The 57,014-nt window shown below is 70.0% G+C and carries 49 protein-coding genes (1 of these 49 only partly in view); 21 read left to right on the top strand and 28 right to left on the bottom strand.

Features of this window, described 5'->3' with window-relative positions; translation table 11 throughout:
* A protein-coding gene (locus tag AB8A24_RS23510) for a peptidoglycan bridge formation glycyltransferase FemA/FemB family protein (RefSeq protein WP_328965809.1) crosses the window boundary here: on the bottom strand, window positions 1-818 show its 5' portion. Its footprint begins 292 nt before the window's first position; only the first 818 of its 1,110 coding nucleotides appear in the window; its start codon is at window positions 816-818; the stop codon falls past the left edge of the window.
* 306 nt (window positions 819-1,124) lie between these two features.
* Here AB8A24_RS23510 and AB8A24_RS23505 point away from each other — a divergent pair, with 306 nt between their 5' ends.
* Together AB8A24_RS23505 and AB8A24_RS23500 are read left to right on the top strand one after the other, a co-directional pair.
* Window positions 1,125-2,294, top strand: a complete 1,170-nt coding sequence (locus AB8A24_RS23505) for an Ig-like domain-containing protein (RefSeq protein ID WP_369477519.1) — start codon at window positions 1,125-1,127, stop codon at window positions 2,292-2,294.
* Window positions 2,295-2,433: 139 nt separating this feature from the next.
* Window positions 2,434-4,020, top strand: a complete 1,587-nt coding sequence (locus AB8A24_RS23500; protein WP_369477505.1) for a CocE/NonD family hydrolase — start codon at window positions 2,434-2,436, stop codon at window positions 4,018-4,020.
* A gap of 87 nt (window positions 4,021-4,107) precedes the next feature.
* Here the strand turns inward: AB8A24_RS23500 and AB8A24_RS23495 are convergent, their stop codons facing one another.
* The 9 genes from AB8A24_RS23495 to AB8A24_RS23455 form a co-directional block, all read right to left on the bottom strand.
* Entirely contained in the window at window positions 4,108-4,851 is a 744-nt protein-coding gene (locus AB8A24_RS23495) for an amino acid ABC transporter ATP-binding protein (protein WP_328960969.1), read from the bottom strand.
* A 135-nt stretch (window positions 4,852-4,986) separates the two neighbouring features.
* Window positions 4,987-5,427, bottom strand: a complete 441-nt coding sequence (locus AB8A24_RS23490; protein ID WP_328960970.1) for a DUF6278 family protein — start codon at window positions 5,425-5,427, stop codon at window positions 4,987-4,989.
* A 70-nt stretch (window positions 5,428-5,497) separates the two neighbouring features.
* Complete coding sequence (locus AB8A24_RS23485) at window positions 5,498-6,283, bottom strand: exodeoxyribonuclease III (protein WP_266377582.1); 786 nt, start codon at window positions 6,281-6,283, stop codon at window positions 5,498-5,500.
* Between the two features lie 30 nt (window positions 6,284-6,313).
* Window positions 6,314-6,946: an MBL fold metallo-hydrolase gene (locus tag AB8A24_RS23480; protein ID WP_328960972.1), complete on the bottom strand. Its 633-nt coding sequence runs from the start codon at window positions 6,944-6,946 to the stop codon at window positions 6,314-6,316.
* A gap of 27 nt (window positions 6,947-6,973) precedes the next feature.
* The gene (locus AB8A24_RS23475) at window positions 6,974-7,564 is read right to left on the bottom strand and encodes a hypothetical protein (RefSeq protein ID WP_328960973.1); all 591 of its coding nucleotides are present in this window, start codon (window positions 7,562-7,564) and stop codon (window positions 6,974-6,976) included.
* Window positions 7,561-8,739, bottom strand: coding sequence for an ROK family glucokinase (locus AB8A24_RS23470; RefSeq protein ID WP_266377588.1), 1,179 nt, complete (start codon window positions 8,737-8,739; stop codon window positions 7,561-7,563). Before AB8A24_RS23470 ends, AB8A24_RS23475 begins: the two co-directional genes overlap by 4 nt.
* The gene (locus AB8A24_RS23465; RefSeq protein ID WP_328960974.1) at window positions 8,736-9,713 is read right to left on the bottom strand and encodes an ATP-binding cassette domain-containing protein; all 978 of its coding nucleotides are present in this window, start codon (window positions 9,711-9,713) and stop codon (window positions 8,736-8,738) included. The genes AB8A24_RS23470 and AB8A24_RS23465 overlap by 4 nt, the downstream gene beginning before the upstream one ends.
* Complete coding sequence (locus tag AB8A24_RS23460) at window positions 9,680-10,723, bottom strand: ABC transporter permease (RefSeq protein WP_369477501.1); 1,044 nt, start codon at window positions 10,721-10,723, stop codon at window positions 9,680-9,682. Before AB8A24_RS23460 ends, AB8A24_RS23465 begins: the two co-directional genes overlap by 34 nt.
* On the bottom strand, window positions 10,720-11,700 hold the full coding sequence (locus tag AB8A24_RS23455; protein WP_369477500.1) for a substrate-binding domain-containing protein: 981 nt from the start codon (window positions 11,698-11,700) through the stop codon (window positions 10,720-10,722). The genes AB8A24_RS23460 and AB8A24_RS23455 overlap by 4 nt, the downstream gene beginning before the upstream one ends.
* A gap of 225 nt (window positions 11,701-11,925) precedes the next feature.
* Between AB8A24_RS23455 and AB8A24_RS23450 the strand changes: the two genes are divergently transcribed.
* Window positions 11,926-12,939, top strand: a complete 1,014-nt coding sequence (locus tag AB8A24_RS23450; protein WP_328960977.1) for a Gfo/Idh/MocA family oxidoreductase — start codon at window positions 11,926-11,928, stop codon at window positions 12,937-12,939.
* A gap of 63 nt (window positions 12,940-13,002) precedes the next feature.
* On the opposite strand, the gene AB8A24_RS23445 is transcribed toward AB8A24_RS23450, so the two are convergent.
* Complete coding sequence (locus tag AB8A24_RS23445) at window positions 13,003-13,941, bottom strand: DMT family transporter (RefSeq protein WP_328960978.1); 939 nt, start codon at window positions 13,939-13,941, stop codon at window positions 13,003-13,005.
* A gap of 132 nt (window positions 13,942-14,073) precedes the next feature.
* On the opposite strand from AB8A24_RS23445, the gene AB8A24_RS23440 reads away from it, so the two are divergent.
* On the top strand, window positions 14,074-14,445 hold the full coding sequence (locus AB8A24_RS23440) for a hypothetical protein (RefSeq protein WP_328960979.1): 372 nt from the start codon (window positions 14,074-14,076) through the stop codon (window positions 14,443-14,445).
* Here AB8A24_RS23440 and AB8A24_RS23435 read toward each other — a convergent pair.
* Complete coding sequence (locus AB8A24_RS23435; protein ID WP_328960980.1) at window positions 14,442-15,992, bottom strand: carboxylesterase family protein; 1,551 nt, start codon at window positions 15,990-15,992, stop codon at window positions 14,442-14,444. The genes AB8A24_RS23440 and AB8A24_RS23435 overlap by 4 nt on opposite strands.
* Before the next feature lie 175 nt (window positions 15,993-16,167).
* The gene (locus AB8A24_RS23430) at window positions 16,168-16,785 is read right to left on the bottom strand and encodes a dihydrofolate reductase family protein (protein ID WP_369477496.1); all 618 of its coding nucleotides are present in this window, start codon (window positions 16,783-16,785) and stop codon (window positions 16,168-16,170) included.
* A gap of 243 nt (window positions 16,786-17,028) precedes the next feature.
* Between AB8A24_RS23430 and AB8A24_RS23425 the strand changes: the two genes are divergently transcribed.
* Window positions 17,029-17,730, top strand: a complete 702-nt coding sequence (locus tag AB8A24_RS23425; protein WP_369477494.1) for a hypothetical protein — start codon at window positions 17,029-17,031, stop codon at window positions 17,728-17,730.
* Between the two features lie 60 nt (window positions 17,731-17,790).
* Complete coding sequence (locus AB8A24_RS23420; RefSeq protein WP_369477492.1) at window positions 17,791-18,033, top strand: helix-turn-helix domain-containing protein; 243 nt, start codon at window positions 17,791-17,793, stop codon at window positions 18,031-18,033.
* Window positions 18,034-18,429: 396 nt separating this feature from the next.
* Here the strand turns inward: AB8A24_RS23420 and AB8A24_RS23415 are convergent, their stop codons facing one another.
* Together AB8A24_RS23415 and AB8A24_RS23410 are read right to left on the bottom strand one after the other, a co-directional pair.
* Window positions 18,430-18,777 carry a hypothetical protein gene (locus AB8A24_RS23415; protein WP_369477490.1) on the bottom strand — a complete coding sequence of 116 codons (348 nt, stop codon included), beginning with the start codon at window positions 18,775-18,777 and terminating at the stop codon, window positions 18,430-18,432.
* Window positions 18,778-18,785: 8 nt separating this feature from the next.
* The gene (locus AB8A24_RS23410; protein WP_369477488.1) at window positions 18,786-26,141 is read right to left on the bottom strand and encodes a ricin-type beta-trefoil lectin domain protein; all 7,356 of its coding nucleotides are present in this window, start codon (window positions 26,139-26,141) and stop codon (window positions 18,786-18,788) included.
* Window positions 26,142-26,718: 577 nt separating this feature from the next.
* Between AB8A24_RS23410 and AB8A24_RS23405 the strand changes: the two genes are divergently transcribed.
* Both AB8A24_RS23405 and AB8A24_RS23400 read left to right on the top strand, forming a co-directional pair.
* On the top strand, window positions 26,719-29,823 hold the full coding sequence (locus AB8A24_RS23405; protein ID WP_369477486.1) for a DNRLRE domain-containing protein: 3,105 nt from the start codon (window positions 26,719-26,721) through the stop codon (window positions 29,821-29,823).
* Between the two features lie 157 nt (window positions 29,824-29,980).
* Window positions 29,981-30,718: an SDR family oxidoreductase gene (locus AB8A24_RS23400; RefSeq protein ID WP_369477484.1), complete on the top strand. Its 738-nt coding sequence runs from the start codon at window positions 29,981-29,983 to the stop codon at window positions 30,716-30,718.
* Window positions 30,719-30,968: 250 nt separating this feature from the next.
* Here AB8A24_RS23400 and alc read toward each other — a convergent pair whose 3' ends face one another.
* Window positions 30,969-32,087, bottom strand: coding sequence for an allantoicase (gene alc / locus AB8A24_RS23395; RefSeq protein WP_369477482.1), 1,119 nt, complete (start codon window positions 32,085-32,087; stop codon window positions 30,969-30,971).
* Window positions 32,088-32,090: 3 nt separating this feature from the next.
* On the bottom strand, window positions 32,091-33,434 hold the full coding sequence (allB, locus tag AB8A24_RS23390; RefSeq protein WP_369477480.1) for an allantoinase AllB: 1,344 nt from the start codon (window positions 33,432-33,434) through the stop codon (window positions 32,091-32,093).
* A 327-nt stretch (window positions 33,435-33,761) separates the two neighbouring features.
* Here allB and AB8A24_RS23385 point away from each other — a divergent pair, with 327 nt between their 5' ends.
* Window positions 33,762-34,565, top strand: coding sequence for an IclR family transcriptional regulator (locus AB8A24_RS23385; RefSeq protein WP_328960985.1), 804 nt, complete (start codon window positions 33,762-33,764; stop codon window positions 34,563-34,565).
* Between the two features lie 92 nt (window positions 34,566-34,657).
* Here the strand turns inward: AB8A24_RS23385 and AB8A24_RS23380 are convergent, their stop codons facing one another.
* Both AB8A24_RS23380 and AB8A24_RS23375 read right to left on the bottom strand, forming a co-directional pair.
* Window positions 34,658-35,344, bottom strand: a complete 687-nt coding sequence (locus AB8A24_RS23380; RefSeq protein ID WP_369477477.1) for an ABC transporter ATP-binding protein — start codon at window positions 35,342-35,344, stop codon at window positions 34,658-34,660.
* Window positions 35,341-36,429, bottom strand: a complete 1,089-nt coding sequence (locus tag AB8A24_RS23375) for an ABC transporter permease (protein ID WP_328960987.1) — start codon at window positions 36,427-36,429, stop codon at window positions 35,341-35,343. Before AB8A24_RS23375 ends, AB8A24_RS23380 begins: the two co-directional genes overlap by 4 nt.
* Window positions 36,430-36,563: 134 nt before the next feature.
* On the opposite strand from AB8A24_RS23375, the gene AB8A24_RS23370 reads away from it, so the two are divergent.
* From AB8A24_RS23370 to AB8A24_RS23360, 3 genes are all read left to right on the top strand, one after another.
* Window positions 36,564-37,814 (top strand): sensor histidine kinase, encoded by a 1,251-nt coding sequence (locus AB8A24_RS23370; RefSeq protein WP_369477475.1) that lies wholly within the window; start codon window positions 36,564-36,566, stop codon window positions 37,812-37,814.
* Window positions 37,811-38,446, top strand: a complete 636-nt coding sequence (locus tag AB8A24_RS23365; RefSeq protein ID WP_161295889.1) for a response regulator transcription factor — start codon at window positions 37,811-37,813, stop codon at window positions 38,444-38,446. Before AB8A24_RS23370 ends, AB8A24_RS23365 begins: the two co-directional genes overlap by 4 nt.
* 110 nt (window positions 38,447-38,556) lie before the next feature.
* A complete protein-coding gene (locus AB8A24_RS23360) occupies window positions 38,557-39,030 on the top strand; it encodes a hypothetical protein (protein WP_369477472.1) in 474 nt (157 codons plus the stop codon).
* Between the two features lie 20 nt (window positions 39,031-39,050).
* Here AB8A24_RS23360 and AB8A24_RS23355 read toward each other — a convergent pair whose 3' ends face one another.
* Window positions 39,051-40,538: a PLP-dependent aminotransferase family protein gene (locus tag AB8A24_RS23355; protein ID WP_328960990.1), complete on the bottom strand. Its 1,488-nt coding sequence runs from the start codon at window positions 40,536-40,538 to the stop codon at window positions 39,051-39,053.
* 88 nt (window positions 40,539-40,626) lie between these two features.
* On the opposite strand from AB8A24_RS23355, the gene AB8A24_RS23350 reads away from it, so the two are divergent.
* From AB8A24_RS23350 to AB8A24_RS23330, 5 genes are all read left to right on the top strand, one after another.
* Entirely contained in the window at window positions 40,627-40,809 is a 183-nt protein-coding gene (locus tag AB8A24_RS23350) for a hypothetical protein (RefSeq protein WP_328960991.1), read from the top strand.
* Window positions 40,776-41,405 (top strand): nucleotidyltransferase family protein, encoded by a 630-nt coding sequence (locus AB8A24_RS23345; RefSeq protein ID WP_328960992.1) that lies wholly within the window; start codon window positions 40,776-40,778, stop codon window positions 41,403-41,405. Before AB8A24_RS23350 ends, AB8A24_RS23345 begins: the two co-directional genes overlap by 34 nt.
* A 251-nt stretch (window positions 41,406-41,656) precedes the next feature.
* Window positions 41,657-43,276, top strand: a complete 1,620-nt coding sequence (gene aceB / locus AB8A24_RS23340; protein WP_328960993.1) for a malate synthase A — start codon at window positions 41,657-41,659, stop codon at window positions 43,274-43,276.
* A gap of 190 nt (window positions 43,277-43,466) precedes the next feature.
* Window positions 43,467-44,744, top strand: a complete 1,278-nt coding sequence (locus AB8A24_RS23335; protein WP_369477469.1) for a GDSL-type esterase/lipase family protein — start codon at window positions 43,467-43,469, stop codon at window positions 44,742-44,744.
* Window positions 44,745-44,960: 216 nt separating this feature from the next.
* Window positions 44,961-45,413, top strand: coding sequence for an SRPBCC family protein (locus AB8A24_RS23330; protein WP_328960995.1), 453 nt, complete (start codon window positions 44,961-44,963; stop codon window positions 45,411-45,413).
* 13 nt (window positions 45,414-45,426) lie between these two features.
* On the opposite strand, the gene AB8A24_RS23325 is transcribed toward AB8A24_RS23330, so the two are convergent.
* Window positions 45,427-45,819 carry a VOC family protein gene (locus AB8A24_RS23325; RefSeq protein WP_328960996.1) on the bottom strand — a complete coding sequence of 131 codons (393 nt, stop codon included), beginning with the start codon at window positions 45,817-45,819 and terminating at the stop codon, window positions 45,427-45,429.
* Window positions 45,820-45,948: 129 nt separating this feature from the next.
* Between AB8A24_RS23325 and AB8A24_RS23320 the strand changes: the two genes are divergently transcribed.
* Window positions 45,949-46,917 (top strand): MTH938/NDUFAF3 family protein, encoded by a 969-nt coding sequence (locus AB8A24_RS23320; RefSeq protein WP_369477466.1) that lies wholly within the window; start codon window positions 45,949-45,951, stop codon window positions 46,915-46,917.
* A gap of 129 nt (window positions 46,918-47,046) precedes the next feature.
* On the opposite strand, the gene AB8A24_RS23315 is transcribed toward AB8A24_RS23320, so the two are convergent.
* From AB8A24_RS23315 to AB8A24_RS23285, 7 genes are all read right to left on the bottom strand, one after another.
* Window positions 47,047-48,366 carry a nucleobase:cation symporter-2 family protein gene (locus AB8A24_RS23315; RefSeq protein ID WP_369477517.1) on the bottom strand — a complete coding sequence of 440 codons (1,320 nt, stop codon included), beginning with the start codon at window positions 48,364-48,366 and terminating at the stop codon, window positions 47,047-47,049.
* Window positions 48,367-48,834: 468 nt separating this feature from the next.
* Complete coding sequence (locus AB8A24_RS23310) at window positions 48,835-50,238, bottom strand: 8-oxoguanine deaminase (protein ID WP_266377649.1); 1,404 nt, start codon at window positions 50,236-50,238, stop codon at window positions 48,835-48,837.
* A 190-nt stretch (window positions 50,239-50,428) separates the two neighbouring features.
* Window positions 50,429-51,352, bottom strand: a complete 924-nt coding sequence (pucL, locus tag AB8A24_RS23305; protein ID WP_369477464.1) for a factor-independent urate hydroxylase — start codon at window positions 51,350-51,352, stop codon at window positions 50,429-50,431.
* Window position 51,353: 1 nt separating this feature from the next.
* Complete coding sequence (gene uraH / locus AB8A24_RS23300; protein WP_030008876.1) at window positions 51,354-51,743, bottom strand: hydroxyisourate hydrolase; 390 nt, start codon at window positions 51,741-51,743, stop codon at window positions 51,354-51,356.
* 2 nt (window positions 51,744-51,745) lie between these two features.
* A complete protein-coding gene (gene uraD, locus AB8A24_RS23295; RefSeq protein WP_328960999.1) occupies window positions 51,746-52,267 on the bottom strand; it encodes a 2-oxo-4-hydroxy-4-carboxy-5-ureidoimidazoline decarboxylase in 522 nt (173 codons plus the stop codon).
* A gap of 154 nt (window positions 52,268-52,421) precedes the next feature.
* The gene (locus tag AB8A24_RS23290) at window positions 52,422-52,820 is read right to left on the bottom strand and encodes a helix-turn-helix domain-containing protein (protein WP_266377658.1); all 399 of its coding nucleotides are present in this window, start codon (window positions 52,818-52,820) and stop codon (window positions 52,422-52,424) included.
* Window positions 52,817-53,068, bottom strand: a complete 252-nt coding sequence (locus AB8A24_RS23285) for a thiamine-binding protein (RefSeq protein ID WP_078851107.1) — start codon at window positions 53,066-53,068, stop codon at window positions 52,817-52,819. The genes AB8A24_RS23290 and AB8A24_RS23285 overlap by 4 nt, the downstream gene beginning before the upstream one ends.
* A gap of 125 nt (window positions 53,069-53,193) precedes the next feature.
* Between AB8A24_RS23285 and AB8A24_RS23280 the strand changes: the two genes are divergently transcribed.
* The 3 genes from AB8A24_RS23280 to AB8A24_RS23270 all read left to right on the top strand — a co-directional run bounded on the left by AB8A24_RS23280 (window position 53,194) and on the right by AB8A24_RS23270 (window position 56,662).
* On the top strand, window positions 53,194-54,027 hold the full coding sequence (locus tag AB8A24_RS23280) for a TIM barrel protein (protein WP_328961000.1): 834 nt from the start codon (window positions 53,194-53,196) through the stop codon (window positions 54,025-54,027).
* A 75-nt stretch (window positions 54,028-54,102) separates the two neighbouring features.
* On the top strand, window positions 54,103-54,993 hold the full coding sequence (locus AB8A24_RS23275) for a 2-hydroxy-3-oxopropionate reductase (RefSeq protein ID WP_328961001.1): 891 nt from the start codon (window positions 54,103-54,105) through the stop codon (window positions 54,991-54,993).
* 211 nt (window positions 54,994-55,204) lie between these two features.
* Window positions 55,205-56,662 (top strand): catalase, encoded by a 1,458-nt coding sequence (locus AB8A24_RS23270; protein WP_328961002.1) that lies wholly within the window; start codon window positions 55,205-55,207, stop codon window positions 56,660-56,662.
* The last annotated feature ends 352 nt before the right edge of the window (window positions 56,663-57,014 follow it).

The raw sequence follows: 57,014 nt of genomic DNA, 5'->3' as shown, positions 1-57,014 counted from the left end.
CGCTTCCCGGCGGTGATCATCGTGTGGGCGGCGAGGATCTCGCCCTGGTGGACGCCCAGGTAGAGCCGCATGCGGCCGGGCGCCTCCTCGTTGAGGACCTGGTACTGCTGCTCGTAGTACGCGAGGGAGCGGCCGAGCCGGAAGCCGTCGCGCTCCTCGGTGATGCGCAGCAGGCGGTAGAACTCGGGCAGGTCGGCGGAGGTGCCGATGACCGTCTCCACGCCGGACTTCGTGGCCTTGCGTACGTTGCGCCGCCATTCCTGGTTGAGGCCCGCCCAGACCTCGTCGAGGGTGCGGCCGGCCAGCGGGACGCGGAAGACGTGGCGGGGCTGGGCGTCGCCGTCGTCCTCGCCGCCGCACCGCGTCCAGCCGCGGGTGCGCAGCCGGTCGGCGAGGGCGGCGCCCACCGGGTCGACCTCGGTGGCGAGCACGTCGGATATCTGTCGGCCGGGCCCGGAGGCGGCCTTGACGGTGGCCGCGTCCCAGCGTCGGTAGGCGGGGGTGGGGCCGATGCGGACGGCGAAGGCGCCGGCGGAGCGCAGGTGGCGCATGAGCGGGGTCAGCCAGCGGTCGATGTGCGGATCGGACCAGTCGGCGACGGGGCCCTCGGGAAGGTAGGCGAAGTATTTCCGGGTGCCGGGGAATTGCCGATAGAGAACCAGACCAGCCCCCTGAATCTGGCCGTCCGGATAGTGCCAACCGACCCTTTCCGAGCGCCAAAGGTCCTTTACGCGCGCCCAGGACGGGTACTGGAGAAAGCTCGCTCCGCCGTGGCGGTAAAGGAACGTCTGGTATTCCGAGACGGACAGGGCACGCACGCGGAGCTCCCGGTCCTGGTCATGGTCCTGCTGGGCGGGGGTCACGAGCAGTGCACACACGGCAGACGGCCTTCCTGTCGTCCTGACGGTCTCTCACAGGACTCTCACAGCCGCCCGTGACCGCCGTGCGCGGCGATTGTGACCGGACGATGACCGTTTCGCTGCGGTCGACGTCACAAGAGAAGGGACGAGGTTTTCCGCCGATCACGGAACCTAAAGTCGGGTCGTTGGCATCTCCTTTTGCGAACGTCACTCCCCACCGCTCCTGGAAAGGGCCCTTCGTTGAGCCGTATACGCCGCACCGCCATGGCGGGCACCGCACTTCTGGCCGCCGCGCTCACCGCCTGTTCGGGCGGGAGTGACGGTGGTGGCGACGACAAGGGCAAGGACGAGTCGAAGCCGAAGGCGGCCATGGCCGTCTCGGTGAACCTCACGGGCGATCAGGTCAAGGCGGGCCAGCCGGTGACGGTGACCGTCGCCGAGGGCAAGCTGGCCCAGGTGAAGGTGACCGACGCCAAGGGCGCGGAGCTGCCGGGGAAGATAGCCGACGACGGGAAGAGCTGGACCTCGGAGCGCAACGCCCCGGCCGGTGCGGAGTACAAGGTCGAGGCGCAGAACACCGACAGCCAGAGCGCCACGACGCAGTTCAAGACCAGCGCCGCCGACAAGGTGAACAAGGTCTCGATCAACATCACCAAGGGCAGCACGGTGGGCGTGGCGATGCCCGTGTCCCTCGTCTTCGACAACCCGGTGACGAACAAGGCCGAGGTGGAGAAGCAGCTCAAGGTCACCACCTCGGACAACACCGAGGGCTCCTGGGGCTGGATCAAGGACCACTCCGGCAACGACCGCGTCGACTGGCGGCCCAAGGACTACTGGAAGTCCGGCACCGACGTGAAGGTCGAGATGAACCTGAACGGCGTGGACTCCGGCAAGGGCGGGGGGATGTTCGCCCGTGACTACAACACCGAGTTCAAGATCGGCAAGGACCGCCGGGTCCAGGTCAGCCTCGACACCAAGAAGCTGTCGGTGACGGAGGACGGCCAGACGCAGAAGACGATCCCGATCTCGGCCGGCACTCCGGGCGGCAAGAAGGCGTCCTGGTCCGGGAAGATGGTGATCATGTCGAAGGAGGGCACCATCCGGATGGACTCCCAGACGGTGGGCCTGGACAACGCCTACGACAAGATGGTCGATTACTCGATGCGGCTGACCTGGTCCGGCATGTACGCGCACGCCGCCCCGTGGAACGAGGCCAACTTCGGCCGCTCCAACAGCAGTTCCGGCTGCGTGGGGATGAGCGACGCCAACGCCAAGGAGCTCTTCGCTCAGTCGCAGATCGGTGACGCCTTCGAGGTGGTCGGCGAGGGCTCCAAGGGCAACGCCGACATCGGCAACGGCTACGGCGAGTGGAACCTCTCCTGGGACCAGTGGAAGGCCAAGAGCGCGCTGTCCGGCACCCCGCAGAACGGCTGACGGCCGCCCCGCGGCCGCCGGTCCACCTCTATCACCCAATCGTTACCAGTGCGTAACTTACTCACGGGTTACTTTGGGTAACTCGCTCCCGTTACCGTCGGGTCACTTTGACAACCCCGGCGTACGCGAGGAGCGATAGATGCACCGCACCACCACCGCCGCGGCCGTGGCGACCCTGCTGGCGGCAACCGCCCTGGGCCTGGCCCCCCACCAGGCCCAGGCGGCGCCCGCCACCACCGTGGCAGCCGCCGCCGACGCCTCGTCGCAGGTGCGCTTCCACGACATCCCGGGCTCCGGCGGAATCACCCTCAAGGGCAACGTCTTCACCCCGGCCGGGGCCGCGAGCGGCCGCAAGTACCCGCTGATCGTGCTGCCCACCAGCTGGGGCCTGCCGCAGATCGAATACATCGCCCAGGCCAAGAGGCTCGCCGACTCCGGCTACGTCGTGGTCAGTTACACCTCGCGCGGCTTCTGGCTCTCCGGCGGCGACATCGAGGTGGCCGGCCCGCCGGACATCGCCGACGTCAGCGCGGTCATCGACTGGGCGCTCGCCAACTCCCCCGCCGACGCTGACCGCATCGGCCTCGGCGGGGTCTCGTACGCCGCCGGCATCACCCTGCTGGCCTCCGCCCACGACCCGCGCGTCAAGGCCGTGGTCGCGATGAGTGGCTGGGCCGACCTGATCGAGTCCATCTACTCCGGTCGCACCCAGCACCTCCAGGCCGCCGCGATGCTCGGCGCCGCCGGATACCTCACCGGCCGCCCCGGACCCGAACTGAAGACGCTGCTCGGCAACTTCCTCGGCTCCCGGCTGGACCGGGAGCAGGAGATGATCGAGTGGGGCAGACAGCGATCGGCCTCCGAGCAGGTGGACCGGATCAACGCCAACGGCGCCGCGATCATGCTCGGCAACGCCTGGGGCGACACCATCTTCCCGCCCAACCAGTACGCGAAGTTCTACGAGCGGCTGACCGGCCCGAAGCGTCTGGAGTTCCGGCCCGGGGACCACGCCACCGCCGAGGGCACCGGCCTGCTCGGGCTCCCCAACGACACCTGGACCAACGCGCACCGCTGGTTCGACCGCTACCTCAAGAGCGAGCGCAACGGCGTCGACACCGAGGCCCCGGTACAGATCAAGTCCCGTAGCGACGACGGGTACGAGGGCTACGCCGACTGGAAGTCGGTCGGCGCGGGGGGCACCGAGAAGCTCGCGCTCTCCGACAGCGAGCACCTCTTCGCCAATGTCGACTCCGGCGCCAACGGCGGCATCCTCCTCCTGTCCAGCGCCCTCGACCAGTTCGTCAAGGCGCCGCCGATCGCCTCCGTCCCGCTCCTCCCCCGGGCCTTCGCGGCCGTCTGGCAGTCGGAGCGCTACGACCGGGCGCGCCGGATCCGCGGCACCGCGAAGCTGCACACCACCGTCACCCCCACCAAGGGCGACGGCACCTTCGTCGCGTACCTCTACGACGTCGGCCCGCTCGGCATCGGCAAGCTCGTCAGCAACGCCCCGTACACCTTCCACGGCAAGGCCCCCGGCCAGGCCTTCGGCGTGGACCTGGAGCTGTTCTCCACCGCCTACGACGTCCCCGCGGGCCACCGGCTCGCCCTCGTCGTCGACACCGTCGACCCGCTCTACATCGAGCACAACCCGATCGGCGCGCAGCTGACCTTCTCCTCGCCGCGCACCGATCCCAGCTACGTGTCGGTGCCGCTGCGCGAGCAGTGATCCACGGCTGCTGCCGGGGCCGGGCCGCCCGGCGGCAGCCGCCCGGCGGCAGCCGCACGCGGCACCCGGCACCCGTGCCCGACGCCGTCAGTGCTTGAGGATCTTGGAGAGGAAGTCCTTGGCCCGGTCGCTCTCCGGGGCGGTGAAGAACTGCTCCGGGGTGCGGTCCTCGATGATCTGTCCGTCGGCCATGAAGACCACGCGGTTCGCGGCGGAGCGGGCGAAGCCCATCTCGTGGGTGACCACGATCATGGTCATGCCCTCGCGGGCGAGCTGCAGCATGACCTCCAGCACCTCATTGATCATCTCCGGGTCGAGCGCCGAGGTGGGCTCGTCGAAGAGCAGGGCCTTGGGGTTCATGGCGAGGGCGCGGGCGATCGCCACGCGCTGCTGCTGACCGCCGGAGAGCTGGGCCGGGAACTTCTCGGCCTGGTCGGCCAGGCCGACCCGCTCCAGGAGCTCCCGGGAGCGCCGGTCCGCCTCGCCCCGCTTGCGGCCGCGGACCTTGACCTGCGCGAGCGAGACGTTGGCGAGCACGGTCCTGTGCGCGAACAGGTTGAAGGACTGGAACACCATCCCCACCTCGGCACGCAGCCGGGCCAGCTCCTTGCCCTCTGCGGGCAGCGCCTCCCCGTCGATCAGGATCGTGCCCGACTCGACGGTCTCCAGTCGGTTGATCGCCCGGCACAGGGTGGATTTGCCGGAACCGGAGGGGCCGATGACCACCACCACCTCCCCGCGGCCGACGGTGAGGTTGATGTCCCGCAGTACGTGCAGCGCACCGAAGTGCTTGTTGACGTCCCGCAGCTCGATCAACGGTTCGACGGCCATGTGCGCCCTGCCCACTTGTCGGAGTCGTTCTCGGTGTCGTTCCCGGTCCCGGTCGCGATGCGCCGAGGCCAGCGCAAACTATCCAGGCGCGGAAGGGCACTTCGCACGGGAGGGGGGCCACGACACGCCGGAACGTCAGCCCTCGGAGGCTTCCGCGTAGGCCTGGCTGAGCTCGGGGGATCCGGTCATCGCCCAGGACACCCCCGACTCGATCACGTTCAGCTCCCGGCCCGAGGCCAGCCGGATCACCGGCTGGCCGTTGGGCCACACCAGCCAGGCGGCCCCCGGAACGGTCCGGATGATCACGGTCCCCAGGTAGAAGCCTGCGTCGTTGCCGAGCCAGGGCACCGCCTCGGGATCCCGCCGCCAGCGCGGCATCAGCTGGTCCAGTGCCTCCAACGAGGCCTGGCTCTCATCGAGTTCGAGCCCGGCCGCCCGTGCCTGGACGCGCAGCATCTCGCACTCCGAGAACAACTCGGCGACGCCCTCGGGGTCGTCCTCGAGGGCGGCGGCGAGTCCCGCACCCTGTTCCGTTTCGCTTCGGTTCAGCCAGTTGCCCAGGAAAGGGATGTTCATACCGCCCAGCGTCGCACCAGGATCCGCCGCTGACCACAGGGCGCGCCTGGATCCGTCGGTCCGGACGTCCTCAGGCGCCGAGGTCCAGGTCCACGACGACGGGCGCGTGGTCGGACGCGCCCTTGCCCTTGCGCTCCTCGCGGTCGACGTAGGAGTCGGTGACGGCCTTGGTGAAGGCCTCGTTCCCGTAGACCAGGTCGATGCGCATGCCCTTGTTCTTGGGGAAGGCGAGCATCCGGTAGTCCCAGAAGGTGTAGGGACGGTCGTACTTCAGCGCGCGCGGGAACACGTCCGAGAGGCCGGCGGCGCGCAGCGCCTCCAGGGCGGCCCGCTCGGCGGGGGTGACGTGGGTGAGGCCCGCGAAGACGGCCGGGTCGTAGACGTCCTCGTCGGTCGGGGCCACGTTGAAGTCGCCGAGCACCGCGAAGGGGCGCGGACCGGCCGCGTCCTCGGCGACGGCCGTGGCCAGGGAGCGGAACCAGTCCAGCTTGTAGCCGTAGTGGTCGTGCTCGACCTCGCGCCCGTTCGGCACGTACACCGACCAGACCCGGACCCCGCCGCAGGTGGCGGAGATCGCGCGGGGCTCCTGGACGCCCTCGTAGTCGGGCCCGCCGGGCAGTCCGAGGACCACGTCCTCCAGGCCGACCTTGGAGAGCAGGGCCACGCCGTTCCAGCGGCCGGTGGCGTTGACCGCCGATTCGTAGCCCAGCTCGCGCAGCTCGGCGTAGGGGAACTGCGCCTCCGAGCACTTGGTCTCCTGGATGCACAGGACATCCGTGCCGGAGCTCTCCAGCCAGGCCAGCAGGCGCGGCAGCCGGGCGGTGATGGAGTTGACGTTGAAGGTGGCGATACGCATACGTGCCAACCTACCGCCCGGCACCGACAGTCACAGTTCGGCGGAGTCCCCCGCGGTGAGTCGCCCGTGGTCGGTGCCCCCGAGGGCGCCCAGGACGTTGTCGTAGATCGGCCGGGCGATGTCGGAGAGGTAGGCGTCGTGGATGTCCAGGGCCCGGCGCGGCTTGACCTCGCGGAGGTAGTCGATCACCTCGGAGACCTTGTTCCAGGGGGCGTGCACCGGGACCATCAGGGTCTCGACGGGTACTCCGGGCACGGTCAGCGCGTCCCCAGGGTGGAAGAGGGAACCCTCCACGAGGAAGCCGACGTTCGTGACGCGCGGAATGTCCGGGTGGATCACCGCGTGCAGCTCCCCGTGCACCTGGACCTCGAACCCGGCCGCGGTGAAGGCGTCGCCGTGGCCGACGGTGTGCACCCGGCCCGGATAGGCGGGGGCGAGCTTCTCCGCGACGCTGCGCAGGGTCCACAGCCGGACCGCCGGATCTGCGTCGAGGGCGGCCCGCAGCCGGCCCTCCTCGAAGTGGTCGGGGTGTTCGTGCGTGACCAGCAGGGCGTCCGCCCCCAGGCCCGCGTCCGGTTCGCTGAAGGCGCCCGGGTCGATGACGAGCGTGCGCCCGTCCTTCTCCAACTGGACGCAGGAATGCAGCCGCTTGGTGAGCTTCATGATCCCAAGGCTAAGGGCTCAGGAGGCTCACGGGGTGGTGGAGGAGACCAGGTAGACCTTGGAGACCTTGGGGTCGGTGAGGTCGACGGTGATGTCCCGGGTGGGCCGCGGGTCGTCCTGTTCCAGGGTGGTGCCCAGCCACGGGGTCTGCGGCTTCCAGTGCCAGCCGGCGATCGAGGTGTCGTGCGCGGAGACGGAGACTCCGGGGGTCAGGTCCTCGCGGCTGATGCCGAGGGAGGACAGGAAGCCGTCCAGGTCCTGCGGGGTGACCGCGAACTGGACGTACAGCCGGCTGGTGCGCCAGTTGTTGGTCTCCAGGAACCCGACGCGCCAGGCCTTGTCCGGGACCGGGACCTCGTAGATGCTGCGCTGCACCTTGGAGGGCCAGCCGGGGCGCACCTGGGACGCGCCGACCTTGGCGGCCTTGTCGCGGCCGCTCTCGCGGCTCTGCTGGGTGGAGATCGCCAGGTAGCCCGCGGGTACGCCGACCAGCAGCAGGATGATGATCGCGGTGATCCAGCGGCGCTTGACGACGTGCCTGCGGTCCTCGGCGGTGGGCGTCGGGGTGCCTTCGGCATCGGGGGCGGAGGCCTGGTGGGGCAGGGTGGGCGGGTTCACTGTGCGTCCTGGTCGTCGGGGCCGGGGGCGGCGGGGTCGCGCCGGCCCAGCTGCTGCGCGTAGCGCTCGTACCGCTCGTAGCGCTCGACCCGGCGGCGGGTGGCGCGGCGGAAGCGGCGGGCGACGAGCCGGGCGAGGTCGGCGGCGCCGACCATGCCCGCCTCGGGCCCGAGCTGGGCCTTGGCGATACGGGCCTCGGGGCGGTAGCCGCGACCGGTGAGGTGGCGCCGGAAGGCGTCCCGGGCCGGGCCGATCAGCAGGTCGTCGGCCGCGCTGACGCCGCCGCCGATGACGAAGCAGGACGGGTCGAGGGCGGCGGCGAGGTTGGCGATGCCGACGCCCAGCCACTGACCGATGTCCTGGAGCAGCTCGACGCACATGGCGTCGCCCTCACGGGCCAGCTCGGTGATCAGCGGTCCGGTGATCTCGTGGACGTTGCCGCCGACCTTGGCGATGATGTTGTACGCGACCGGCGAGTCCGCGGCGGCCAGCTCGCGGGCCTCGCGGACCAGGGCGTTGCCGGAGCTGTACTGCTCCCAGCAGCCGCGGTTGCCGCAGGGGCAGCGGTGGCCGCCGGGAACGACCTGCATATGGCCGAATTCGCCCGCGACCCCGTACCGGCCGCGCTTGACCTGGCCGCCTTCGAGGATGGCCCCGCCGATGCCGGTACCGAGCGTGATCATGACGAGGTGGTCCTCGCCTCGACCGGCGCCGAAGCGCCATTCCGCCCAGGCGGCGGTGTTGGCATCGTTGTCGACCATGACCGGCACCGCGAGCCGGGACTGGAGCGCGTCACGGAGGGGCTCGTCGCGCCAGGCCAGGTGGGGTGCGAACAGCACGCGGGAGCGGTCGGCGTCGACCCAGCCGGCCGCCCCGATGCCGACCGCGTGCACGTCGTGCCGGTCGGACAGGTCCAGCACCAGCTCGACGATCGTGTCCTCGACGACCTTGGGGCTCTTGGACTTGTCCGGGGTCTCCGTGCGGATCTTCTCCAGGATGATCCCGTCGGCGTCGACGACGCCGGCCATCACCTTGGTGCCGCCGATGTCGATGCCGACCGTGGGGACGCGCGGGGCCGTCAGGTGCGACCGGCGCTCCCGGGTCCCGATGGTCCGCAGGACGGTGCCTCGCGCCGACCCCCGGTGGGTGAGCGCGAAATCCCGGTACGTGCTCATCGAGTCGTGTCGTCCCTCTTCGGTGCGGTGGTTCGGGGGGTCCGGTCGGCGTCGTCGGCCGGGCCGCTCCGACCGGCTGCGCGGTCCGTCGCGGCCGTGGCGTGTGGGGCGCCTGCCCCCGATTCTGCCACTCGCTCCAGTTCGTGGCTCAGCTCGTCCAGCTCGGAGCCGCCCGCCATCTGCCGGGTGAGCTCGTCGAGCGTGATCGAGTCGCGGGTGTGACTGCCCGCCATGGTGCCGCGCTTGAGGAGCACGAAACGGTCCCCCACCAGGTACGCGTGGTGCGGGTTGTGGGTGATCAGGACCACGCCGAGGCCCGCGTCCCGGGCGGCCGCGACGTACTTGAGGACCACTCCGGACTGCTTCACGCCGAGGGCCGCGGTGGGCTCGTCGAGGACGAGGACCTTCGCTCCGAAGTACACGGCGCGGGCGATGGCCACGCACTGGCGTTCACCGCCGGACAGGGTGCCGATGGGCTGGTCCACGTCGCGCAGGTCGATGCCCATGCGCAGCAGCTCGGTGCGGGTGGTCTCGCGCATGAGGTCCACGTCGAGGCGGCGCAGGGGGCCGCGGCCCTTGGTGGGCTCGGAGCCGAGGAAGAAGTTCCGCCAGACGGGCATGAGCGGGACGACGGCGAGGTCCTGGTAGACGGTGGCGATGCCGTGGTCGAGGGCCGCGCGGGGGTTGGCGAGGACGGTCTCCTCCCCCTCGATCTCGAAGGTGCCGGCGTCGTGCCGGTGCAGCCCCGCGATGATCTTGATGAGGGTGGACTTCCCGGCGCCGTTGTCGCCGAGGACACAGGTGATCTCGCCCGCCGAGACCTCCAGGGAGACCTCCCGCAGGGCGCGGATGTTCCCGTAGAACTTGCTGACGTCGGTCAGCTTCACCAAGGCGGCGTCCGCCCCGGGCGCGGTCGTGGTGGTGCTCTTGTCGGTCGCGATCACTTGCTTGCCTCCGCCCGCTTGCGGACCCATGCGTTGAGCAGCGTGGCCAGCAGGAGCATCGCGCCCAGGAAGAACTTGAACCAGTCCGGGTTCCACTGGGCGTACACGATGCCGTTGCTGGTCATGCCGAAGATGAAGGCGCCGATCGCCGAGCCGATGGCGGAGCCGTAGCCGCCGGTCATCAGACAGCCGCCGATGACGGCCGCGATGATGTAGAGGAACTCGTTGCCGACGCCCTCGCCCGACTGGACCACGTCGAACGAGAAGAGGATGTGCTGTCCGGAGATCCAGGCGCACAGGGCGACGCCCATGTAGAGCCCGATCCGGGTCTTCACGACGGGCACGCCGGTGGCGCGGGCCGCGTCCGCGCCGCCGCCGACGGCGAAGATCCAGTTACCGGCGCGGGTGCGCAGCAGGATCCAGGTGGCGACGGCGACGATGACGAACCACCACAGGATGGTGACCTTGAGGGTGACCGAGCCGATGTTCCACTGCGAGGCGAAGAGGGCGCGGGCGGAGGTGAAGCCCTCCATGTCGGCGATGGTCTTGGTGGAGACCGTGCCGGTGATCAGCTTGGTGAAGCCCAGGTTCAGGCCCGTCAGCATCAGGAAGGTGCCGAGCGTGATGATGAAGCTGGGCAGCTTCGTGCGGGTCAGCATGAACCCGTTGAAGAAGCCGATGGCCAGGGTGACCAGCAGGGACACGCCGACGCCGACCCAGACGTTCGCGGTCATCTGGTAGCTGAACATCGAGCTCACCAGCGCCGAGGTGGTGACCATGACACCCGCGGAGAGGTCGAACTCGCCGCCGATCATCAGCAGGGCCACGGGGGCGGCCATGATCCCGATGGTGGAGGCCGAGTACAGGACCGTGCTGAGGCTGGAGGCCTGCAGGAAGCTGGGGGCGGCGATGGAGAAGAAGACGAAGACGGCGACGGCGCCGACCACCGAGCCCAGCTCGGGGCGGCCGAGCAGCTTGCGCAGGGCCGAGGTGGGGGCGAGCCGTTCGTCGAGCCCGTCGGCGGGTGCGGCCGTGCTCATCGGCTGCCCCTCTTGATGTACTCCTCGAGCTTGGCGGCCTCGTCCGCGGTGACGATCTGCGGGCCGGTGAGCACCGGCCGGCCGCCGCCGAGCACGTTGGCGTTGTAGCGGTAGAGCCAGAGCAGGTCGATGGCCTCGTAGCCCTGGAGGTAGGGCTGCTGGTCGACGGCGAAACCGAGGGCGCCGGACTTCAGGTCGCGGGCGACCGAGGCGTTGAGGTCGAAGGTGTCGACCTCGGCCTTGCTGCCGGCCGCGTCCTTGGCCTTGATCGCGGTGGGCGCGAAGGGCGCGCCGAGGGTGACGATCGCGTCGATGGACGGGTCCGCCTGGAGCTGCGCCTGGATCGCGGCCTGGACGGAGGGCATGTTGGTGCCCTCGACGTAGAGGTTCTCCATGGTGCCGGAGAAGGTCTTCTTCACCCCGGCGCAGCGCTGCTCGTGGCCCACGTTGCCCTGCTCGTGCAGGACGCAGACGGCCCGCTTCCTGCCGCGCCGGTTCAGCTCGGTGCCGACGGCCTCGCCGGCGATCGCCTCGTCCTGGCCGATGTGGGTCAGCGCCCCGTACTCGGCGGACTGGGCGGAGCCGGAGTTGACCGTGATCACCGGGATGCCGGCCTTGGCGGCCTTGGCGAGGACGTCCTTGAGGGCCTCGGGCTTGGCCAGGCTGACGACGATCCCGTCGACCTTCTGGTCGATCGCGTTCTGCACGAACTGCGCCTGCTGCTGGGCCTGGTCGTCGTGGGCGTAGACGAAGTTGATGTTGTCCTTCGCCGCGGCCTCCTTGGCGCCCTTCTGCACGATGTCCCAGAAGGTGTCGCCGTCGCCCGCGTGGGTGACCATCGCGAAGGTCCAGCGCGGCGTGGAGACGGCGGGTCGGCCCGCCTCGGCGGCCCTCGCGCGCTCCTCGGCGCGCTTGCCGCCCGTAGTGCTGCAGCCCGCGAGCGAGGCCCCCAGTACCGCCGCGAGCACGGCGCCCACGACGCGTACCCCTGTCCGAACCCTAGCCACGTCGCCGCGCCCTTCCCTCGTCACCAATTCGGTCCGTCCTCGAGCCGGTCACCAATCCGGTCATTCCGGCTCCATTTCGGTCCAGCCGTTCAGTATCCGCCACAGTCGACCATGAAGGGTCATCGGGGCACGCCCGGCCAGGTTGACATGCGCGGGCGGATTGACAGGTTCCGCCGACAGGGTCAGGTTGAGTGCATGCGCATCGGGCTGATCGGAACGGGCCGGATCGGGTCCTTCCACGCGGCGGCACTGGCCCGTCATCCAGAGGCGGGCTCGCTCCTGCTCGCGGACGCCGATCCCGCGCGGGCGGCGCGCCTCGCCGACCGGCTCGGGGCCACCGCCGCGCCCTCCGTGGAGCAGGTCTTCACCTGGGGCGTGGACGCGGTGGTGGTGGCGTCGGCGACCGAGGCGCACGCGGATCTCGTCGTACGGGCGATCCGTGGCGGGCTGCCGGTGTTCTGCGAGAAGCCGCTGGCCCCTGACCTGAACCGGACCCTCGCGGCGCTGCGGGAGGTCGCGGCCTCGGGCGGACTGCTCCAGGTGGGCTTCATGCGGCGCTTCGACGCGGGCTACGGCACGGCCCGGGAGCGGGTCCGTTCGGGCGCGTTGGGGCGGCTGCACACCGTCCGGACGACGACGGGCGATCCGGCGCCGCCGGCGGCCGGGTACCTGGCGACCTCCGGCGGGCTGTACCGGGACTGCCTGGTGCACGACTTCGACATGATCCGCTGGGTGACCGGGCGCGAGGTGGTCGAGGTGTACGCGGCCGGTTCGGACGCCGGTCCGGCCCTGTTCCGCGAGACGGGCGACATCGACACGGCGGCGGCCGTGCTGACGCTGGACGACGGCACCCTGGTCACGGCCACCGGCACGCGGTGCAACGGCGCCGGGTACGACGTGCGGATGGAGCTGGCCGGGGAGCTCGACCAGGTCTCCGTCGGGCTGGACGACCGGACGCCGATCGCCTCCACCGAACCGCACGGCCCGCCCGCTGCGAGCAAGCCGTGGACGGGCTTCCTGGAACGGTTCGCCCCGGCCTACGAGGCCGAGCTGGCGGCCTTCGTCCAGCTGGTGCGGGGCGAGGGACCCAATCCGTGCGACGGCCGGGAGGCGCTGGCGGCCTTCCGGATCGCGGAGGCCTGCGAGCTCTCGCGCAGGGAGCGGCGCCGGGTGCGGCTGGAGGAGCTCCCGGACCTGCCGGCTCTGTAAGGGGGGCACGGGGCCACAGTACGACGGGTGATCAATGTCGGCTGCGGCGCTTTCCGGACACGCTCAGGAGGTGCCGGCGGCGGGGAGCACGGCACGACGGCCCCAGGCGGTGCCCCCGAGGACCAGGAGGGCGCCGGCGTAGCCGAGGGCGCCCAGCTCCTCCCCTCCGACGGCGATGCCGGCGACGGCGGCCCACAGCGGCTCGGTGCCCAGCAGCAGGCTGACGCGGGAGGGCGAGGTGCGGCGTACGGCCCACATCTGCACGAAGAAGGCGAAGAGGGTGCAGAAGACGGAGAGGAAGGCGAGCCCGGCCCACTCGGCGGGCCCGAAGTCGGCGGCGGCGGCCCAGGGGCTGTCGCCGGTGCCGGGGACGGCGGCCAGCAGGGCGAAGACGAGAACGGCGGCGCCGAGCTGCACGGTGGTCAGGGACAGCGAGTCGGCGTCCTGGACGGCCTCGATGCGGGCCATGAGCAGGACGTGCAGGGTCCGGGCGAGGGCGGCGCCGAGGATGAGCAGGTCACCGGTGCTGGGCGCGGTGAAGCCGGCGCCCTGGGTGAGGAGCACGACCCCGGCGACGGAGACGGCGGCGGCGCCGAGGAATCCGAGGGAGGGCGCCTGCCTCCTGACGGCCGCTTCGGCGAGCGGGGTGAAGATCATCGTCAGGCTGATGATCAGCCCGGCGTTGGTGGCGGAGGTGTGGACGACCCCGTAGGTCTCCAGGAGGAAGATCCCGCCGAGTACGAGGCCCAGCAGCCCGGCGCCGCGCAGCTGGGCGGGGCGCAGCGCGCGCAGCCGCGTCCAGCCGGCGACGACGAGCACGGGCAGGACCAGCGCGAACCGCAGCACGAGCACGGCGATGACGGTGTGGGTGGTGGTGATGCCCTTGGCCGCGAGGTAGCTGCCGCCCCAGACGACGGCGACGGCCAGCACGGGCAGGTCGGCGAGCCAGGCGCGGGGGGAACGACGGGGAACGGCCTCGAGGGCGGGTGCGGCGACGGTCACCGGATGTCTCCAACGGGTCTTCGGCGGGTGGAGACGGCGGTGGCTCGCACGGGTGGGCGCACACTACCGGAGCCGATCATGCCGGGCGACCTGTTTGTCGGCGGTCCCCGCGGGACCCGTAGCATCGGGGGCATGGCTGATCTCTACGCCCTGGACCTGGCGTTCGACCTACTCGACGGCACACCGGAGGCCGTGCTCGCGGAGGTCCGGCGTCAGCTCGCGTCGCCGGACGGACTCCTGTCGGGCCGCGGCTCGGCGTGGCGCGTCGGCGGCATGCTCGTCGGCGAGTTCGGACCGGCGGAGCGCGGCGGCTGGGCCCTGACGACCCGCCAGGAGGTCCACGAGGAGCAGCTCCCCGACGTGGAGGACCTCCTGCTGCTCCTGGCCCCCCACATCCGCCCGCCGGGCCCGGTCGGCCGCATCCGCCACTACGAGAACGAGGCCCCGGACCTCCTGGTCCTGCGCGAGGGCCGAGTGGTCCAGCTGGCGCTGGACCCGCGCTAGACGGCCTGGTCGGCCTCGGCGAGCAGCGGCAGGGCCGGGAAGGTGTGGTCCTGCCAGATCAGCCGGGAGGCCTCCTCCGGGTAGGCGGTGAGGGCCGGTCGGGTGTCGAAGAGCCGCACGAGGCGCTGAGCGCTGCCGTACGCGGGCCAGCCGGGGTCGCCGTGGGCGGCGAACTCCGTCCAGGCTCGCCGCATGCGCGCGGACACCTCCTCCGCCTCCGGGAACGGCTTCTCGCCGATGAGCGCGGCCGGTTGGCCGTGCTCCAGGTTGCCGAAGACCAGCGGCACGTCGAGGCCGTGGCAGGCGCCGAGGGCGCCGCCCATGCCCGGGGCGGACCAGGTCAGCTCGTAGACGTGGGCGCGCCCGCCGGCGGCGGTCTGGGCCTGGGCGAGGTGCAAGGACGGCATGCGGAACAGCCAGTCGGAGCCGACCAGCTCGTACAGCTCGTCGGGGCTCGCGGTCGGGAAGGCCTCGCGGTAGCGGTGTGCGGCGTCCCGGCCCGGGCCGTAGGCGTGCAGGGCCCTGGCCGCCTGCTCCGGGGTGATCTGCCCGAGCAGTCCGTCGAGCGCGGTGAGCAGCCGCGTCTCGTCGCGGGTGTGGCCGACGAGGAGGTCGACGTCCCGGCCGGCGCCGTCCGCCAGGGCCTGCCACGGGGTGGTGGGCAGGATCTCGCCGTCGACGACCGGTGAGAAGGGGATCGCCCGGTGCGCGGCCGGGCCCCAGCGGTCGGCCCACCTGTCCATCGCGGAAGCGACCCGGTCGGCCGCGGCGGACAGCCGGGCGGGGTCGACCCCGGACAGCGCGGTCGCGGTGGGCCTCAGGCCCAGCTCGGCGGCGCAGGCGGCGGCGATGTCGGCGGCGAGTTCCGGCGAGAAGAAGGTGGCCGGCACGCTCTGCGCGACGGCCCGGCCGAACAGCCCGGCCGCCCGCGGCATCGCGAGCAGCGCGGCGATCGACCCGGCGCCGGCCGACTGGCCGAAGACGGTGACGCGGCCCGGGTCGCCGCCGAAGGCCCGGATGTTGTCGCGCACCCATTCCAGGGCGGCGACCTGGTCCAGCAGGCCCCGGTTGGCGGGCGTGCCCTCGATCTGCCCGAACCCCTCCGGGCCGACCCGGTAGTTGAAGGTCACGACGACGACTCCGCCGTCACGCGCCAGGCGGCCGCCGTCGTACTCGGGAAGACCCGACATGCCGATCGAGTAGGCGCCGCCCTGGATCCACACCATCACCGGGAGCCCGGCGCCCGGGCCCGGCTCGGGCGACCAGACGTTGACCGTGAGCCAGTCGTCGCCCGCCGCGTCCCGGGCCAGCACGTCCATGCCGAAATGGCCGCCCTGCGGGGGCGGCGGACCGTACGACACCGCGGGCCGCACCCCGTCCCACCTCCGTGCGCGCCTCGGTGCGGCGAACCGCAGCGGGCCCACCGGTGGTTCGGCGAAGGGGATGCCGCGGAAGACCGCCACGCCCTCCTCGCGGGTGCCGCGCAGCGCCCCGCCCGCCACGCGGACGTGCGGGTGGGACCCGGCTTCGGATGCGACGTCGGTCATCACAGCTCCCTCACTGGGTGTCCCGGACATTGCGCATCATCCCGCCGCCGCCGGACGCGCGCCGGCGATTTAGGCGGCGTCCACCGAGGGATCGCCCGAGGGCCGCGGGCCCGGCCCGGACCGGCCCGGACCGGCCCGGACCGGCGGGCGTCCGCCCCGCCGCGTCCCGTGACCCCTACTCGCCGACCGTGCCGAAGGCGGCCCGGCCCGTCGGCCGGTAGGTGTGGATGGCCGTGCCGGCCGATGTCGTACGGGAACCCGCCAGCTCGTAGGCGGTCGGCAGCCCGCCGGTGGGGAACAGCCTCCGCCCGGCGCCGAGGACCACGGGAAAGACCAGCAGGTTCAGCTCGTCGACGAGGTCCCGGGCCAGCAGCCACTGGGCGAGCTGCCCGCTGCCGTGCACCTGGAACTCCCGGTCCAGCGTGTCCTTGACCCGTACGATCTCGCTCTGCAGGTGCTCCCCGTCGAGCACGGTGACCGGTCCCCAGGCCGGCTCGTGGAGGGTCGTCGAGGCCACGTACTTGGGCAGCCGGTTCAGGTTGGCGGGCACGGGGTCGGCGGGGTCGTCATGCTTCGGCCAGTACGCGGCGAAGATCTCGTACGTCTTGCGCCCGAGCAGGAACGCCCCGGCCCGGGCGAACACCTCGGTGATGAACTCCCCCATCCCCTCGTCGGCGAACGGCGCGACCCACCCGCCGTAGTCGAACCCGCCGCTGGGGTCCTCCTCGGGCCCGCCGGGGGCCTGCATCACGCCGTCCATCGTCACGAAGGTGGTCAGGGTCAGCTTCCCCATGGCTCTGCGCTCCTCGTAGATCGTCAGCACACAGAGGCAGACTCCCGGACCCCCACGAACTCATCGCGACGCCACGCAAGAATCCAGCCGTTTCGACCGATCGGTCCATATGTGCGCGCATTGGAGCCGAGTCTCCGGGACCGGGGCAGGCAGCACGACCCACCACATGCGCCACAGTGTTGCAGTGCTGCACCTACAGCAACGGTGTCGGTACGTGGGCCGATCCTGTGCACAGGGGAATAGGTGGAGGGGTGTCTCCTTCCATCTGCGGCGCTGCGGGACGCCTCGTCCGCAGCCTGGGACAACGGCAGCACCCACCACGCCGAGCCCTTACGGAGGTTCTGCGACCGCAACGGCGGCCGGCTCACCGTCGTCGAACTCCCGCTGTACGCACCCACGGAGGCACCGTCCGCCGCCCTGATCGTGGCCGGCGTCGGGGGCAGTACGCGCCGGTTCAGGATCGAGGACCCGCAGCTGCTCCTGGCCGACGACGCCGAGGACGAGGACCGGTTGTCCGGCTGGTCCACCGACGAGGACGCCGACACCCTCGTGGCCCTGGCCGGGGGCACGTTCGGGTTGACCGTGAAGCACCGGGCCACGCCCGGGACACCGCCCCTGGCAGTCCTGGGCGAGGTAGGCGTGATCGACCGGTTCCGGTCGGGATCGGGAGGCCTGCGCCTCACGCTGGCCTGGCCGGCCGGCCTGCGCGGCACCGCCGCGTCAGGTGCACGGAGCGGGCTGGTACGCCACGGCGTCGCCTATGCAGGGCCGGGCGGAGGCTGCGTGTGCAAGCGTCACGACTGCGGCGGCGTGGTCCCCGTCTTCTGGTGCGAGGAGCACAGCGACGTTGTGGGGCCGGTGTTGGAGTGGCCCCCCAAGGCGGGATCCGCACTCAGGCGGTACCCCCACCACACCGCCCAGGATCAGCCGAACAGTGAAGCATAAGTTTGGACGCATCCCGCTTCGGCGGGTACGCAGTGCCCGTCGGCTGGTCTTCCGGCTGGAGTGTGGTCGGAGCCTCGGGCTCGCAGGTGCTGGCCCGTGGCCAAGCACGCCGGCGCTCGGATCGCCCGCATCCGCAAACAGCGTGGCCTGACGCAGCAGGGACTGGCGAAGCGGGCTCACCTGTCGAAGTCGCTACTGTCGAAGGTGGAGTGCGGGCAGAAGCCCGCCTCTCCGGCCCTTGTTGCTGCCTGTGCCCGTGCGCTGGATGTTTCCACATCGGACCTGTGGTCTCCTACGCGTTGAGAGCGCTTGTGGAGTGCTTTCTGGTAGGTCGCGTTGGCTCGAGCGAGCTCGTCGTGGTGCTCATCTTCGGCACCGCCGTCGACGTCCTCGGCTGGCACTCTCCACAACCCCATCGAAGCCAGTTCAGACGCCAGCGTCTGCCTACCGCTTGGAGCAGCAGCCGTCCGCTGACGTTGCCGTCAACTACTGCCGTCAGACACCCCAACGGCCCTACCGGAAACAGATCCAAAAGGGCCGTTGGGGACTGTGATGTTGTAACGGTCCGCGATGCCTAATTCCACGCAGAGCGGAATCCAGAGCGTGGCGAGCCTTTCGACCTACTCCCTCGGCACTCCGAACGAATTGATGCATAATCAGGAGAACTCTGCTCGGTCACCAGCACAAGATCAACCCATCTCATGTAGGAGGAGCTTGCAGGCCGATACACCCGACCACCCTTGTCAGATCGGGACTAAGAAACAGCTGGAAGAAACATCCGCCCCCTTCCCGGTCGTCGATATAGCCGATCAGGAGATCTTCACTACCGCTTGCCGCCAGATTGGCCACAGCTTCCTCGCCACCCAGCGGTGGGCGATTGAGGTCTTGCAGCCTCCGCAATCTTCGACTGTATGTGTGATGCAATCTGACGGCAGGGATCCTTCTTGGCCAGATTTCGAAGGCAGCTCCAGCCGCAAGCGCGGCCCTGGCCTGCACGTTGACAGCAGATGCGACAGCCAGTGCCTGCATCAGCTCATCTCTGTTCATTCTCGTCCCTATCGAGCACGCGGGTTAAACCACGGCCCGCCACCTATGCTGATCTCCGATGCATCGATATCACTAACGATTAGGTGCTCTGCCTCTGCCCAACCCCCATCGTATTCAGTGCCATGAATCTGAATATCTCTGCTCGGTCCGACAGGAACCTGGAGATCTGAACGACGGATCCGCATCACTACACTGCCCGGCCCCCACTCTTCAACCTCTTCCATGGCTCGCTCGATATCATGAGTCCAGGAAGTAAAGACACTCCCCGTGTCGTTACCGACATGCCGTATAGGATCCGAATGGAAGCCGTCGCCCAACCGCGGAACGGCTCTACCTTCAAGCGCAGCCGCATGCTGCCTATGCCCGTCTCCGACGCCTCGGTAAAGGTACTCGCCGTCGATGTCGCAGTTGTGAACTAGGACTGGCGTAGCACCGGCGAGCACATAGTACGTGTGGAGGTCGGCGACGGTGAGGTTGTATGTCTCGTTGAACGTCTCGTATGTGTGGGTCGCAGCTACGGCGACCGATGCGCCTTCGTCGGTTCTGAGGTTCTCGCCCGGCTTGAGGTCGCCGGCGTTCTTCCATACCTGGTCGGTTTCGGACCAGAAGGGGTGGTGGTCTGTCGTGGTGATGGTTTTGACGCCGTCGTCGGTCTGAATGCTGACGTCGGTGTACTTCTTGTCGTCCTCGGTGTAGATGGTGGCGGTTACCGCCTTGGCACCGGTTTCATCGGTTTCGGGGTCGACGGCCTGTACTTCGTCACCGACGGCCAATTGCTCGATCGGTTTGCTGGTCCCGTTCGCGAGGAGGACCTTCGTTCCGGCCACGAAGCTGTTACATCTGCCGAACACCCTCTTCAGGAAGTCGCCAGCTCGCCTGGCTGCCGTCGGTCCTGCTGCCGCCTTGGCAACCGGCGGCATCGGGGCCAGAGCTTCTGCGAGTATGGATTCGATCGCATTCTCATCGGATGCGATTCCGAGCTTGTTGAACAGCCCGTTGGCCTGGTCCCGTCCGGCGAGACCGAAAAGCGACAGAATCCGGCCATGCGGCGTCAGCTGGTCGGCACTTGCGTAGCCTCGGACCAAGCCCGTCCAGATGTTGTTCCAGGTCGAGGGTTCCTTCGTCTTCGTCATGACGGTCAAGCCACCCTTGCGGCTGCTTCCCCGGCATTCGGGATCGCGTGAGCAGAGGCGGTGGTCGGCTTCCCGTGCGGCGCGCTGGGTGATGCGCTTCTGCGCGACCTGCACCACCTTGCTGGCCTCTGCCTGGAAGCCGCCGTCGCTGTCGCCCTCGAAGTACTTGAGGCCGTCCGGGTCCAGGTTGGTGATGGGGTTGCCGTTGGCGTAGGTGTACCCGTTCATCTGGAGCGGGTCGGTGATGTCGATGATCGGGTCGACCGTGATGAAGCGGCCGGTGCCGGCCTCGTATTCGCGGGCGCCGATGTGGATCAGGCCCGTGGTGTTGTCGTCGTTGCCCGTGCCGAGGAAGGAGCGGTCTCCGGGCCAGCTTGAGGGCTGGCTGCCGCGGGGGTTGCCGTACGGGTCGGACTTGCGGCGGGCGGTCGGCTGGCCGGCCTTCTGCTCGACGCTGATGGTCGCGGTGTTGTGGCGGTCGGTGAGCAGGTGCGACAGGGTGTGGCCGGTGGTCTTGCCGCTGGTGCGGCGGACCGTGGTCGGGGCGCCGGGGCTGCTGTAGTAGCGGACGGCGTCCATGGCCTTGCCGGCCTTGTCGACGGTGATCTCGGTTTCGCCGAGGTAGAGGGTGCGGGCGCTGCCGGTTTCCTGGATGACCCGATTGCCGGACGCGTCGTAGAGGTAGCTGGTGAGGTTGCCGAAACTCCACTGCTGGGCCGCGGTCGGGGCGGGACCGGCGCACTTGGAGGTGTGCAGGTCGTTGCCCTCGGCGTCGTTGTCGTCGGGGACGGTGAGGCACTGGTCGGTGCCGGTGTGGAGGGCCTTGTCCGTCTCCCGGTAGGTGAACTTCTGGCTCGGCTCGCCCGGCTTGCAGGCCTTCAGGACGGCCTTGCCATTCTCGGAGGTGAGGCACTTGCCGAGAGCCTGGACGGTGTCGCCGGTGATGCGCCACTGCTGGGGTTTGGTCTCGTTGCAGGACAGCAGTTGGACGGGAGTGCCGTCGGCGGTGTTGCCGTCCTGGACGTCGAGGCACTTGCCGGAGAGGCCCGTGACCGCGACGGAGCCGATGCCGGGGCTGGTGGCCGAGAGGAGTTTGTTGCGGCGGTCCCAGTTGAGGTTCTGGGTGTCGCCGTCGATGGTGCGGGTCTTGGTGTTGCCCGACGTGCTGTAGGTGTAGGTGGACAGGGAGTCGATCGTGGAGCCGGGCGTCCTGGTGGTCTTGTTGACCTTGGTCAGGGCGTGGGGCTGCTTCTTGGGGTTGGGGAGGGCGCCGCCCGTGATCTCCACGCCGTAGGAGTACGTCGTCTCGTCGTCGAGGGCGCTGTTGGTCGGGTCGCGATCGGTGAGCTTGGTGCGGTTGCCTACGGCGTCGAACTGGTAGTCCTGCCAGTAGGCGTCACTCGGCGTACCCGATCCCACCTCCGTGCGTTCCGGGCCTGTGGGACCGGTGGGGCAGCCTTCCGTCTTGCCCGTCCAGGCGCGTACGAGCTGGCCCATGGCGTCGTAGCTGTAGCACTGACGGTCGACGAGGGTCGGGGACTGCGGGGTGGTGCCGGGGTAGGTGTCCTTGATGGCGGTCGGGTTGCCGACCGCGTCGTACGTGTAGCTGAGGGAGGAGAGGAGATTCGAGCCGGACGCGGAGTCGCGCGTCTCTTTGTGGCTGGTCGCCGAGGCGACTCGTCCGGTGTGGGGGTCGAAGGTGTTCGTGGTCCACACGCGGTGGGGTGCGTTGCCGGAGGCGGTGCGCAGGATCTCACCGTAGGGGCTGTAGACCGTTTCCGCGGTGTACCAGGACAGGCCGGACATGGTCTGCACCATGCCGTCGGCGTTGTAGCGGGTGATCAGCTTCTCGGCGGCGAGCCCGCCGATCGTGGCCGGGAGGGTCGTCGACTGGACCTTGCCGGTGGGGGTGTACGTGGTGCTGTAGGCATAAGTACCGGCCAGACCCTTCGTAGCGGGCAGGTCCGGGATGGTGATCCTCGAACCGGTCGGCCGGTACTCGCTGTCGTAGCCCGTGACCTCGGTCTTGTACGAGCCGGCGCCCCACTTGCGGGTGGAGGCGACGGGCTGGCCCTTGCCGCCCGGGAGGGTGTCGTAGGTCCAGGTGGCGATGGGGTCGGCTGTCTCGGAGTCGTCACGCAGCGCGGTCTTACGGCCGAGTACGTCGTACGACGTGTACTGGGTGACGTTGTCGACGTTGGTGCTCGAGACCTGCTGGTCGAGGTTGTTGTAGGTGAACGTCGACCGGCCCGTGTCGGGGTCCTGCGACGTGGTCATCCGTCCGCGGGCGTCGTGGGTGTAGGTCCAGTTGTTGCCGGCCGTGTCGGTGACCTTGGCCAGCTTGCCGCGCACGTCGTAGGTGTAGCCGGTCCTGGTCGACGTGCTGAGGTCGGTGGCGGTGTAGTGCTCGATCTCGGAGGTGCGGCCCAGGGCGTCGGTCCACGTCTTGACGGCGCGGCTGCCGGGCAGCGGCGCCGACCCGGTGGGCGACATCCCGCTACGGGTCAGTGTCCAGTCGCCGCCGTACTGCGTGACGGCGGACCGGCGGGCTTCGCCCTTCTCCAGGCTGGTGACGCGCACGGCGCGGCCGAGGCCGTCATAGGCGGTCTGGGTGGAACTGGGTACCTCGGTGACCGACCTGGGAACGTACAGCTCCGTGCTCACCTTGCCTTCGGCGAGGTAGCCAATGTCGGTCTGGCTGACCGTTCCGTTCGCACTGTGCAGGGTGTCCGTGATCAGCCGTGCGCCGCCCGGCCCCTCGCTCTGGCTCTGGCGCGGTCGCAGCAACCCGTCGTAGATCGCGATGGAGGTGCTGTAGGTGCCGTTGTCCTTGAGGGCGCGGGAGATGACAGCTGGCGTCTTGAGCTCGGCGATCTGGTACTCGAAGGTGTAGGCCGCCGGGTCCGTGGGCTTCTGCGAAGGCGTCCGTACCTCCCTGCTCCGCCCCAACTCGTCGTACACCGTGGTGACCTTGCGACCGTTCGCGTCGGTCGATTCCAGGACGCTGCCGCGGGCCGGGTCCACCTTGGTGATCACCGTGTGCCCGAGGGCATTGGTCGTCGTGGTGGAGAACGCCGGTCCGGTCGGAGGACTGAACGCGATGCCCGACGGGTTGCCCGCGGCGTCGTACGTCTTGATGGCGCGGCCGAGGGCGTCGTACTCGGTGCGTCCGGACGTCGTCCAGCCGGTGCCTGCCGCGTCCGTGCTGTCGACCTGGTACGGGAGGCCCTTGGTGGGCGCGGTGCCGAAGGCATTGACCGCGTCGTAGGAGACGCGGATGGCGCTGAGGCGCGTGCCGGCCTCGACGCCACCGCCGGAGCAGTCACCCGTCGTCTCGACCTTCTCGGACTGCAGACCGATCAGGTTGTTCGCGGGGTTGTGGACGTACTTGAGCTTGGTACAGGACTGCTTGACGGTGGTCCACCCGGTGCCCTTGTTCTCCAGGACATCCGTTTGCGTCGTCTTGAGGAGACCGTATGCCTCCCTCCCCTCGTAGGTGCTAAGGGTGCGCTCCGCACGGGACTTGCCACCACTGACGGACTCGATGTCGTCGGTCCGGGCGATTCCCGTCTGGTGGGCGATCAGATCGCTGGTGCCGGTCCTCTTGCGCCTCGCCGTTTCCACGCTTCGCGGCCAGGTCAGCTGGCGACTCTCGACGCTGCCCCCGGCCCTGCTGTAGGTGATGGTCTCGGCAATCTGGCCCTGGTACTGCGGCAGGTCCTCTCCGAGCTCTTCCGTGCCGGTGGAATCCTTGACGGTGACCTTGGCCGCGTCGGTGGACAGACCTCGGAAGTACCGCTTCCGGGTCTGGCTCTGCTCGGTCGCGTCGGCCTTACCCGTGTTCTCGGTCGCACCTGTTGTCGTGAGGACGGCGGCGTAGCCGCGCCACTGACTGTAGGTACGCCGGTCGGGCTTGGTGAACTCGTCGTCGTCCTTGGCCCAGGCGGCATCCTCGTACGTGTAGCTGGTCCTGACGTCGGGGCGCTGTGCCACCCGGTCCTTCTCGACCACGCTGTCCACGACGTACTTGTTGAACAGCTCGATCGGCGGGACCTTGTCCGGGTCCAAGCCCGAGTCCGCGGACCAGTGCACGGGGAAGCAGCGCGTGGTGTTCTTCGCCAGGTCGGGAACGCTCGTCCCCTTCGCGCACGGGGCCGAATACTTGACCTCGATCTCACCACCGGTCTCGGTGAGGATGGTGCCCACCCGGAGCCTGTCGAAGTCCGGCGCGGCGTCAGGCTTCCCGTTCCGGTCGGCCTTCAGGACACGGTTGGGCATGTCCACCGCATTGGCCTTGAAGGAGACCGGCGGCAGTGAGACGCCGAGGGTGCTGTTCTTGGCGCCGTAGGCCGTCCGGGTGATGGACTCCAGCCACAACGGCGGGCTCGTATCGGTGCGGTGCTTGGGCAGCGACTGCTTGAGGGCCCACTGGTCGACCTTGGTGAGCGCCGTGGAGCCCTCGGTCCGCTGACCGTAGGTAGTGACACGGTCCAGGCGCATGCGCGACCAGAACGTGGGGGAGAAGGTTTCGCAGACCGCCGCGTCCATCTTGCAGTTCAGCGAGGCGGGGGTGTCGTACCACCCGATCCCGTTCTTGGAACCGAACAGGGAGTCGGCGCAGGAGATGTTCTGCTCCTCGAAGCACCGCTGCTCCACCCCGAACTCGACCCGACCCGCGGGGGCACCGGCGAGGTTGTCAGCGCGGAGTCCGTAGAGGATGCGGGTCGGGTATCCACCGCGGATGTATCCGACCTTGGCGCGGTCCTTCTCGTTGACCTTCTCGTTCTTGGCGTAACGGTTCTCTTCCTTCGCCCAGTCGATGACCATGGCGTTGCCGTGGACGTCCTCGACGTAGTCGAGGTTCCAGCGCCAGGCCTGCATGCAGGATGAGTTCGCGTAGGCCGCCTGATAGCACGGCTCGCCAGGGTGGTTGCCGAAGACCGGGACGGTGAAGACGGAGTCGGTCACGGTCTCGGGTGAGGTGCCGTCCCCGTGGGTGCCGACGTTGTGGCGCCCGTAGTGGTAGCGCATGCCGTCGCGCGTGGTGACGACCCAGTATTCGCCGTCCTTCGCGCCGTTGCCGCTGCCGGTCTTGAGCTCGACCTTGGAGCCGTCATCGGTGACGGGGACCCAGGCACCGCTCGCGGCGTCGTGGACGAGTTCGGTCGTCGACCCGTTGAGCGACAGGACGACGTTGTCGCCGGCCCAGCACAGGTCGCCCTTCTTCTTGTCCGTGGCGTTGTCGTTGTTCGGCCTGCCGCTCGACGAGGCCTTCAGGTCGTCGGAACAGGAGCGGTACCGACGTTCGACGAAGCCAGGGTTGTAGTCCCAGCCGTCACCGACCCAGGACGCCTGACCGTTTGTCACGGACGTCCTGCCGTCCACCGCCTGCGAGGAGTACGAGAACGCGATGGACGGGGTGGGGCCCGCCGGCGCCGGGGGCACCGTCAGCGGGTAGGTCCAGGAGAAGCCGCCCCCACTGCCACCGGCGGTCCATGAACCCGACGGCGAGAGGGAGGTCGCCTTGTACGAGCCGCCCGCGCCCGCCGCCCCGTCGGAGGCGACGACCGCCATGGCGCCCGCGGCGCCGCCGACGCTCATGGTCCGCATGCCCTCAACGGGGGCCGCGACCGGGTCGAGGGTCGCGATGACCTTCTTGCCACCGGCGTCGTTCGAGCTCGGAACGTCAACGGAGACCGAACATTCCGGCAGTTCAGGATGCTCGAGGAAGCACGCGGGATACTGCCGCAGCTTCAGGCGCGAGGCCCACTCCGTGCCGTAAAGATCCTGGAACTTCGAGTAGTCCAGAGCGACGTCGACCGGATGCACGGCGTCGACCGGCGGCGTGATCTTGATGATGGCACCGTCCACACCGGCGGCTTCGGTCTTCGCGCGGCCTTCGACGGCCGCCGACCACGTACCCGTCGGGGCGGTACCCGTCCCTGGCACCTTGCCGATGCTGACCGGGAGCGAGCCGACCTGGACGAAGTCGGCAGAAGGCGTAGGAGCCAGCGGGATGCTGGCCGAGGCTTCCGCGGGCGGCGCGACCGCAGTCGGGGTGTAGTCCTCGAGCGGCTTCGGAGGATCACCCACCCATCGACCGAGCGCGTCCATGGCGGCCTGGTCAGGCCTGACCTTGAGGTCCTTCTGGAGGCCGGGCAGCTCGACACCGCTGCGGTCGCCCGGTGGCGCCGCCCAGGCCTGGACGGGCAGAAGAGTTGCGACCAGCACCACGGAGAGAGTGATGCCGGCGCGCCCGGCGAGGCGCGGGCGTCTCGCGCGCGCCTTTCTGTTTCCGGGCAGGCGGAAATTGTTCGCCGAGAACGGCGACATGTGGACCCCCCCACGCTCTGCCGCCACGGCAATGGAGCATGGCAGGCAGGAAACTGACAATTAGCCACCGATTCTGTGGCCCGTGAATCGGAAAAGCCACAGTTCCGCTCTTCGGTGTGGGCTTTGTCACTGCACCGGGTGTATACCCTGGGGTATTCGACGCAAATCGCCCGCTAACGACACGCCCGGCAGGCGATGCAAGGGGTGAAGATGTCGGAGAGATGGTTCATGCTCAGCTCGCACGCCCTTCGCCTGAAATGCAGTGACAGAGCGAGCTGTTCACCGGTTTCAGGCCAATGGCCTAAATTATTTAGTGAGTGCCGAGGGCTGCCATTCCGGCCGCCCGAGGGGGGAGAAGTACCTCGTGTCTGTCAGCGATTCCGCGGGCCAAAGTCCGCCACAAAGGGCTGAAAGAGAAGCCCCCGCACCCGCGCGTAGGTGGTACAGGCGCCGGCGCACCCTGGGGGCTCTGGCCATGCTGGTGGCCACCGCTGTCGCGGTGCCCGTCGGCGTCCACGTGACCGGCGACGGGAAAGTGCACAACCGACCCGACAAGGACGCTCGGGTCGACGAACCACAGGCGCGGCAACTGGCCCAGAAGAGCGGCGAAGAAGTCGAGGTCACCACCGCGCGCAGCGCCAACACCACGACATGGGCGCAGCCAGACGGCTCGTTCCGCAAGCAGATCTTCAGTTCGGCCTTCCGCGCCAACGTGAACGGGCAGTGGAAGCCCATCGACACCGGTCTGGAACGGGTGAAGGACAGCTACGCGGCCAAGGCCGTCAACGGCCGCGTCCTCTTCAGCGGGGGGTCCAAGGAACAGGCAGGCGGCAGGGAACGCGCTGCTCGCGGCCTGAACCGGGTGGGCCTGCGGCAGGATACGCCCGGCCGGGAGTGGACCGAACTGGTCCACTTGACCACCGACGGCCACGACATGACCGTCAGCTGGCCCGGTGCCCTGCCCGCGCCTGTCATCGACGGCCCGCGCGCCCTGTACGAGAACGTCCGCCCCGGGATCGACCTGGTGATGACCGCCCAGGACGGCGGCTACTCCCACCTGCTGGTCGTCAAGGACAAGCAGGCGGCGGCCGACCCGCTGCTGGGGCAGCTGAAGTACCGTCTGGCCAGCCCCGACATGACGTTCCACCTGGACGACGAGTCGGACGCGCTGAGTGCCCGTGACGCCAAGGGCGAGGAGATCGCGGGCTCGCCGACCCCGATGATGTGGGACTCCAGCGGCAAGGTCGCCACCACCGACAACCAGCCGGCGTGGAAGCCGACCACCGTCGCGAAGCAGCACCCGACGCTGGCCCTGGCCGGCCTGGCCGGTGCGGAGGGCGCGCGCCTGAAGCCCGTGGCGGCGGCGCTTGCCGACAATGCACTGTCCCTCACCCCGGACAATGCACTGCTCAATGCCCCGGAAACGGTCTATCCGGTTTTCATCGACCCCTCTTTCAAGGGGCACAAGCACGCCTGGACCCTGCTCTACAAGACGGCAGAGAACGCGAGCTTCTACAACGGGCAGAACTTCAACGCGAGCGGCGCGCACGAAGCCCGCGTCGGATACGAGTCCACGAGCGGCGGTACCTCCCGTTCCATTTTCAACTTCGACTTCGGCAGCCAGCTCCACGGGTCCGAAATCATCTCGGCCCGCGTTCGGGCGTTGCAGACCTATTCGTGGTCGTGCGACACCAAACAGATGCTCATCTACGCGACCCCGTACATCACGTCGTCGAGCACCTGGAAGAACACCAACAACGCGGCCCACTGGGGAAGAGTGGTCGCCTCGGAGTACTCGGGATACGGCCACGACAGCGCGTGCCCCGACGACTGGATCGCACCCGACATCAAGGGCCTCGTCGCCGAAGCAGCCAACAACAGATGGGGGGCGCTGTCCCTGGGTTTCGCCGCCCCGAACGAGTCTGACTCGTACTACTGGAAGAAGTTCCTCGCCAACGGCGAGACCGCTCCGTACATCGACGTCGTCTACAACTCGCGCCCGGACACGCCGATCGCGGCGAACATGCAGACCTTCCCCGGCGGCCCGTGCCTGACCAGCTGGCCCGGAACCGGTATCGGCAAGACCAACGTCACTTTCCAGGCGAAGGGCACCGACCGCGACGGCAACCTCGACAAGGTCCAGATCTTGGTGTGGCCCGCCGCCGGCGGACAGCCGGTCTTCGACCAGTGGTTCGTGCCCAACAGCGACGGCGTCGTCACCGCCGAGGTGCCCTGGAACACCTTCACCGACGGCCAGACCTACTTCTGGCTCTCACGCGCCACGGACAAGGACGGCGCGTGGTCAGACAGCGGCCCGAACGACTCCGGTGGCGGTGGCTGGTGCACCTTCACCGTCAGCCACACCGTCCCGCCCAACCCGGCCGTCTCCTCCGCCGCCTTCCCGCCGCAGGGCGACGACTTCAACGAGTGGAGCACGGAGCCCGCCGGCACGACGGGACAGAGCTTCACCATCAAGGGCAACGGCGCCAAGGTGGAGGACATCCGCGAGTACCAGTGGAGCCTGAACCGGCCCTCCTTCGACCAGAAGGCCGTACCCAACCCGGGCAGTGACACGGTCTCCGTCCCGCTCCAGGTGGACACCACCGGCCCGAACGTCCTCTACGTCCGCACCGTCGGCAAGTCCGGCAACATCTCCACCCAGAGCACCTACGGCTTCCTCGTCCGGCCGCGGCCCGGCCAGGACACGCCCGGCGATGTCACCGGAGACGGCCACCCCGACCTCCTGGCCATCGACAACGACGGCAACCTACGCACCTACGCGGGAGACAGCGCCGGTGACACCGACGCCTACATCCCCGGCGCGGTCGAGAACGGCAAGCCCGTGGCCCCCGGCTACTGGAAGGACCCGGCCACCGGCCAGTCCGCACTCATCGGTCACGCCACCGACTGGTACCCCGGCGACGGCCTCACGGACCTGATCGCGCGGATGCCCGACGGCAAGCTCTACATCTATCCCGGCACCGGCACCGGCCAGTTCGACGTCGGCCGCCGTATGCAGATGCAGCTGCCCCTCAGCGCCCCCGATCCGTCCGTCTTCCGGCAGCTCGTCGTCACCGAGGACATCGACGGCGACGGCCTGGGCGAGATGTTCGCCCTGGATGCCGACGGCTTCTGGGTGTTCTCCGGCTATACCGGATCCAGCTTCGCCTCCTACAAGAAGATGGCCACCGGCTGGGCCGGCCGCGACATCGTCGGCGTCCGCGACGTCTCCGGGGACAAGGTCCCGGACCTGATCTTCCGGGACAACACCAACGCCAACCGCGGCCTGGCGCTGCGCAAGGGCAAGCCGGGAGTCAACGGCGGAGTCGACCTCGCGTCCCTGGAGTCCAAGGCGAACGCCGAAGGCGGCGAGGACTACACCTACGCCACCACCGGCTGGGGCAGGGCCGCCTACCCCAAGGTCCTCGGTACTCCCGATGCCAACGGTGACGGCATCCCCGACATCTGGGCCGTCGGGAACAACGAGAACCAGTGGCTCTTCCAAGGCGGAACCAGCACCGTCGGCGCCCCCATCGGCCGTGACGAGGACGGCTGGAACACCTTCCTGACCATCGGATAGCCAGGACGAACAGCGGTGACCGCGAGCGCCCTGCCAGGAGATCACTCCTGGCAGGGCGCTCCGGCGTTCCCCGGAACGCGAGGTCGGATTCCTGCCAGCGGGGTGGATCCCGGGGGGATTTGATTGAATTCGCAACCAATCGATGCGGAGGAACGGCATGGGCAGCAACAACACCGTGGCCCTGGTGACCGGTGGAAGCAGGGGCATCGGGGCGGCAGTCGCACTGCGGCTCGCCGAGGACGGCGCCGACGTCGCGATCACCTACGTCAGCGACGCGGAGGCCGCGGCCGAGGTCGTCGGGAAGGTCGAGGCGCTCGGGCGGCGGGCCGTCGCGCTGCGGGCCGATGCGCGGGACGCCGCCCAGGTCGCGAACGCCGTCGCGGAGACCGTACGGCGGTTCGGCCGGCTCGACGTGCTCGTCAACAACGCCGGTGTGGGCGTGCTCGGGCCACTGACGGAGTTGGCCCACGCCGACGTGGAGCGGGTGCTCGCGGTCAACGTGCGCGGGGTGTTCCACACGACGCAGGCCGCGGCCGCGCACCTCGGGTCCGGCGGGCGGATCATCACGATCGGCAGCTGCATGACCCAGCGGGTGCCGGGTCCGGGCGGGACGCTCTACGCGATGAGCAAGTCGGCGCTGACCGGGCTGACCAAGGCACTCGCCCGGGAGCTGGGTGGGCGCGGGATCACCGCGAACATCGTGCACCCGGGGCCGGTGGACACGGACATGAACCCGGCGGACGGACCCTACGCGGGGCCGCAGGCGGCGATGACGGCCCTCGGGCGGTTCGCGGCGCCGCGGGAGGTGGCGGCCGTGGTGTCCTTCCTCGCGGGCCCGGACGCCTCGTACGTGACGGGGGCGGAGTTCGCGGTGGACGGCGGGCACGCCGCGTAGCCCTCGGGCCGGGCGTGCGGGGCCCTCAGGCCGGGCGTGCGGGGCCCTCAGGCCGGGCGTGCGGGCGGGTTGCGGGGCCGCGCCCCCGGCGGTCCGGTGCGGGTCCGTACCACGGGGCTCCGCCCCGGACCCCGCGCCTCAAACGCCGGCGAGGCTGAGCTGGGGGGCTCGATCCGGATTCCGGCCTCGAACGCCGGCGAAGCCCGCCTCGAGGGTGTCGGCCCCGGGGCGGGCTTCGCGCACGGTGTGACTAGCCGCCCAGTTCCTGGTGGCGGGCCGTCAGCGCGGTCGCGCCGGACTCCGTCAGGGAGCCGTACAGGCGCAGGCGGGAGAAGCCGCCGTCCGGGAAGATGTCGATCCGGACGTGCGTACCGACCGCCGGGGCGTCCAGGACGAAGCGGTGGTTGGTGTCGGGCTGCAGGCGGGTGCGCGGCAGGAACTCCGTCCACTCGCCCTCCTCGCCGGTCTTGACCGACAGCGAGGCCCAGCCGGCCGAGTTGCCCTTGAGGTACGCGGTGTCGATCTCGACGGCGCGGATCTCGGACTCGGCGACGAGCTGGTAGCGGATCCAGTCGTTGCCGTTGTCGCGGCGGCGCGCGGTCTCCCAGCCGTCGTCCATCTTGCGGGAGCGGCCCGGGTTGATGGTGTTGGTCGGCGGGGAGTAGAAGCGGTTGGAGGCGTCCTGGACGGAGCCGCCGTTCTCCAAGGCCACCACGTCGAAGGAGCCGAGCGCGTCGAGCCACTTCGGGTCGGGCAGGACCTCGCCGTAGACGCGCAGGCGGGCGATGCCACCGTCGGGGTGCTGGTTGACGCGCAGGTGGGTGAAGCGCTGCTCGGCGTCCACCTCGAAGCCGTTGGCCGCGTGGCCGCCGACCGGGGTGCGGGCGACGACGGTCGTCCACTTCACGTCGTCGCCCTGGAGCTCCTCCGGGGTCGGCGCGAGGGCGCCCGCCCAGTTGGTGGCCTCGACGGAGACGGCCTGCGGCATGTTGCCGCGGAAGTGGGCGGTGTCGACCACGATGCCGCGGATGATGCCGGGGGCGCCCAGGCGTACGAGCGCCCAGTCGTGGTCCTCGGGGGTCGGCCAGGGCTGGGTGGCGGAGACGCCACGGCGGCGGCGGGTCTCCCAGCCGTCCATGACCTTGCCCTTGTGGCCGAAGTCCTCGGGGTCGAAGTGCGCGGCCTCGGAGATCAGCAGGTTCTCGCGCTGGGCGAAGAACTCGTCGTTGGCGGCGATGACACCGGCGCCCAGCTCACGGGCGGCGAGGTTCGCGTACTGGGTGAAGGGGAACTCCGCGCTGCGGTAGTCCGCGTACGGGTCGCCGCCTCCGTACGGGTTCGCGTTGCCGGTGAAGGATTCAATCGCCACTGGTCAGTTCTGCCTTTCGAGGAGGAGGCCCGTGGGCTCGGTCGGGGTGCCGTGGTCGGCGATCCGCGCGCCACGCAGCCAGGTGGACTTCACGACGCCGTGCAGGGTCTTGCCCGCGTACGCCGTGACCTGGTTGCGGTGGTGGAGTTCGGCCGGGTCCACAGTGAACGTTTCTTCAGGGGCCAGGACGGCGAAGTCGGCGTCGCGGCCGACCGCGATCGCGCCCTTCTGCGCCAGCCCGGCGAGGGCGGCGGGGGCCGCGGACATCCAGCGGACGACGTCCTCCAGGGTCCGGCCGCGGCGGCGCGCCTCGGTCCAGATGGCGGGAAGGCCCAGCTGGAGGGAGGAGATGCCGCCCCACGCGGTGGAGAAGTCGTCGGTCTTCAGGTCCGCGGTGGAGGGCGAGTGGTCGGAGACGATGCAGTCGATCGTGCCGTCGGCGAGCGCGTCCCACAGCAGGTCCTGGTTGGCGGCCTCGCGGATGGGCGGGCAGCACTTGAACTCGCTGGCGCCGTCCGGCACTTCCTCGGCCGTGAGGGTGAGGTAGTGCGGGCAGGACTCGACGGTGATCTTGACGCCCTCGGCCTTGGCGGCGGCGATCAGCGGCAGGGCGTCGGAGGAGGACAGGTGCAGCACGTGCACGCGGGCGTTCAGCCGCTTGGCCTGGGCGATCAGGTTGCCGATCGCGGTGTTCTCGGCGTCGCGCGGCCGGGAGGCGAGGAAGTCGGCGTACTTGGGGCCCGGGACGACGGGAGCGGCGTCCAGGTGGTGCGGGTCCTCGGCGTGCACGATGAGCAGGCCACCGAAGCCGGTGATCTCGGCGAGGGAGGTGGCCAGCTGCTCCTGGTCGAGCTCGGGGAACTCGTCCACGCCCGAGGGCGACAGGAAGCACTTGAACCCGTAGACGCCGGCGTCGTGCAGCGGCGCCAGGTCCTTCACGTTGTCCGGCAGGGCGCCGCCCCAGAAGCCGACGTCCACGTGCGCCTTGGCACGGGCGACCTCCTGCTTGACGCGCAGGTTGTCGGTCGTCGTGGTCGGCGGCAGGGAGTTCAGCGGCATGTCGAGGATCGTGGTGATGCCGCCGGCTGCCGCGGCGCGGGTGGCCGTCCAGAAGCCCTCCCACTCGGTGCGACCCGGGTCGTTGACGTGGACGTGGGTGTCGACCAGGCCGGGGAGCAGGACGTCGTCGCCGAAGTCCTCCAGCCGGGCTCCGGCCGGTACCTCGGCCTCGTAGGCCAGCACGGCCGCGATCTTCCCGCCGGCGACGGCCACCGAAGCGGCGCGCGTCCCCTCGGGGGTGATGACGCGCGTCGAGCGCAGTACCAGTTCCACAGCCACGTCGGCCACCGAACCTCCCCATCTACTTCCACAGAGCGAAATTCAACGTTCTGTTGACGGAGTCTTCCCGGCGATCGGTACCCAGTCAAGAGCGTCCGGACGGACCACCGACCCACCAGGACCGCAATTGGATGTTTCCACAGGATGGAATTAAGATTTCGCTATACAGAATGTAGCTATCACCACCGGGAACCGGGCGGATAACTTCCGGAGGACGTCCGCCACCAGGACAAACCCTCTCTGACCGGCGGCGACGACCTCGACCCCAGCACTGGGACGGACGCCGACCGCCGGGTAGGCTGCTCCCTTGCCTGCCAGCACCGAAAGGACCGCGCCGTGCCGACGTCCAGCGCCAGCACCACCGACGCTTCCTCGAAGACCCCCGCCGCCGGCGGTGGCGTCCAGTCCCTCGAGCGCGCCTTCGACCTGCTCGAACGCATGGCCGATGCCGGGGGTGAGGTCGGCCTCAGCGAGCTCTCCGCCGCCAGCGGTCTGCCTCTGCCCACGATCCACCGCCTGATGCGCACGCTGGTGGCGTGCGGCTACGTACGCCAGCAGCCCAATCGACGGTACGCCCTCGGCCCCCGTCTGATCCGCCTCGGCGAGTCCGCGTCGCGCCTGTTGGGTACCTGGGCCCGTCCCTACCTCGCCCGTCTGGTCGAGGAGACCGGGGAGACGGCGAACATGGCCCTCCTCGACGGCGACGAGATCGTCTACGTCGCCCAGGTGCCCTCCAAGCACTCCATGCGCATGTTCACCGAGGTCGGCCGCCGGGTGCTGCCGCACTCCACCGGTGTGGGCAAGGCGCTCCTCGCCCACACCCCGGCCGACGAGGTACGGGCCCTGCTGGCCCGCACCGGGATGCCGGCGGCGACCGAGAAGACCATCACCACGCCCGACGGCTTCCTCGACGCGTTGGAGCAGGTCCGCAAGGTGGGCTACGCGGTCGACGACAACGAGCAGGAGATAGGAGTCCGCTGCCTCGCCGTGTCGGTGCCGAACTCGCCGACCGCCGCCGCGATCTCCATCTCGGGTCCGGCGGGCCGGGTCACGGAGGCGGTGGCCGAGTCCTTCGTGCCGATCCTGCAGGGCGTGGCCGCCGAGCTCTCGGTGGCGCTGGCCAACCAGAGCCCCGCGTAGGTTCGCACCGTCCTACGGAAAAGGCCCCGGCCGCCCCTCGCTTCGAGGGACGGCCGGGGCCTTCGCCTATGCCTGGTCCGGGTCCGTGCCGCTCAACGCACCGGGGCGGCGGCGAGCGTCAGGCCGCCGTCCGTCATCGTCGCCGTGCGGTCCATCCGCTCCAGGTGGGCGTGGTCGTGCGTGACCAGCACCGTGGCCGTGGAGCGTTCCCGGGTCAGGGTGACCAGCAGGTCGAGCACGGCCGCGCCGCGCTCGTGGTCCAGCGCGCTGGTCGGCTCGTCGACCAGCAGCACCGCGGGCTCGTTCATCAGGGCGCGGGCTATGTTGATCCGCTGCCGCTGACCGCCGGAGAGCTGGTGGGGGCGCTTGTCGGCCTTGTCGGCCAGACCCACCGCGTCCAGCAGCTCCAGCGCCCGCCTGCGCACCGCGCGCGCGGGGCGGCCGGAAAGGTGCGCCATGACCTGGAGCTGTTCGGCGGCGGTCAACGAGGCCAGCAGGTTCGGCTGCTGGAAGACGATGCCGATCTTCTCCCGGCGCAGGGCCGACTTCTCGGCGGGGCCGAGCTCCGTGGTGTCCTGGCCCGCGACGACGACCCGGCCGGAGTCCGGGGTGACGAGGGTGGCGGCCACCGCGAGCAGGCTGGACTTGCCGGAGCCCGAGGGCCCGATGACCGCCGTCAGCGTGCCGGCGGGCACCTCCAGGCCGACCGCGTCCAGGGCGGTGAGCCGGCTCTCGCCGTCGGGGTAGGTCAGCGTGACGTCGTGGACGAGGAGGGTCATCGGGCGCTCCCGAGGGCGGTCAGCGGGTCGACGGCGGTGATCCGCCGGATGGACAGGGCAGCGCCCAGCGCGCCGAGCAGGATCATGATCGCGGCGGGGACGAGCACCGTGGCGGCGTCGAGGACGAAGGGCACGGGGCCGCCGCTGATCAGCGCGCCGAAGCCGGCGGCGAGCGCGGTCCCCAGCCCGGTACCGATGGCGAGCATCACGACGGCCTGGCCGAGGGCGTCCTTCAGGAGGTACGGGGTGGAAGCACCCAGTGCCTTCAGGACGGCGATGTCCCCGCTGCGCTGGATCGTCCACACCGTGAAGAAGGCCCCTATGACCAGGGCGGAGATGGCGAAGAGGAAGCCGCGCATCAGCTGCAGCGAGCCGTTCTCGGCCTGGTACGAGCCGATGGCGCCCAGGGCCTCGTCCACGGTCTGCGCCTGGGTCGCGGCGGCCTTGTCCGCGGCGGCGAGGTCCGCACCGGCGCCGGCGGAGACGGCGACGACGGTGGCGAGGGTGTCGATGGAGGTGCCGGGGTTACCGACGCGCTGCCAGTCGCCCAGGTCCATCCAGACGACCGGGGTGTGGCTGTAGGCGGCGGTCCCGGACACGCCCGCCACGGTCAGTTCCAGCGGGCCGATCTTGAGCTTGGCCCCGGCGGTCAGGCCGCCCAGCTCCTTCGCGGCCTTCTCGGTGAGGACCACCTGGCCCTGGGTGAGACCCGCGTTCCGCGGTGCGAGCCCCCCGGCGGAGGCCACCCCGAAGACCGAGACCGCGGCGGTGCGCTCACCCGAGACGGCGTTGGTGGTGCGGATGCCGAGCGGCTCGGCCGCCTTCACCCCGGGCCGCTCGCGCCAGGCCAGCCAGGCGGGCTCGGCCACCTGGGAGTTGGTGAAGGACACCTTCTGGTCCCCGGTGGGCGCGGCGAAGGCCAGGTGCGTGGCGGGCAGACCGGTGATGGCCGAGATGTTCTCCCGGGCCAGGCCGGAGGTGAGCCCGGACAGCAGTCCCACCAGCAGCGTGATGAGCAGCACGACCGAGCCCATGAGGGCGAATCGGCCCTTGGCGAACCGTAGATCTCTCCATGCGACGAACATGTTCCCCACCTTGGTCTTCCGCGTGGACACAAGGCATCGCGCCACCGTAGTGATCCTCGTATCGAAGGGTGCGTCCGGACATCAAACTTTCGGTTGACCGGGGCCGGTCCGCCCCCACTTACGCTGGTCCGGACATGACTGCTCCCGTTTCCTCCGTCTCCCCCGCCACGCGTGCCCTGACGCCCGTGTCCAAGGTGCTGCGGCTGTGCCTGCACGCGCTGCTCCTCGGCCTGCTCGCGCTCGCCGCCGGGCGGGCCGTCACCGATTCCGCAGCCCGGGCAGGCTGGGTGATCGCCGCCTGCGCGGTGCTCGCCCTCGTCTACGCGGGCGGCGTTCGGGCCCCCGCCGTGCACAGCTCGCCGCGCGCCGGGGCGCTGTGGCTGGCCGGGCTCGGCGCGACCTGGGCGGGCCTGCTCGTGGTCTCCCCCGACGGGCTGTGGATCGCCTTCCCGCTGTACTTCCTGGAGCTGCAGCTGTTGCGGCTGCGCTGGGGGGTCACGGCCGTCGCGGTGACCGCCTGCGCGGCCATCGGCGGGTTCGTCGCGCACAGCGGCGCGGCGACCCCCGGGGCCTTCCTCGGGCCGCTGCTGGGCGGGGCGGTGGCGGTGGCGACCGTACTGGGCTACCAGGCGCTGTACCGCGAGAGCGAGCGCCGCCGGGAGCTGATCGAGGAGCTGATCACCACCCGGGCCGAGCTGGCCGCGGCCGAGCGGGGGGCCGGGATCCTGGCCGAGCGGGAGCGGCTGGCCCGGGAGATCCACGACACCCTCGCCCAGGGCCTGTCCTCCATCCAATTGCTGCTGCGGGCGGCCGAGCGGGCGCTGCCGGCGCAGGCCCCGGCGCTGGAGCACATCGCCCGGGCGCGCGAGGCGGCCCAGGAGAACCTCGCCGAGGCCCGCCGTTTCGTACGGGCCCTCACCCCGCCGGACCTGGAGCACGGGTCACTGGCGGCCGCGCTGGAGCGGCTGTGCGCGGGGGTCCCGGGGCCGCGCGTGCGGTTCTCGCTGAGCGGCACCCCGCGGGTGCTGCCCACCCCGTACGAGGTGGCCCTGCTGCGGATCGCCCAGTCGGCGCTGGCCAATGTGGTGCGGCACGCGCGGGCCGGGCGCGCCGAGATCACCCTGACGTTCATGGACGCCTCGGTGACCCTGGACATCGTCGACGACGGGCACGGCTTCGACCCGGCGTCGGTGTCACCGGGCTCGGTGGGCTCCGGCGACGGCGGTTTCGGGCTGCCCGCGATGCGCTCGCGCGCCGAGACCCTGGGCGGGCTGTTCACCGTGGAGTCCGACCCCGGCCAGGGCACCGCCGTGGCCGTCACCCTGCCGCTGCCCCTCGAACACCTCGAACACGCGGAACGTCCGCACGCCGTGGAGGCCCTGTGACCGTCCGTCTCCTGCTCGCCGACGACCACCCGGTGGTCCGGGCCGGGCTGCGCGCGGTGCTGGACACCGAACCGGACTTCGCGGTGGTGGCCGAGGCGGCGACCGCCGAGCGGGCGGTGGAGCTGGCCGCTCGTGAACCGGTGGACGTGGTCCTGATGGACCTGCAGTTCGGTCCCGGTCCCGGTATGCACGGCTCCGAGGCCACGGCCCTGATCACCGCCCGCCCGGGCGCGCCCCGGGTGCTGGTGCTGACCACGTACGACACGGACGCGGACATCCTGGCGGCGGTGGAGGCGGGCGCCTCCGGCTACCTGCTCAAGGACGCCCCGCCGGAGGAGCTCGCGGCGGCCGTCCGCACGGCCGCGGCGGGCCAGTCGGCCCTGGCCCCGGCGGTGGCGCTACGCCTGATGGACCGGATGCGGACCCCGGCGGAGGCGCTGACGAAGCGGGAGCTGGAGGTGCTGCAGCTGGTCGCGGACGGCCTGTCGAACCAGCAGATCTCCAAGAGGCTCTTCCTCAGCCAGGCCACCGTCAAATCCCACCTGGTGCACATCTACGCCAAGCTCGGCGTCGACTCCCGCACCTCGGCGGTCGCGGCGGCCGCCACCCGCCGGCTGATCCGCACCCCGTAGGGGGGTCTGCCCCCGGGCGGACAGGCCGGGCAGCAGGCGGGTGCCGGGGTGCGGGGCGGCGGGAGCATCGGGGTGTCGAGTCGTCGAGTCACCGCAGCGAGAGCGAGCCCATGATGCCTGCCACCTTCATCCCCGCGCGCCGGGCGGCGGAGCGCCCCGCCGCCGGCCCGCCGCCCGCCGTGCGCGCCGCCTTCGCGCTCTGGGTCACCGCCGTGGCCGCGGGCGCCTTCGAGACCGCGCTGATGGTGGGCCGGGATCCGGCCGAAGGCTTCGGCGCGGGTCTGGCGGTGCGGCTGGTGGTGTTCACCGCCGCCGTGCTGGTCGCCGTACGCATGCGCCGCGGCGCCGGCTGGGCCCGGATCACCCTGGCGATCGGGCTCGGGGTCCTCGGCACCGCCTCGCTGGTGGTCGAACCGCTCGGGTACCTCCTCGACGGCGGGTCCCTCGCCGACGCGCTCGCCCGCGCGGACGCCCTGGAGTGGGTCTTCGCCATCAGCAGGACGGTCCACCTGGCGGCCGTGCTGACGGCGGTGGTGCTGATGTTCCGCCCGGCGGCGAACCGGTACTTCCGCGAGGCCGCATAAGGCCCACGGAGAAACTCCCCTCAAGCCACCCAGTGCGGCCGCTCCACCGCCGACGGCAGCGGCACCCCGTCGTGGAAGGCGCTCGCGAGGCGGCGGACGCCCTCGTCGAGCCGGTCGGCGGGGAGCGTGTACGGGATCCTGAGCCGGTGTTCGAAGGTGCCCGGGTCGACCCCGAAGCGGGCGCCGCGGCCGATGTGCACCCCGGCCGCGGCGGCCCGCTCGGACAGGGCGGAGCTGACCGACTCGCCCAGGTCGACCCAGAGCGAGAGGCCGCCCGGCGGAACCTGCCAGGACCATTCCGGGGTGTACCGCTGGAGCGCCCGGACCAGGGCCTCGCGTCGGCTCCGTAGCTGCGCCAGCCGGGCGGGCAGGTCCCGGTCCATGTCGTCCAGCAGCGGGAGCGCGACCAGCTGGTCGAGCACCGAGCCGGTCATGTCGGCGGAGACCCGCACGGCCGTCAGCTCCGTGATCATCTTCGCGGAGGCCCGGATCCACCCCACCCGCAGCCCGCCCCAGTGCGTCTTGCTGAGCGAGCCGATGGTGATCACGTGGTCCGCACCGCCGCGCGGGGCGAGGGAGGCCAGCGGCGCGGGGGCGGGTACGTCCAGCGCGATGTCGGCGATCGTCTCGTCGACGACCAGCCAGGTCCCGGTGGCACGGGTCGCCGCGAGCAGGCGCAGCCGCTGCTCCGGTGGCATCAGCGCGCCCGTCGGGTTGTGGAAGTCGGGGATCACGTAGGCCAGCCTGGGCACGGTCTGGCGCAGGGTGGACTCGGCTATCTCCAGGTCCCAGCCCGCGTCGGAGACGGCGATGGATCCGGTGCGCAGCCGTGCGTGGCGCAGGGCGTCGAGGGCGTTGGCGTAGGTCGGGTTCTCGGTCACGACCCGGTCCCCGGGGCGGCAGAGCAGGCTGACGACCAGCGAGAAGGCCTGCTGGGCGCCGGCCGTCACCAGGATCTGCTCGGGGCGCGTGGGGAGCCCGCGCCGGGTGAAGCGGTCGGCGACGGCGCTACGGAGGTCGGGCAGGCCGAAGGGGTGGTAGCCGGGGTCCCGGGCGAGCCGGGGCAGCCTGGGCGCCGCCCAGGCGAAGGCGGCGGCGAGGCCGTCCTCCGGGGCGCCCATCGCGGCGATGGCGAGGTCGACGCCGGGATCGCCGTCGGCGCTGTAGCCGCCGGCGCCGAGGAGGGCGTGGGCGCCGACCGGGCGGTGGCCGTCCGGGAGCTCGGTCCAGGTGCCGGAGCCGCGCCGGCTGCGTACGTAGCCGCTCTCGCGCAGCAGGTCGTAGGCGCCGGTGACGGTGGCCCGGCTGGCGCCGACCGCCTCGGCGAGCTCGCGTTCGGAGGGCAGTCGCACGTGCAGGGCGATGCGGCCGTCGAGGATCAGCGTGCGGACGGCGTCGGCGAGCGCCCGGTAGCCGGGGCGGGCCAGGACGTCGGCGGGCAGCAGGGCCGCGAGCCGGCGGCTGCCGATGGTTCTGTCCGCTGTCTGGACCACTCGCCCGTTTGCCATGCCAACCTCCCCTGATTGGCTCTGACGGCCAGGCCAATCGAGGACCAGACTCGCCGTATTGGCCCTCGATTGGCAAGGAGATACCGAGATGCTGACCGACCGTGACGAACGCGCCCTGCTGGCCGCCACCGAGAACCGGATCGCCCGTCCGCTGCGGATCGGGGCCGTGCCGGCCGCCGTACGGCGCGCCCTGGCGCGGCGGTCACTCGCGCGCACGCAGGGGCGAGAATCGGTGGCATGTCATCCCACACACACTCCGGTCCGCCCCTGATCCCGGGCTCCCCCGTGATCGCGGGCCTGCTCCTGGCGGCCGGCGGCGGCCGTCGGCTCGGCGGGCGGCCCAAGGCGCTGCTCCCCTATCGCGGCCGCCCGCTGGTCGAGAACGCCGTACGGGTCCTGCGCGAGGCGGGCTGCGGTCCGGTGCACGTGGTGCTCGGCGCCTCGGCGGCCGAGGTCCGCGAGCGCGCGGACCTGGCCGGCTGCGTGGTCGTGGACAACCCGGACTGGGCGCAGGGGATGGGCTCCTCCCTGCGGGTGGGCCTCACCTCCCTGGCCGGTACGGGCGCCGGCGCGGCCCTGGTCTCACTGGTGGACCAGCCGGGCATCGGCCCGGTGGCCGTGGCCCGGGTGCTGGCGGCGTACCGCTCCCCCACGAGCCTGGTGGCGGCGGCGTACGACGGGGAGCGCGGGCATCCCGTGCTGTTCGGCGCGGACCGCTGGGCGGACATCGCGGCGACGGCGACGGGCGACAAGGGGGCCCGGGTCCATCTGGCGCGCCACGCCGGAGAGCTCATGCTGGTGGAGTGCTCCGACGTCGCGGAGGCCTTCGACATCGACACACCGCCCGACCTGGCACGACTCCTCTGAGCACCGCGTGACGACAGTGGCACTGAGGGCCACGGACAAGTGGAATCTGTCGACTCAGAGAATCTCGACATCAACAAACCATTGAACTTCCACCATGAGGAAATTACTATCCACTGGTCAGAAGCGCCCTGAACCCACAGACGGCGCCCGCGACCGTATTTCGGAACTCTCCACACCCGACGGCACTGCGTGCCGTCTCGCGCGAGCATTCCCCGCGGCCGCCAGGCACCGCCGCTGAAGGAGTGACAGTTATGTCCGCACCAGCGCCGTCCCCGCTGGCCATCGTCGACGCCGAGCCCCTGCCCCGGCAGGACGAAGTCCTCACCGAAGCGGCCCTCGCCTTCGTGGCCGAGCTCCACCGGCGGTTCGCCCCGCGCCGTGCCGAGCTCCTCGCCCGTCGCGGCGAGCGCCGCGCCGAGATCGCCCGGACCTCCACCCTCGACTTCCTCCCGGACACCGCACAGGTCCGCGAGGGCGACTGGAAGGTGGCGCCGGCCCCGGCCGCGCTGAACGACCGTCGTGTGGAGATCACCGGCCCGACGGACCGCAAGATGACCATCAACGCCCTGAACTCGGGCGCCAAGGTCTGGCTCGCCGACTTCGAGGACGCCTCCGCTCCCACCTGGGAGAACGTCGTCCTCGGCCAGCTCAACCTCATCGACGCCTACGAGCGTCGCATCGACTTCACCGACCCGCGCACCGGCAAGGCGTACGCGCTGAAGCCCGCGGACCAGCTCGCCACCGTCGTCATGCGCCCGCGCGGCTGGCACCTGGCGGAGCGTCACCTGCGGTTCGAGGGCGGCCCGGCCTCCGGCTCGCTCGTGGACTTCGGCCTGTACTTCTTCCACAACGCGAAGCGCCTGATCGACCTCGGCAAGGGCCCGTACTTCTACCTGCCGAAGACGGAGTCGCACCTGGAGGCTCGCCTCTGGAACGAGATCTTCGTCTTCGCCCAGGACTACGTCGGCATCCCCCAGGGCACCGTCCGCGCGACCGTCCTCATCGAGACGATCACCGCCGCGTACGAGATGGAGGAGATCCTCTACGAGCTGCGCGACCACGCGGCGGGCCTGAACGCGGGCCGCTGGGACTACCTCTTCTCCATCGTCAAGAACTTCCGTGACGGCGGCGAGAAGTTCGTCCTGCCGGACCGCAACGCGGTGACGATGACCGCCCCGTTCATGCGGGCGTACACCGAACTGCTGGTCCGCACCTGCCACAAGCGCGGCGCGCACGCCATCGGCGGCATGGCGGCCTTCATCCCGTCCCGCAAGGACGCCGAGGTCAACAAGGTCGCCTTCGAGAAGGTCAAGGCCGACAAGGACCGTGAGGCCGGCGACGGCTTCGACGGCTCCTGGGTCGCCCACCCCGACCTGGTCCCGATCGCGATGGCCTCCTTCGACGCGGTGCTCGGCGAGAAGCCGAACCAGAAGGACCGGCTCCGCGAGGACGTCTCGGTGGCCCCGGGCGAGCTCATCGCGATCGACTCCCTGGACGCGCGGCCGACGTACGAGGGCCTGCGCAACGCGGTCCAGGTCGGCATCCGCTACATCGAGGCATGGCTGCGCGGCCTCGGCGCCGTCGGCATCTTCGGCCTGATGGAGGACGCGGCCACCGCCGAGATCTCGCGCTCGCAGATCTGGCAGTGGATCAACGCGGGGGTCGTGTTCGAGAACGGCGAGACGGCCACGGCCGAACTGACCCGCAAGATCGCCGCCGAGGAACTGGCCGCCATCCGCGCCGAGGTCGGCGAGGAAGCCTTCACGGCCGGCAAGTGGAACCAGGCCCACGACCTCCTCCTCCAGGTCTCCCTGGACGCGGACTACGCGGACTTCCTCACCCTCCCCGCGTACGACCAGCTGGTCGGCTGATACCCGCATTCGACCGAAACGCACAGCGGTCGAAGCCTGCCGGCTCCGCCCCCGTCGCCCCACGGCACGGGGGCGGAGCCGTTTGCGTTCCACAACAGGAGGAATCAGCTCCCGAACGACCGGTCGGTCGTTACTCGTTCGTAACGTAACTGTACCTAGCGGTAACAAGTGGGCCCGTGTCACCTTTCCGATGCCACCGGCCGGCGGTACCCCCACTTCCCAGCCACGCGACGCAGTCGTCGCCGACTTCGGCGTGGCCGAACGCAGGAGTTCCGCAGTGATCGGATTCCGCAACGTCAGCAAGGACCGGGACCGCAGTCGGGTGCGACGGCTGGCCGGAGCCGGAATGGTCGTGCCGCTCGCCGTCAGCGCACTGCTGGCCGGCGGTGCCGGAACCTCCGCCGCGAGCCCGGGGACCGGACCCACCGCCGTGGTCTCCATGGGCGACAGCTACATCTCCGGCGAGGCCGGGCGCTGGAAGGGCAACAGCCTGACCAACAGCGGCAGCCGGAACGGGACCGACCGGGGCTGGGTCAGCGGCAGCACCTACGACCCCGCCAAGGTCTACGGGACCACCGCGGGCGGATGCCACCGCTCCGACTCGGCAGAGGTGCGCAGCGCCGGGGCGATCGCCGATGTCGCCGTGAACCTCGCGTGTTCCGGGGCGGTCTCGGACAACGTGTTCCGCTCCTCCAACGGCGGCGTCTCCTACAAGGGCGAGGCCCCCCAGGCCGATCAGCTCGCCGCGGTGGCCGCGAGCCACGACGTCAAGGTCATCGCCCTGTCCATCGGCGGCAACGACCTCGGCTTCGCCGACATCATCACGGACTGCGCGCTCGACTTCGTCCTGTGGAACTCGTACTGCTACGACGACCAGCAGTACGGGGTCGACCAGAAGATCGACGCGGTCATGGGCAAGGTCGGCAAGTCCGTGGACGAGATCCGGGCCGTGATGCGCGCGGCCGGGTACGCCGACTCCTCGTACCGGATCGTGCTGCAGTCCTACCCGTCGCCGATCCCGCGCGGCGCGGAGAACCGGTACACCCAGAGCGACTGGAGCCGACTCAACACCGGCGGTTGCCCCTTCTGGAACCGGGACTCCGACTGGGCGCGGGACTCGCTCGTGCCGCAGATCGCGAACCGGATCAAGGGCGTCGCGGCGGCCAAGGGCGCGCAGTTCCTGGACCTGCGGGACATGATGCAGGGCCGCGAGGTGTGCGCGAAGGCGAGCAAGCAGGTGACCTCCACGGTGCCGGCCTCGGCGAAGACGAGCGAGTGGGCGCGCTGGATCGACAACAACGAGTCGCAGGGGCTGATCCAGGAGTCCATGCACCCGAACTACTTCGGTCAGCTGGCCGCGGGGCGCTGCCTGGCCCTGGTCGTGGCCCAGCCCGCGAGCTCCGGCTTCAGCTGCAAGAACACCGCGGGCGGGGACCAGACGGGCATGTTCCTGACCCCGGCCTCCTAGGCGGTCCTGGAGGCCCACTGTGCGGGCTCCACCGGGCGAGGCGGAGCCCGGGGGGGCCCCCCCGGGCGCCCGCTCGCCCGGTGGAGCCCACCCGGGCGCCCGTTCGGGTCAGTGGGACTGCGCGAGCGGCCCTTCGGCACGAATCTGGGGTGACGGACAGGGCGACGGACCGCGGTCCCGACGCGGCGCGCCGGATCCGGAAGGAGCGTGATCGGCGTGGCCCGGAACCGCCGCCTGATCCTTAGCACGCCGTCCGAGGTCTGGCGCCTGCTGGCCGACGGCCACCGCTACGGCGAGTGGGTGACGGGAACCCGGCAGGTCCTCGCCGCGGACCCGCACTGGCCGCAGGTGGGGGCCCGTCTGAAGGTCCGGGTCGGCACCGGCCCCCTCACTCTCGACGACACGTGCGTCGTCCGCAGGTGCGAACCGCAGCGCCGGCTGGAACTGGAAGCGCGCGCCGAGCCCTTCGGGGCGGCGCGCATCGCCATGTACCTGGACCCCTGGGGCGAGAACACCCTCTTCACCCTCGACTGGCACCCCCTGCGGGGACCCGGCACCCGGATGCACGGACTGCCCGTGGACTACATCGTCGCCATCCGCAACGGCATGATGCTGACGAAGCTGGCCAGGATCGCGGTACGCGAGCACGCCGACGCGCAGGTGTACTAGACGCGCAGGTCCACTAGGGGGTGTCGGGGCCGGTCAGCACGGACAGGATGTTGCCCGCCGGGTCCTTGAACCAGGCGATGGTGGGCATGCCGTCCTCGCCGTGCACGATGCCCTTGGCGTCCGCCTCGAAGCCCTCGTAGCGCTCGAACGCGACACCGCGCGCGGTGAGCTCGTCGACGACCCGTTCGACGTCGTCCACGGGGAAGTTCAAGATCGTGTACGTCGCGGGGCGGTGGTCCGCCTTGGGGTAGACCATGACCGTGGTGCCACCCGCGAGGTCCAGGCGGAGCAGGCCCATCTCCTCGTCCCGCGAGACGTTCAGGCCGAGCGTCGTGCCGTAGAACTCCCTGGCCTTGTCCAGGTCGTCGACCGCGAATCCGCTGAATGCCCTGCTGTTTGCGAACATGGCTGTTCCTTCGGTCCGAGGCACCCCGTTTCCCATGGTCCCTCCGGGACGGCCGGGCGGCGATTCCGCACCTCGCGGCCCCCGGAAAAGGGGGTGATCGTCAGGTGGCCGGCTGACATGCTCGGGCGCATGGCAGCCCGTGACACACGTCCCAGTCTCTACATCTCCGTCGACATCGAGGCCGACGGGCCCATTCCCGGGCCGTATTCGATGATCAGCTTCGGGGCCTCGGTCGCGGGCCGCCAGGACGGCGCTTCGTATACGGCCGCCGATCCCGAACAGCTCACCTTCTACCGGGAGTTGCGACCCATCAGCGAGGAGTTCGTGCCCGAGGCGCTGGCCGTGAGCGGGCTGGACCGCGACCGTCTGCTGCGGGAGGGCGCCGATCCGGCGGTGGCCATGGCCGAGTTCCGGGCCTGGGTACGGGAGGTGTCGACGGGGGCGCAGCCGGTGATGTGCGGCTACCCGGCTTCCTTCGACTGGACCTTCCTGTACTGGTACCTGATCCGGTTCGGTGGGGACAGCCCCTTCGGCCATTCCGGCTGCCTGGACATGAAGACCCTCTACGCGACGAAGGCGCGGGTGCCGCTACGGGCCGCCGTGAAGGGCCGGATGCCGCGCGAACTGCTGTCGCGGCGCCGCCACACGCACCACGCCCTGGACGACGCGATCGAACAGGCCGAGCTGATGAGCAACTTGATGCTGTGGACTCCTCCGACGCCCACCCCACCCGCTGACCGGTCGCCGCGCGTCACGCACCTCTCGTGGGGCCGGATCGAGGCCGAAGGGCTGGCACCCGGCAAGGACGTGCGGCTCCATCCGGGCGGTGGCCGCCCTTGGGACTGGTCCGAGCACGGTACGCGGCACGATCCGGGCATCCAGCCGCAGGAGGTAAGCGAGTTCCTCGACCTCGGGGTGACGGCGGTGGTGCTCAGCCAGGGCATGGAGAGCCGCCTCGGGGTGGTACCGCAGACGCTGGAGGTGCTCCGGGCGGCCGGGGTCGAGGTGCACGTGGCGCGGACGCCCGAGGCCGTGGAGATCTACAACCGGCTGGCCCTGGACGGGCGGGTCGGCGGGCTCTTCCACTCGACCTGCTGAGCGGGGCACGGACACGGACACGGCGGCGCGCACGCCACACCCGCAGTGGGTGGCGTACGCGCCGCCGTGCTGCCCGGACAGAGGCCGGACGCCGGGCAGGGACCGGACGGGCCGGGCAGGGGCCGGGCTTCAGTGCACCGGTACCGGATCCGCCGCGGCCCCCGAGGCCGCGCCCTTCCTGGCACCGAGGTGGTTGAAGGCCAGGTTCAGCAGGATGGCCACCACGCACCCGGTGCTGATGCCGGAGTCGAGGACGACCAGCAGGTCCTTCGGGAACGCGTGGTAGAACTCCGGCGCGGCGATCGGGATCAGGCCGATGCCCACGGAGGCGGCGACGATCAGGGCGTTCTCGCCCTTCTCCATGGCCGCCCCGGCCAGGGTCTGGATGCCGCTGGCCGCGACCGAGCCGAAGAGGACGATGCCGGCGCCGCCGAGCACCGGCAGCGGGACCACGCCGATGACGGAGGCCGCCATCGGACACAGGCCCAGCAGGATCAGGATCCCGCCGCCCGCCGCGACGACGAAGCGGCTGCGCACCTTGGTCATGGCGACCAGGCCGATGTTCTGGGCGAAGGCGCTGCACATGAAGCCGCTGAACAGCGGGCTGATCGCGCTGCCGAGGGTGTCGGCGCGCAGGCCGCCCTCGATCGTCTTCGCGTCCGCCGGACGGCCGACGATCTTGCCCAGCGCCAGGATGTCGGCGGTGGACTCGGTCATGCAGACCAGCATGACGATGCACATCGAGATGACGGCCGCGACCTGGAACTGCGGGGCGCCGAAGTGGAAGGGGGTCGGGAAGCCCACCACCGAGGCGTTCTTGACGGCGTCGAAGCTGGTCATGCCGAGCGGGAGGGCGATGAGGGTGCCGGCGACCAGGCCGAGCAGGATGGATATCTGCTGGAGGAAGCCGCGCAGGAACTTGCGCATCAGCAGGACGATCACCAGGGTGACGGCGGCCATGCCGATGTTGCGCATGGAGCCGTAGTCGGTGGCGGTGTGGTTCCCGCCCTGTGACCAGTTGAAGGCGACGGGCAGGAGCGAGACGCCGATGAGGGTGATGACCGTACCCGTCACGACCGGCGGGAAGAAGCGGACGAGCTTGCCGAAGTAGGGGGCGGCGAAGAAGCCGACGACCCCGGCGACGATGATCGCGCCGAAGATGATGGGAAGGGCGTTCTCCCCCTCCCCCTTGCCGATCGCGATCATCGGGGTCACACCGGCGAAGGAAACGCCGTTGACGAAGGGGAGTTTGGCGCCGATCTTCCAGAATCCGAGGGTCTGGAGGAGGGTGGCGAGGCCTGCGGTGAAGAGCGAGGCGCCCATCAGGAAGGCGGTCTCGGTCGCGGAGAGTCCGACGGCCGGGCCGACGATCATGGGCGGGGCCACGACACCCGCGTACATGGCGGCCACGTGCTGCAGGCCGCTCGTGAACATCTTCAGCGGAGGCAGGGTCTCATCGACCGGATGCTTCTCCTCCGGTACCCCCCGTTCCCCCGGTACTGCGACTGCGTCTTTGCGAAACCTGGGCGCCTGGGCCACGGCTTCCTCCGTTCGGTTGAACACGCCGGCAGGGACGTGGTGTCTTGGAGGTGGTGCGAAAGCGGTGCGAGTCGAGCCTGTATGCGGTTGTGGTGGTGCGAATGCTTGTCCCAAGGGGTGCGGAAACGAGTCGCCCGATCATCGGTTCCGCGCTGTGGTGCGGCTCAGGACCCCCGGCGCGTGCCGGACCGGATCGTGAGCTGGAGGTGCCGCGGCAAGGGCGCGATACGCGCGCCGCGGGTCGGATGGCACGAGTCACCGCCCCCGGGGCGCCTTCGGATCTCTCCTCGGGCGCTACCCGGGAACGACTGCCCACGGACCCCGCTCGGGTCCGCGGCGCCGGCCGGGGGCCGTCCCCCCCGGCCGGACTCCGTGGGATCAGCCCTGCGCGGAGATCCGCGCGAGGCGCTGGGCCTCTGCCCGCGTGGACACCGCGATGGCGTCCTCGTCGGCGAAGAGGAGACGGTTGTTCTCGACGATCTGCTTGCCGTTCACGAACGACGCGGTGACCGGGGCCGCCGCACCGAAGACCAGCGCGGTGACCGGGTCGGCGATCGAGGAGTGCAGGAAGGTGTTCAGGTTCCACAGCACCAGGTCGGCGCACTTGCCGACCTCCAGCGAACCGATGTTGTCGGCGCGGCCGAGGACCTGGGCGCCACCGTACGTACCGAGGCGCAGGGCCTGGCGCGCGTTCAGGGCGCGCTCGCGGTGGACCGGGTTCAGGCGGTTGATCAGCAGCGCGTTGCGCAGCTCGGTGTGCAGCTCACCGGACTCGTTGGAGGCGGTGCCGTCCACACCGAGGCCGACCGGGACACCGGCGGCGAGCATGTCCGGGACGCGGGCGATACCGGCGGCCAGACGGGCGTTGGAGGACGGGCAGTGCGCGACACCGGTCTTGGTACGGGCGAACGCGGCGATGTCGGAGTCGTTCATGTGGACGCTGTGCGCCATCCACACGTCCTCGCCGAGCCAGCCGGTCGACTCGAAGTAGTCGGTCGGGCCCATACCGAACAGTTCCTTGCAGAACTGCTCCTCCTCGACCGTCTCGGAGCCGTGCGTGTGCATGCGTACGCCCAGCCGGCGGGCCAGCTCGGCGCCCTGCTTCAGCAGCTCGGTGGAGACCGAGAAGGGGGAGCACGGGGCGACGGCGACCTGGGTCATCGAGTCGAAGGAGGCGTCGTGGAACTTCTTGACGGTCGCCTCGGTGTCGGCGAGCGCGCCTTCGAGGGTCTCGACGGCGTGGTCCGGCGGCAGGCCGCCGTCCTTCTCGCTGCGGTCCATCGAGCCGCGGGCGAGGGTGAAGCGGACACCCATCTCGGACGCGGCGCGGATGATCGAGCCGGACAGGTCGCCGGAGCCCTTGGGGAAGACGTAGTGGTGGTCCATCGCGGTGGTCACACCGCCCTTGGCCATCGCGGCGAGGGAGCCCTGCGCGGCCGTGTACGTCATCTGCTCGTCGATGCGCGCCCACGTCGGGTACAGCGCGACGAGCCAGTTGAAGAGGTTGTGGTCGGTGGCCAGACCACGCGTGATCCACTGGTAGAAGTGGTGGTGGGTGTTGACCAGACCGGGGGTCACGAGGTGCCCGGTGCCGTCGATACGGCGAACGACATTGTCGAGGTTCTCGGGGGCCTTGCCCGCACCGATGAACTCGATCCTGTTGCCGGCGACGACCACGTGGCCCGAGGCGTACTCGGTGTCGTTGGCGTCGACGGTCGCGATCGCACAGTTCTCGATGACGATGCGCTCGACCGCGCTGTCATGGGCTGCCGATGCTGCCATGGGACTTCCTCGTGCTTTCAGTGGCGGTGCGGGCACGGCAAGGCCCAGGGGGTTTGAGTGCCGGAGCCGGGGGCCTTGACAGCTGACAGTACTGCCGCCCCGTGTGATACGTCCGGGTGCCGATTCAGGAAGCTTGGGGGTGTCGCGCGGTCCCGGGGCCACTGCGGGGCCCCGGGGCGCGCGTGCCGCGTCAGAGGTTGGTCATGTCCACGGGGATGCGGGCGTCGACGCCGTCCCGGAGAACAGTGGCCTCGATCAGACCGTAGGGACGGTCCGCCGCGAAGTACACCTCGTTGTCGTTCTTGAGGCCGAAGGGCTCCAGGTCGACGAGGAAGTGGTGCTTGTTCGGGAGCGAGAAGCGGACCTCGTCGATCTCCGAACGGTGGTTGATGATGCGCGAACCCATCTGGTACAGGGTCTGCTGCAGCGACAGGGAGTAGGTCTCCGCGAAGGCCTGCAGCATGTGCTTGCGGACCTCGGCGTAGGACTTCTCCCAGTTGGGCATCCGCTGCTCGTCGTCCGACCAGTTGAAGCGCCAGCGAGCCGACACCTGGGTGGCCAGGATCCGGTCATAGGCCTCCTTCAGCGTCGTGTACTTGTCCTTCACGTAGCCCCAGAACTCGGAGTTCGTGGAGTTCATGACGACGAGGTCCTTGAGGCCGGAGATGACCTCCCAGTTCGTGCCGTCGTACGTGATCTGGGTGACGCGGGTCTCCATGCCCTGGCGGACGAAGGAGTGGTTCACCTCGTCGGAGCCGATGAACTTGGAGTTGGCGTCCGAGGTGGCGATCCGGTCCCAGGCGTACTCCTCGATCCGGATGCGCGCGCGCTTGATCGGCTCCTGGCTGTTGACGAACCAGCGCGCCAGGTGGATGCCGAACTGCTCGGCGGACTCGATGCCGTACTCCTTGGCGAACGCGTACACCGTGTTCTTGGTGGTGTCCGTCGGAAGGCAGTTGGCGTTCGAGCCGGAGTAGTGGACGTCGTCCATGTCGCCGGAGAGGGCGATCGAGACGTTCAGGTCCTTGATGTGGTGCGTGTCGCCGTCCCGCGTGATCTTGACGACGCGGTTCTCTGCTTTGCCGTACTGGTTCTGGCCCAGAATCGTGGCCATGCTAGCTCCCTCGGTAAACGGAGTAGCCGAACGGGTTGAGCAGCAGCGGTACGTGGTAATGCTCGCCCGGGTTCACCGCGAATGTGATGGTGACCTCGGGGAAGAACGCACCGCTGTCCCTTACGCGGGGGGCGTCCTGCTGCGCCTCGGCTTGCTTCTTCTCGAAGTACGTCTCGGTCTCGAAGTCGAGACGCACGTGTGTGGTGCCCTCCGGCAACGCCGGCAGGTCCTTGCAGCGCCCGTCCGCATCGGTGGCGGAGCCGCCCAGGGCCGCCCACTCACCGCCGAGACCCGTGCGGGCCGACAGGGAGATGGCGACGCCCTCGGCGGGCTTGCCGATGCTGGTGTCCAGGATGTGCGTGGACACCGACGCGGTGGTCTCGGTGCTCATGGTCACGCTCCTTCTGCTTCTGCGAGTTCGACGAGACGGGTGAGGCGGATCTTGTTGATCTTGACGAGCTCGCCGCGGGCGATCTCCCGCTCCCGCTCCGGCGAGTTGTCGATCCGGACCTTGACCGCGTCACGCATGAACTCACCGGTCGCACCGGTGGCACAGATGAGGAAAACGTGGCCGAACTTGTCCTGGTAGGCCAGGTTCAGTTCGAGGAGCTCGTTCTTGAGCTCCTCCGAGGCACCGGCCATGCCACGCTGCTCGCGGGCGGAGGTCGGGTCTCCCGGCTTCGGCCGGCCGATCGGCGCGTGGCCTCCCATCGCTTCGCCCAGGTCCTCCGCGGTGAGCTCCGCCATGGCGGCTTCGTTCGCGGCGAACAGGGACTCTGCGGTGGTGAAGGGGCGCTGGGCGAGCATCTTGCTTCCCCACGCCGAACTGGCGCACACCTCGTGCAGCTCGGCCGTGGCCGCGCTGTCGTCCAAGGTGTTGAACCGGGTGAGACCCGGGGTCGGACTCGAAGTCACGGTAGGCCTCCGTGGCCTGTTGTTGCTTTGACGGGCTGCGCATAGCTAACGCCCTCGACAACACGGCGTCAACACTTTGTTGAAACTTCCCGTACACAAAAGCCGCCGCCCGGGTGAATTGGGCGGCGGCTCGTCACCGTGAGTCAGCCTGTGTTCACTCCTGGCTGCTCTTGCCGGTCCCCTTCGGGGCGTTCGCATCCCGGTTCAGGTAGTTGTAGACGGTGAAGCGGCTGACACCCAGGGCGCCCGCGACCGTTTCCACGCCGTGCCGCACGGAGAAGGCGCCCCGCGCCTCCAGTATCCGTACGACGTCCTGCTTGGACTTCCGGTCCAGCTGGGCCAACGGTACGCCGTACCGGCGCTCCAGGGCCGCCAGGATGTGATCCAGCGAGTCCGAGAGCTGCGGCAGGCGCACGGCCAGCAGGTCCTGACCCTCCCAGGCGAGCACGACGTCGTCGGGCTGCGCCAGGGCCGGATCCATCAGCTCGCCGCCCATGGCGTCCACCAGCGGCTTGACCGCGGTGACGAAGGGGTGGTCGCGGGGCTCGGTCATGACATCTCCTCCCCGATCACATTGACCTGGAGCGAGACACGCGTGGCGCCGGCCTCCAGGGAGTCGCGCAGCAGCGCCTCCACCGCGGCCAGCACCCGGTCGGCCTCACCCTCGGCGGTGTTGCCGAACGGGCCGACGTCCACCGCGTCCAGCTGGGCCTTCTGGATGACCTCGCGGGCCGCCACGGCATGGGCAGGAGCCTCTTCCAGATCGAAGGGCTCGGTCGTGAACTCCACTCTCAATCGCACGCCGTCAAGCTACCCCGCGGTCCGGATTTTCCGGGAGTCCGCACTTGACATCGGCGCGGAACCCCGTGCAATCTTCCATCAGACAGAAAATAACTTCCGCAATACGGAAGGAGCGCACACCCCTCATGGGATACACGGACCAGCGCTTCGATGTGAACCTGTCGATCCTCTTCACGGAACTCCCGCTCCTGGAGCGCCCCGCGGCCGCCGCCGCGGCGGGCTTCACGGCGGTCGAGCTGTGGTGGCCCTGGATCGAGACCCCCACCCCCGCACAGTCGGAGCTCGACGCCCTCAAGAAGGCTCTTGAGGACGCCGGCACCCAGCTGGTGGGACTGAACTTCTACGCCGGCCAGCTTCCGGGCCCGGACCGCGGCGCGGTCTCGGTACCCGGTGCGGAGTCGGAGCGCTTCAACGCCAACATCAACGTGGCCGCGGACTTCGCGGCCTCGGTGGGCTGCAAGGCGCTGAACGCCCTGTACGGCAACCGCGTCGAAGGCGTGGAGCCGACCGTTCAGGACGAGCTCGCCCTGAAGAACCTGGTCGTGGCGGCCCAGGCCGCGGACCGCGTCGGCGCGATCCTCCTGATCGAAACCCTCAACAAGCCCGAGTCGCCGCTCTACCCCCTGGTGAGCGCACCGGCCGGCATCGAGGTCGTGGACAAGGTGAACGAGGCCACCGGCCTCGGCAACGCCAAGTTCCTGCTCGACCTGTACCACCTGGCGATGAACGATGAGGACCTCTCCGAGGTCATCGAAAAGTACGCCGCCAAGACCGGGCACGTCCAGATCGCGGACAAGCCGGGACGCGGTGCCCCCGGCACCGGCGAGCTGCCCCTCGAGGAGCTGCTCGACCAGCTGAAGAAGGCCGGATACGAGGGCTACGTAGGCCTGGAGTACAAGGCCGCCGACGCTGCCGCCTCCTTCGCATGGCTGCCGGCCGAGGCCCGCGCCGCGAAGTAGTCGGACAAAGTCCGGGCGATCAGCCAGGCACTTCACGCACTTTTCGTACAAAGCATTAAGAGAAGGACCCTCATCATGAGCAACCTCCCCAAGATTGCCTGGATCGGCCTCGGAATCATGGGTTCCCCCATGGCCGAGAACCTCCTGAAGGCCGGCTACTCGGTCACCGGCTTCACCCTGGAGCAGGACAAGCTGGAGCGCCTGGCCGCCGCCGGTGGCTCCGCGGCCGGCTCGATCGCCGAGGCCGTGGCGGACGCCGACGTCATCGTCACGATGGTGCCCGCCTCCCCGCAGGTCGAGGCCATCTCCTACGGTGAGAACGGCATCCTGGAGAACGCGAAGTCCGGTGCGCTGATCATCGACATGTCGTCGATCACCCCGCAGACCTCGATCGACCTCGCGAAGAACGCCGCCGCCAAGGGCATCCGCGTCATCGACGCCCCGGTGTCCGGCGGCGAGGCCGGCGCCATCGAGGCCGTCCTGTCGATCATGGTGGGTGGCGAGCAGGCCGACTTCGACGCGGCCCTGCCGATCCTCGAGGCCCTCGGCAAGGTCATCGTCCTGTGCGGTCCGCACGGCTCCGGCCAGACGGTGAAGGCCGCCAACCAGCTCATCGTCGCGGTGAACATCCAGGCGTGCGCCGAGGCCGTCGTCTTCCTCGAGAAGTCCGGCGTGAACCTCCAGGCCGCCCTGGACGTCCTCAACGGCGGTCTGGCCGGCTCCACGGTCCTGACCCGCAAGAAGGACAACTTCCTGAACCGCGACTTCAAGCCCGGTTTCCGGATCGACCTGCACCACAAGGACATGGGCATCGTCACCGACGCCGCCCGCAACGTCGGTGCGGCCCTTCCGGTCGGCGCGGTCGTCGCCCAGCTGGTCGCCTCGCTGCGCGCCCAGGGTGACGGCGGCCTGGACCACTCCGCCCTGCTCCGCGCGGTCGAGCGCCTCTCCGGCGCTCAGATCTGAGCACCTCCCCTCTCGCAGGGGACCTGAGTTTCCGGATGGCGTCGGTGCTGACACCTGTCCTGTCGCGCCCAAGTGCCGGCGCCGTCCGGATCACCACTCACACTTCAACTTCGTTCAACAAACTGTTGACGTTTAGTTCGTGCCGAAATTAGGCTGTTCCGCATGACGGAAGACGCTTTCCGTCAGCAGTTACCCCGTACGGAAGGTCACCATGTCGAAGCGCACGCTGACGACCGAGTCCGGCGCCCCGGTCGCCGACAATCAGAACTCCGCCACCGCCGGCGTCGGTGGCCCGCTCCTGGTCCAGGACCAGCAGCTCCTGGAGAAGCTCGCCCGCTTCAACCGTGAGCGCATCCCGGAGCGCGTGGTGCACGCCCGCGGCTCCGCCGCGTACGGCTACTTCGAGGTGACCGACGACGTCACCGCGTACACCAGCGCCGCGTTCCTGAACACGGTCGGCAAGAAGACCGAGACCTTCCTGCGGTTCTCCACCGTCGCCGACTCGCTCGGCGGCGCGGACGCGGTCCGCGACCCGCGCGGTTTCGCCCTCAAGTTCTACACCGAAGAGGGTAACTACGACCTCGTCGGCAACAACACCCCGGTGTTCTTCATCAAGGACCCGATCAAGTTCCCCGACTTCATCCACTCCCAGAAGCGCGACCCCTTCACGGGCAAGCAGGAGCCGGACAACGTCTGGGACTTCTGGGCGCACGCCCCCGAGGCGACGCACCAGATCACCTGGCTCATGGGTGACCGCGGTATCCCGGCGTCGTACCGTCACATGAACGGCTACGGCTCCCACACGTACCAGTGGACGAACGAGCAGGGCGAGGCCTTCTTCGTCAAGTACCACTTCAAGACGAACCAGGGCATCCGCAGCCTCTCGGGCGAGCAGGCCGCCGAGCTCGTCGGCAAGGACGCGAACTCGCACCAGACCGACCTGCTGCAGGCCATCGAGCGCGGTGTGAACCCCTCGTGGACCCTGCACGTGCAGATCATGCCCGCCGCCGAGGCCGCGGACTACCGCTTCAACCCGTTCGACCTCACCAAGGTGTGGCCGCACAGCGACTACCCGCTGCAGCGCGTGGGCCGGCTGGTCCTCGACCGCAACCCGGACAACGTCTTCGCCGAGGTCGAGCAGTCCGCCTTCTCCCCGAACAACTTCGTCCCGGGCATCACCGCCTCGCCGGACAAGATGCTCCAGGGCCGTCTCTTCGCGTACGCCGACGCCCAGCGCTACCGCCTCGGTGTGAACCACACCCTGCTGCCGGTCAACGCCCCGAAGGCGACGAAGGCCGACAACTACGGCCGCGACGGCGTCATGGCGCTGCGCAACGGCTCGCGCCACGACAAGAACTACGAGCCCAACTCGTACCAGGGCCCGGCCGAGACCGGTCTGGCGCTGGGCGCCCCGAAGGCCGTCTCCGGCTACACGGGCACCCACGAGGCCCCGGCCCACACCAAGGACGACGACTTCTTCCAGGCCGGTGAGCTCTACCGCCTGATGTCGGAGGCCGAGAAGCAGCGTCTGGTGGCGAACATCGCCGGCGGCCTGTCTCAGGTCACCCTGGAAGACGTCATCGAGAAGAACCTGGCTCACTTCCACGCCGCCGACGCCGACTACGGCAAGCGCGTCGAGGAGGCCGTCCGCGCCCTGCGCGACGCCTGAGCCACCCAGATGTACCGGGGGCCTGACGGGAGGTCAGGCCCCGGGTGCTCAGCCCGACCCGTGGACCCGGATGAGGGGTGGTACACGGCGAGGGCAGGACGAGGACCGTGGCGAGCGAGCGAGCCAGTGCGGTGGTAATGGGTTCCGAGGCCCGTCTCTTGACCTGAGGGAGACGACGCCGGAGTTCTCGTCGCCCGCCCGCCACGGTCCCAGCCAATCCCGTCCTCTTCGTACAGGGGCTACGCACAGAGCCCCCTGCACGCGGGGGACCCCACCTCCCCACACACTCCGCCCGGCGGTGCGAACGTCCTGTCGCGCCAGCCTCGCACCGTCGGGCGGTAACAACCAGAGC

The sequence above is a fragment of the Streptomyces sp. BF23-19 genome (genome assembly GCF_041106355.1).
Taxonomy (GTDB): Bacteria; Actinomycetota; Actinomycetes; order Streptomycetales; family Streptomycetaceae; genus Streptomyces; species Streptomyces virginiae_A.
The sequence above is the reverse complement of the archived record's forward strand: the minus strand, read 5'-3'. Positions and strand labels throughout refer to the sequence as shown.

Bases quoted from the DNA above. Each gene is read 5' to 3' on its own strand.
- AB8A24_RS23320 (WP_369477466.1), top strand. From the start codon at position 45,949: ATGGCAGCCCGTGACACACGTCCCAGTCTCTACATCTCCGTCGACATC.
- AB8A24_RS23495 (WP_328960969.1), bottom strand. From the start codon at position 4,851: ATGGCCGTCGAACCGTTGATCGAGCTGCGGGACGTCAACAAGCACTTC.
- AB8A24_RS23405 (WP_369477486.1), top strand. From the start codon at position 26,719: ATGCTGGTGGCCACCGCTGTCGCGGTGCCCGTCGGCGTCCACGTGACC.
- AB8A24_RS23400 (WP_369477484.1), top strand. From the start codon at position 29,981: ATGGGCAGCAACAACACCGTGGCCCTGGTGACCGGTGGAAGCAGGGGC.
- AB8A24_RS23370 (WP_369477475.1), top strand. From the start codon at position 36,564: ATGACTGCTCCCGTTTCCTCCGTCTCCCCCGCCACGCGTGCCCTGACG.
- AB8A24_RS23345 (WP_328960992.1), top strand. From the start codon at position 40,776: ATGTCATCCCACACACACTCCGGTCCGCCCCTGATCCCGGGCTCCCCC.
- AB8A24_RS23490 (WP_328960970.1), bottom strand. From the start codon at position 5,427: ATGAACATCCCTTTCCTGGGCAACTGGCTGAACCGAAGCGAAACGGAA.
- AB8A24_RS23415 (WP_369477490.1), bottom strand. From the start codon at position 18,777: ATGAACAGAGATGAGCTGATGCAGGCACTGGCTGTCGCATCTGCTGTC.
- AB8A24_RS23430 (WP_369477496.1), bottom strand. From the start codon at position 16,785: ATGGGGAAGCTGACCCTGACCACCTTCGTGACGATGGACGGCGTGATG.
- AB8A24_RS23435 (WP_328960980.1), bottom strand. From the start codon at position 15,992: ATGACCGACGTCGCATCCGAAGCCGGGTCCCACCCGCACGTCCGCGTG.
- AB8A24_RS23480 (WP_328960972.1), bottom strand. From the start codon at position 6,946: ATGAAGCTCACCAAGCGGCTGCATTCCTGCGTCCAGTTGGAGAAGGAC.
- AB8A24_RS23500 (WP_369477505.1), top strand. From the start codon at position 2,434: ATGCACCGCACCACCACCGCCGCGGCCGTGGCGACCCTGCTGGCGGCA.
- AB8A24_RS23485 (WP_266377582.1), bottom strand. From the start codon at position 6,283: ATGCGTATCGCCACCTTCAACGTCAACTCCATCACCGCCCGGCTGCCG.
- AB8A24_RS23375 (WP_328960987.1), bottom strand. From the start codon at position 36,429: ATGTTCGTCGCATGGAGAGATCTACGGTTCGCCAAGGGCCGATTCGCC.
- AB8A24_RS23450 (WP_328960977.1), top strand. From the start codon at position 11,926: ATGCGCATCGGGCTGATCGGAACGGGCCGGATCGGGTCCTTCCACGCG.
- AB8A24_RS23335 (WP_369477469.1), top strand. From the start codon at position 43,467: ATGCCACCGGCCGGCGGTACCCCCACTTCCCAGCCACGCGACGCAGTC.
- AB8A24_RS23280 (WP_328961000.1), top strand. From the start codon at position 53,194: ATGGGATACACGGACCAGCGCTTCGATGTGAACCTGTCGATCCTCTTC.
- AB8A24_RS23465 (WP_328960974.1), bottom strand. From the start codon at position 9,713: ATGGGTCCGCAAGCGGGCGGAGGCAAGCAAGTGATCGCGACCGACAAG.
- AB8A24_RS23360 (WP_369477472.1), top strand. From the start codon at position 38,557: ATGATGCCTGCCACCTTCATCCCCGCGCGCCGGGCGGCGGAGCGCCCC.
- AB8A24_RS23505 (WP_369477519.1), top strand. From the start codon at position 1,125: ATGGCGGGCACCGCACTTCTGGCCGCCGCGCTCACCGCCTGTTCGGGC.
- AB8A24_RS23380 (WP_369477477.1), bottom strand. From the start codon at position 35,344: ATGACCCTCCTCGTCCACGACGTCACGCTGACCTACCCCGACGGCGAG.
- AB8A24_RS23460 (WP_369477501.1), bottom strand. From the start codon at position 10,723: ATGAGCACGGCCGCACCCGCCGACGGGCTCGACGAACGGCTCGCCCCC.
- AB8A24_RS23275 (WP_328961001.1), top strand. From the start codon at position 54,103: ATGAGCAACCTCCCCAAGATTGCCTGGATCGGCCTCGGAATCATGGGT.
- AB8A24_RS23440 (WP_328960979.1), top strand. From the start codon at position 14,074: ATGGCTGATCTCTACGCCCTGGACCTGGCGTTCGACCTACTCGACGGC.
- uraH (WP_030008876.1), bottom strand. From the start codon at position 51,743: ATGAGCACCGAGACCACCGCGTCGGTGTCCACGCACATCCTGGACACC.
- aceB (WP_328960993.1), top strand. From the start codon at position 41,657: ATGTCCGCACCAGCGCCGTCCCCGCTGGCCATCGTCGACGCCGAGCCC.
- AB8A24_RS23350 (WP_328960991.1), top strand. From the start codon at position 40,627: ATGCTGACCGACCGTGACGAACGCGCCCTGCTGGCCGCCACCGAGAAC.
- AB8A24_RS23325 (WP_328960996.1), bottom strand. From the start codon at position 45,819: ATGTTCGCAAACAGCAGGGCATTCAGCGGATTCGCGGTCGACGACCTG.
- AB8A24_RS23270 (WP_328961002.1), top strand. From the start codon at position 55,205: ATGTCGAAGCGCACGCTGACGACCGAGTCCGGCGCCCCGGTCGCCGAC.
- pucL (WP_369477464.1), bottom strand. From the start codon at position 51,352: ATGGCCACGATTCTGGGCCAGAACCAGTACGGCAAAGCAGAGAACCGC.
- AB8A24_RS23470 (WP_266377588.1), bottom strand. From the start codon at position 8,739: ATGAGCACGTACCGGGATTTCGCGCTCACCCACCGGGGGTCGGCGCGA.
- AB8A24_RS23310 (WP_266377649.1), bottom strand. From the start codon at position 50,238: ATGGCAGCATCGGCAGCCCATGACAGCGCGGTCGAGCGCATCGTCATC.
- AB8A24_RS23355 (WP_328960990.1), bottom strand. From the start codon at position 40,538: ATGGCAAACGGGCGAGTGGTCCAGACAGCGGACAGAACCATCGGCAGC.
- AB8A24_RS23290 (WP_266377658.1), bottom strand. From the start codon at position 52,820: ATGACCGAGCCCCGCGACCACCCCTTCGTCACCGCGGTCAAGCCGCTG.